This is a genomic window from Mycobacterium sp. E1386 (genome assembly GCF_001672745.1).
Taxonomy (GTDB): domain Bacteria; phylum Actinomycetota; class Actinomycetes; order Mycobacteriales; family Mycobacteriaceae; genus Mycobacterium.
The window spans coordinates 1-41846 of record NZ_LZKH01000154.1 but is presented as its reverse complement, the minus strand read 5'-3'; the positions used below and the strand labels follow the sequence as shown (position 1 = coordinate 41846).

Genomic DNA, 41846 nt, shown 5'->3' with positions numbered 1-41846 from the left:
ATGTCCACCACGCCCTTCATCAGCACCGCGAACACCGCCAGCAACGAACCGGCGACCGCGGCCAGCAACAGCGCGGCCACCGGACGGTCCGACCAGATCCGGGCGCCCAGCAACCCCAGGAGCAGCGGCGGACCCATCGCGATGGCGACGATCAGCCACACGTGCGGCGCCGCGCGTTGCTGGCCGCCGGTCGGATCGCCGACCGCGATCACGACCACCAAAGCCGCGGTCAGTAACACTGCCCACACCCACTCCGCGCGGGTGACGGGGTGGCGGCTCATCCGCGCGTAAATCGGCAGGGCGAACAGCAGCGCTGTCACCTGCAGCGACATCACCAACAGCACCGAGCCCTTGTCCAGGGCCGCAGCCAGCAAGATGTAGCTGGCGATGTCGCCGAGACCGCCCATCCACCACCGCGTGTCGCGCAACAACATGCCGAAGAGCGCCAGGTGGCCAACGGGTTTGTCGGTGACCTCCTGGGCGGATCGCTGACGGACCACGTTGCCGATCGCGGACGCCAGCGCGGCGCACAGGGCGAGAATCGCCGCCAAATCAGCCCTCGACATGCCACTAATCTAGTCGGGCCCCGGCAAACCGCCCGCCGAGCGCGGTTCAGAGCGGGAACGCGGTACCGGTGAGCTCTTCGGACAGGTCCCACAGCGCCAGCGCGGTGCCGGCCCGTTTGGCCGGCCAGTTACGCCAAGTCGGCTGGGTGCGGCCGTACAGACCGAAACGCGGGCCGACGAAGGTGTCGCCCGGCAGGTCCTGCGACACCGCGTACAGCGTCTGGCGGGCGCCGAAGTCGGCGTCGGTGGACACAATCCGGTCGACGGCCAACACCGCCGCGTCGCCCAGCTTTCGGCCGGAGTTGCCTTGCAGGTTCGTGTGCGACCAGCCGGGGTGGGCGGCCAGCGCGCGCAGCGAAGAACCGGCGGTGTCCAGACGCCGCTGCAGTTCGCTGGTGAACAGCAGATTGGCGAGCTTGGACTGGCTGTACGCCAGCCACGCCGAATACGGGCGGGACTTCCAGTTCAGGTCTTTGAGGCTGATGTAACCGAAGTGGTGCATCAGCGAGGACACCGTCACCACCCGGTCGGTCAGCTTGGGCAGCAGCAGGTTGGTCAACGCGAAGTGGCCGAGGTGGTTGGTGCCGATCTGGCCTTCGAAACCGTCGGCGGTCACCGCATAGTTGGTGGCCATGATGCCGGCGTTGTTGACCAGCACGTCCAGCGTGGCCATTTCGTCTGCGAAGCGCCGCACCGAGCCCAGGTCCTGCAGGTCGAGCTGGCGCACCTCGACGTCGCCGGCCATCCGCTCGGCGGCGGACTTGCCCTTCTCCGTGTTGCGCACGGCCAGGACGACGCGGGCCCCGGCGCGCGCCAATTCGCGCGCCGTTACCTCGCCCAGGCCGGCGTTGGCCCCCGTGATCACGACGGTGCGTCCGGCGAACGAAGGCAGGTCTGCTGCGGTCCAACCAGGCATGCAGCCCACCCTAACTACGTGATCTCGATCGCCGTCCGGCCGCAGGTATCGTGCGTGGGATGGCCAGCGGAACCTCACCTGGACGTTACGGATGTATCTAGGGGTCATCGTCAATCCGCTCGCGCGCAGGAATCGTCGCGGGCGGGGTGACCGCGTCGCCGAGTTACGCCGCATCGTCGGCCCGTGGGGCGAGGTGCACGAAACCGCCTCGATCGAGGACCTCGGCAAGACCCTGGACCGGCTGCATCCCCGGGCGACTCACCTCGTCGGCGACGGCGGCGACGGCGCGCTGCACTGGTTGATCAACGAGATCGAGCGTTGCGAGAGTGACCCCGAGCGCTGGCCGACCTTCGTCCCCACCAACGGCGGCAGTGTCAACGCCGTCGCCCGCAAGGCGCGCGTCCGCGGCCGGCCCGATGCCATCATCCGATCGCTGGCGGCCGCCGCCGAGGCGGATCGGCCCCCGCCCGAGATGCGCCTTGACACCCTGCGGCTCGACGGTGAGACCGCCGACGGCGCCGCGTTCCATCGTCTGTGCTTCGGGCTGGCCGCCGGGGGCGTCGGGAACCGGTTCTACGACATGTATTACGGCAAGCCCGACCATGGTCGCGGGGAAGTCGTCCGGGTGATCGGTCGCTCGTTCCGCGACTACCTCGGTACCAAAGTCGGCCGTTCACAGAACTCCAATTACGCGTCCGTGCTGTTCGCCCCGACGCGCGCCCGGGTCGTCATCGACGGCGTGGAGGTTCCGACGCGAATGCACCGCGTGCTGCACGCCGGCGCCATCGACCTGCGCATCGGCGGGCCGTTCCGGCTCTTCCCGAAGGCCGAGAAGCCCGGCGCGTTGCACTTTCAGGCCGGCGAGGTGCGGCCCTCGCGAATCGTTGTGCAGCTACCCGCTGCGCTTACCAACGGCACGCTCAGGGGTCGCGGGGTGCGCGACGTCAATGGCCGCGAAATGGTCATCGAGGCCGACGGCGAGCCGCTCTCCCCGATCATCGACGGCGAACGGTTCGTCGGTATCACTCGGCTGGTGGCCCGCGCCGGGCCGCTCATCCGCGTCGCCCAGACCGGCTGACTCCGCATCTCAGTAGATCCGCACCGCTGACCCCGGACCGTGGCGGAAATCACTTGCCTGCGCCATCCGGAAGCCGAGGATTTCAAATCCTTTGGGTGCGGATGTCCCCTTTGCGATGGCGATACTAAATGTCGGCGGAATTGCGCACACATTCGAAGGCGAGAATTCAGGACTAACGCAAATCCGTATCTCAGTATTCGCGCGCATGCTGAGCGCTGGAGTAACCAAACCCACTGGTTAGACTGGCAACTGACATACTGAAGTCCGTAGTTGCGGACCTGGCTTCCGCGCAATACGCGATCCGAGATAAGCCTTTCCTGTGAAAGTAATGTGCAGCGCTGGAAAAGCCTCCGCCCGCTTTGCCTGGCATCCATTAGCGGCGCTACATTGGGCTTTATCGATTGATCCCAAAGTTCTTATCGCCCATAGTGACCCGGAAGGGGGTGGCTCCTGCGATGGAGACGCTCATTGATCACCTGCACATGCGGGAAGCGCTGACTCCGGACAAGACCCTCTTCCGGTTCGTCGACGACGAAGGTCGCGAGCAGGAGCACTACACCTACCAGAGTTTCGCCGAGCGGACGCGTGAGTTGGCCGCGTACCTGTCGGCGGAGGCCGGGCTGCGCCCCGGAGATCGCGCGCTGTTGGTCTACCCGCCGGGTCTGGAGATGGTCGCGGCGTTCTATGCGTGCGCCCGCCTTGGGGTGGTCGCCGTGCCGGTCAGCCCCCCGCTGCCGATGTCGTTCGAGTCGGGGCTGGCCAAACTGAGCTTCATCGCCCGCGACTGCCAGGCCAAGGCGGTGCTGTCGACCAAGCAGTTCGAGTACGACTACCGCCTGCTCCTCAACCACCTCGACGAGGGGTCACCCTGGCCGGACGCCCAGCGGCCCCCGGAACTGCCCTGGTACGGAACCGACGGCACGCAGGACTTCGGCGGCACGCCCGTGCCCGACACGCCTGGACCGGTGCTCTTCCTGCAGTACACGTCCGGCTCCACCAGCGACCCCAAGGGTGTGGTGGTCAGCCACGCCAACGTCATCGCCAACGCCTCGGCCTTTACGGGCGGCGAGGTGCTGGTCAGCTGGCTCCCGCAACACCACGACATGGGCCTGATCTCCGCGTACCTGTTCATCCTGCTGGTCGGCGGGACGACACACGCGATGTCCCCACTTGACTTCCTGAAGCGGCCGTCGGCCTGGCTGCGGCTCATCAGTGACGTGCGCGCCACCCACACGCCGGTGCCCAACTTCGCCCTCGAGTTGTGCCTGCGCGAGGACAAGCTGCCCACGTCTGAGCTCGCCGGGATCGACCTGAGCAGCCTGGAGAGCATCGTCGTCGGCGCGGAACCGCTGCGCGCCAGCACCTTTACCCGATTCCGGCAGCGTTTCGCCCCCTACGGCCTGGAGCCCAACGCGCTCACGGGTGCGTACGGCATGGCCGAGAACACCCTGATCGTCTCGCTTCGCGGGCGCCAGACGCTGGCGCTGAACAAGCGCGCGCTGGAGAACAACCTCGCGCGCGTCGAAAAGGCCCAGCCAGAGAACAGCAACCAGGCTCCGGTGGTGAGCTGCGGCAAGCCCATCGACGGCAACGTCGTCCGCATCGTCGATCCGGAATCCGGGCAGGCCCTCGGCGAGGGCCGGGTCGGCGAGGTCTGGCTGGACGGGCCGTCCAAAGGCGGCGGCTACTGGAACCGCCCGGAGCTGAGCGCGGAGGCCTTCGCGGCCCGCATCCCCGGCGACACCGAGCACACCTACCTGCGGACCGGCGATCTCGGCTTCCTCTACGAGGGCGAGCTGTTCGTCTGCGGCCGAAGCAAGGACCTGATCATCGTGCGCGGCGTCAACTGCTACCCCTCCGACATCGAGGGCATCGTGGAGCGGTCGGCCCCGGAGGTCCGCGGCGGCTGCGTCGCCGCCTTCTCGGTGGAGCACGACGAGCAGGAAGTGCTGACCGTGGTGGCCGAGGTCCGCGGAGAGCACGCGCTCCCCGACGGCAAGGCCCTGGCGCGGGCCGTCCGGCGGCACGGCCACATCGACCCGCACACCATTGCGTTCGTGCCGCCGCACAGCATCCCGAAGACCACGTCGGGCAAGATCAGGCGCTCGTCGACGCGCCAGCTCTGGCTGGACGGCAAGCTGCCCGTCCTGTCGACCTACACGCACCAGCCCCATGACCGGGCCGAGGTGAACCCCGGGCCGCTGGACCGGTTCCGCAACCTGATCGAGAGCTACGACCTGACCGGTGACGAGGACTGCTCCTTCGCGGACCTCGGCATCGACTCGCTGGCGCTCGCCGAACTGCGCGCCGACCTGCAGGCCCTGCTGGAAGAGCACGGCGCGGGGGAGCTGGCCGAGGAGGTCAACACGCGCCTGCTGCAGCGACTGACGGTGGCCGAGTTCTTCCGCCTCATGCGGCAGTTCGGTGAGGGATCCGGGCAGCCGCTGGACGCGCTGCGACAGGCACTGGAACAGATTTCGGCCGAGTACGAGGCCTACGAGATGTCGCGGATGCGTGCCGACGCACAGCTTCCGCTGCCGGCGCTGCCGACGCGGCGCTCGGGCGCGCCCAGCGACATCCTGCTGACGGGCGCGACCGGGTTCCTGGGGCCGTTCCTGGTCAGCAGCCTGCTCGGCCGGACGTCGTTCACCGTCCACGCGCTGGTTCGCGCGACCGACGAGGCACACGGCCTGGACCGGATCGTCGCGTCGCTGCGTAAGGCGCGGCTGTGGACGCCGGCCCTGGAGGTCGAGGTCCGCAAGCGGGTGCGCGTGGTCTGCGGTGACCTCGCCGCGCCGCAGCTGGGCATCGGTGAGCCTGGGTTCCAGAGGCTGGCCGAGAGCATCGACGCCATCGTCCACAACGGCGCCCTGGTCAACTACGTCAGGACCTACGACGCCCTGCGGCCCGCCAACGTGATCGGGACGCACGAGCTGTTGCGGCTGGCCATGACGGCGCACCGCAAAACCTTCCACCTGGTCTCCAGCACCTTCATCTACGGGTGGAGCGTCAAGCCGGTGGTCGGGGAGTCCGACGCGAACCTGGAGATGAACGCCCTGGACTTCGGCTACTCGCAGACCAAGTGGGTCGCCGAGCAGCTGGCCTTCGCCGCCCAGCGGCAGGGGCTCGACGTGCGCATCTTCCGGCCTTCGTTGATCTCACCGACCAGTGCGGGTTTCGGCAGCCAGGACGACATCCTGGTGCGCACCATGGCGTTCATGATCGAGCACGGCGTCGCCGCCAACGCGCTCAACCAGCTCAGCCTGCTGCCGGCGGACCTGATCGCCGACCACATCGTCGCGCTCATGGAGCTTCCGGCCGAGGCCGGCTCGGTGTGCGGCAACGTTTTTAATATGACCGCGGACGATTACTACAACATGACCGACATCACCCGGGTCCTTACCGAGCGCTACGGCTACCGCTTCGACTACCACGACATCCCGTCGTTCGTCGCCGAGATGAATCGGCGCTGCACGCCGCGGGATCCCATCTACCCGCTGGTCGATTTCCTCACCCGCTCGGCGGACAAGATCGCGGCGATGCGGGACAAGCGCTACGGCAACAGCCAATACCAGAGTGCGCGCGCGCTGGCCGCGGTCCGCCTCCGTGAGCCGGCGCTGGCGGACACGGTCGAGAATCTCGTCCGGTTCTTGCGCAGTGAGCGCCTGATCACCGAGGCTGAGGCCGAGGCGCAACGCAGCGCTTAGCCGTAAGGGGGTCTTCTATGTTCACCGTCGACGATCAGGCGACGGGTCCGCATGACGCGTCGCTCGACCATGAGCGGATCGTCCTGCAGGCGCGCGACGTCGACTTCGACTGGGCGAAGCTGCCGTTCTACTACGTGCCCAACGAGCCCTTCACCACGCACTTCTGCAACGTGCTGCACCTGCTGCTGCCCGCGGGCGAGGAGTTCATCGTCGACGCGTTCAAGAACACGTTGCCGATGATCAAAGACGACCAGCTGCGGCTGGACGTGCAGGGTTTCATCAGCCAGGAGGCCATGCATTCCCAGGCGCATTCGGGGGTGCTGGACCATTTCGCGGCCAACGGCGTCGACGTCACGCCGTTCACCGACCAGATGCGCTGGCTGTTCTCCCAACTCATCGGGGACCGGCCCGGATGGGGCCGGCGGCGGCGCCAGAGCTGGCTGCTCGAGCGGGTGTCGATGGTGGCGGCCCTCGAGCACTACACCGCCATCCTGGGCGAATGGATCCTCGACACCCCGCAACACGACGCCCTCGGCACCGACCCGGTGATGCTGGACCTGCTGCGCTGGCACGGAGCGGAGGAGGTCGAGCACAAGGCGGTGGCGTTCGACACGATGAAGCACCTGCGCGCCGGCTACTGGCGGCAGGTGCGCACCCAGCTACTGGTGACACCCGCGCTGCTGTGGTTGTTCATTCGCGGCGTGCGGTTCATGTACTCGGTCGACCCGTACCTGCCGCCGGGCACCAAACCGCGCTGGCGCGACTACTTCAGCGCGGCACGGCGTGGCCTGGTGCCCGGCCCCTTCCAGTTCCTGCGGGTCATCGGCGCCTATTACACGCCGAGTTTCCACCCCTCCAAACTCGGCGGAGTCGGGCGCGCGGTGGACTACCTGGCCCGGTCACCAGCCGCCCGCGCGGCCCACTGAGCTCCGGGGTTAGCGCGAATGACCCAGTGCAGCAACGTAATCGCCTCCGACGGCGTGTCCCTTGCGGTCCACGCCCACTCGGAGATCGACCGCGGGCGCCCGACCATCCTGGCGATTCACGGCTACCCGGATAACCACCACGTGTGGGACGGAGTCGCTGAACAGCTCGGCGGGCGCTACAACTTCGTGGCCTTCGACGTGCGCGGCGTCGGTGCATCGTCCAGGCCGGCCAGGCGCTCGGGATACCGCCTGCCCCAACTGGTTTCCGATATCGGCGCGGTGATCGACAGCCTCGGCGTCGAGCGGGTGCACCTGGTGGCCCACGACTGGGGTTCCATCCAGGCGTGGTCGGCGGTCACCGATGATGCGGTGATGCGCAAAGTCGCCTCATTCACGTCGATTTCCGGCCCGCACCTGAACTACGCGGGCAAGTTCCTGCGGTCCGCGCGCACCCCCCGCGGCGTCTTCGATGTGCTCAAGCAGGCGCTGGCGTCGACGTACATCTGGTTTTTTCTGTGTCCGGGGGTGCCCGAGCTGGCGATCTGGTCCCGGGCGACCGTGGCGGTCTTCGCGGCGGTCGAACTGATCGGCCGTCCACGCGGCACCGGCCGGCAGCGCGCTGCGCCCACCCGGTCCATCCGCGACTACGTCAACGGGCTCAACCTGTACCGCGCCAACATGCCTGGGCCGTTCCTGGCGCCGGGAAAGCAGCTGCCACAGACCAAGGTCCCCGTGCAGGTGCTGGTGGCGCGCAGGGATTACTTCGTCTCGCCGCCCCTGCAGCGGTTCACCGGCTCGATACCGCCCCTCGGCAGGGTCGTCGAGATCGCGGGCGGGCACTGGGTGGTGTCCTCCCACCCCGAGGTCATCGCGCGGCTCACGAGCGAGTGGGTCGATCAGAACGCCATTGGGCAGACCTAGGATAACCGCTGTGGCACAGACTATTTGGCGTAGCAGACCGGCCGACCTGTACGGTCGCCGCAAGCGCGATCGGCTCTACACGGCGTTGTGGGGAGTCGGCACCCTCTTCGGCGGGTTGGCATCCGCGTCGCGGTGGGACCCGTCGCGGGTGATACCGGTGCCGCGTACCAACACCGCGGTGGTCACCAAGCGCGAAGTTCTCACGCCCGACGTGGTTGCGTTGACGCTCGCCGACGCGCAAGGCGGACTGCTGCCGTCCTGGACTCCCGGCGCGCACATCGATGTCCGGCTGGCTTCGGGCCGCCGCCGCCAGTACTCACTGTGCGGTCCGCCCGGTCGGCGCACCGACTACCGCATCGCGGTGCGCCGGATCGCCGACGGCGGCGGCGGCTCGATCGAGATGCACGACGCATTCGACGTGGGCGACACGCTCGAGTTCGAGGGCCCCCGCAACGCGTTCTATCTCGTCACCGATGAGCGCGAGGCGTTGTTCGTGATCGGCGGCATCGGCGTGACACCCATCCTCCCCATGATCCGGCTCGCCCAACAGCGCGGAATCGACTGGCGCGCGGTGTATGCCGGGCGCAGCCGTGCGTACATGCCGCTGCTCGACGAGCTCGTGGCGATCGCGCCCGACCGGGTCACCGTGTGGGCCGACGACGAGCGCGGCCGCATCCCGACCGCCGGGGATTTACTCGCCGGCACCGGGCCGACGACGGCCGTGTACGTGTGCGGCCCGACCGCCATGCTCGAAGCGGTGCGCACGGAGCGCGACCAGCACGCGAACGCGCCCCTGCACTACGAACGTTTCGGCCCGCCGCCCGTCGTCGACGGTGTCCCGTTCGAGCTGGAACTCGCCCGCTCGCGGCGCGTGCTCGCGGTCCCCGCAAACCGGTCGGCGCTCGACGTCATGCTCGACGACGACCCGAGCACCGCCTACTCGTGCCAGCAAGGCTTCTGCGGCACCTGCAAGGTGAAGGTGCTCGCGGGGCAGGTCGATCGCCGCGGCCGCACCGTGGAGGGCGACGGGGACATGCTGGTCTGCGTCTCCCGGGCCAAGGGCGATCGCCTCGTGATCGACGCCTGATCCCCCGCAGTCGGAGAGGGCAAATCTCAAATCTGAATGGCTCTCTGCAGCAAAACTGCAGCGGTTAGGTGAGCCTTAGTTATCATCGGCAGTCGGGCCGCGTCAACGCAGTGAAGGAATGGGGCAAGGGTGACCGATACCACCACACCAGTGGCGGAAGAATTCGACGGTCAGCCGTCGGTGTCGCTACGAGCCCGCGGCCGATGGCTGCGGTGGGGTCTGCTTGCGGTCTGGGGCCCCGGCCTGGTGGTGATGTTGGCGGACACCGATGCGGGGTCGTTGATCACCGCGTCGCAGTCCGGCGCCCAGTGGGGCTACCGGATGGTGCTGCCGCAGCTGATATTGATGCCGATCCTCTACTGCGTCCAGGAGATGACGGTGCGGCTCGGCATCGTCACCAAGCGCGGGCATGGTGCGCTGATCCGGGAGCGATTCGGCCGCGGCTGGGCGTGGCTGTCGGCCTTCACGCTGTTCGCCTCGGCGATCGGGGCGTTGCTCACGGAGTTCGCCGGCGTCGCCGGGGTGGGGGAACTATTCGGCATCTCGCGGTCGGTCAGCATCCCGGTCGCGACGGCCGCGCTGCTGGCGTTGGCGTTCACCGGCAGCTACCGGCGCGTCGAACGCATCGGCCTGATCGTCGGCGCGGCCGAGCTGGCGTTCCTGGTCGCCATGGTGCTGGCGCGGCCGCGGCTCGATGCGCTGCTGGACGGCATGTCCTCGATGCCCCTGGGCAACTCGTCGTATCTGCTGCTGGTCGCGGCCAACGTCGGCGCGGTCATCATGCCGTGGATGGTCTTCTACCAGCAGGGCGCGGTGGTGGATAAGCATCTGTCGGAGAACACGATTCGGCAGGCCCGCTACGACACGGCCACCGGCGCGGTGCTCACCCAGCTGATCATGATCGCGGTGGTCGTCACCATGGCCTCGACCGTAGGGGCGCACGACGGCGGGGGGTCGCTGAACACCGTCGGCGAGGTCGCCAATTCGCTCACCCCGTACCTGGGCCGCACCGGCGGGACGGTCCTCTTCGGGCTGGGCATGCTCGGCGCGGCGCTGGTTGCCGCGATCGTCGCCTCACTCGCCGGGGCGTGGGGGCTTGCGGAGGTGTTCGGGTGGCGGCACACGCTCAACGAGCGGCCCAACCGCGAGACGGCCAAGTTCTACATCACCTACGCGCTCGCCCACATCGTCGGCGCGGTGCTCGTCCTGGCCAGCGTCGACTTGGTCAACCTGGCGGTCGACGTCGAAGTGATGAACGCCCTGCTGCTACCGATCGTGCTGGGATTGCTGCTGGCACTGGAGGCCAAGGCGCTGCCCGAGCAGTGGCGCATGCGCGGGCCGCACAAATACATCACCTGGTTTCTGTGCCTCGTTGTCATGGGCTTCGGGCTGTACATGGTTCCGCAGGCGCTGGGCTTGATCTGAGCCGTCTACTCGTCGCGGTGCGCCGGGTAGGCGTGCACGAGCGCGCTGTTGAGCTTCGGCACCGCGTGAGTCAGTTCGTGTTCGGCGTCATGAGCGATGCGGTGGGCGTCCTCGAGGCTGGTGTTGGGATCGATGTCGAGTTCCGCGTCGGCGTGCAGCTGGTGACCGATCCAGCGCATCCGGATACTGCGCACGCTGCGGACACCCGGTCGGGCGACCAGGCACGCCTCGGCGGTGTCGACGAGCCTGGGGTCCACCGCATCCATGAGCCGGCGGAAGATGTCGCGCACGGCGCGGTACAGCACCGCCGCGATCGCCACCGTGATGATCATGCCGACGACCGGGTCGGCAACCGGGTAGCCCAGAGCGACACCGATCGCTCCGAAAAGCACTGCCAGCGAGGTGAATCCGTCGGTTCGCGCGTGTAGGCCGTCGGCGACCAGGGCGGCCGAGCCGATCCGGCGGCCGACCCGGATCCGGTAGCTCGCGACGCCCTCGTTACCGAGGAAGCCCACGACGCCGGCCGCCGCGACCCAGCCCACGTGCTCGACGGCGACGGGGTGGATGAGCCGCAGGACGGCCTCGTAGCCGGCGATCATCGCCGACAGGGCGATCATGCCGATGACGAACAGGCCCGCGATGTCCTCGGCGCGCCCGTAGCCGTAGGTATATCGGCGGGTTGCCGCCCGACGGCCCAGCGAAAATGCGATCCAGAGCGGGATCGCGGTCAGCGCGTCCGAGAAATTGTGAATGGTGTCGGCGGCCAGTGCGATCGACCCCGACACGACGGCGATGACCACCTGCATCGCGGCGGTCGCGGCCAGGCCGATGAGGCCGATCTTGACCGCCCGGATGCCGACGGCACTGGATTCCAGGGCGGTGTCGACGCTGTCGGCGGCGTCGTGGCTATGCGGGACGAAAAACTTGGCCACGACGCCGCGGAGTCCATGGGCATGTTCATGCCCATGCCCATGGTGGTGGTGGTGGCCGCTCTCCGCAGTCATCGCCACGCTGCCCGCTTACCTGCATGCATACGCAGATAATAGGGCATTCAACCGCTGACGCGCGAGCGCTGGCCCGTGGCGGCGGGAAACCTCACGGTGATTTCGGCACCCCCGCCGGCGAGATTCTCGGCGGTGACCGTGCCGTGATTGCGCCGCGTGAGGGTGTCGACTATGGCTAACCCGAGGCCGCTGCCACCTGTGGTCCGCGCGGTGTCCGCGCGGCTGAAGCGGCGAAACGCGTGTGGGAGAAAGCCGGGTGGGAATCCGGCACCGTGATCGCCGACGCGGATCTCGACGCCGTCCGCGGCGGACCCGACTCGGATGGTGACAGGAGGGGCGCCGTGCTGGACGGCGTTGTCGATGAGGTTGCTGACGATCCGTTCCAGGTCGTCAGGCTCGACGCAGAGGTATTGCTTTGCGGGGCAGTCAATCTCGAGCTGACCGTCGAGGCTGTGCCGATAGCGCTCGCCGATACTCGCGAGGCTGGTGCTCAGGTCGATCGTGGGGGGTTCGCCCCGCGAGCCGGCATCCGCGACCGTGAGCAGATCGCGCGCCAAGCGGGACAGCCGGGTGGTTTCTTGCAGGGCGGAGCGCAAGGCGGCGACAAGTTCGGGGTTGCTTCGCGGGCGCCGAACGGCGAGTTCGAGTTCCGTCGTCAGCAGACTCAGCGGAGTGCGCAGCTCGTGGCCCGCGTCGATCACAAACTGTCGTTCTCGCTCCAGCGCGTCTTGTAGCCGCCGCAGCAGCTCATTGAAAGTGATTCCCAGATCTTGGATTTCATCGCGGGCCAGTGGGACGGGCAGCCGGGCCTCCGAGTCGGTGGCGCCGATCCCGGCGGCGCGGATACGCATTCGTTCGACCGGTCGAAGGGCGGCGGCCGCCAGGAGGTAGGCGCCGATTGCGGTGGCGAGCAAGACGAGCGGGAAGGTGACGGCCAGCTCGTCGCGCAGATCCGCGACGGCGGAGTCCCGGTCGGCAAGGCTCTGCGCCGCCACGACGACGCGTCCGCCGGGCGCCGGGCCGGCCGCCAGCCGCACCGGTCCCTGCAGACTGCCGAGCTGCGACTGGTCGGTGACCAGGTTCCCTCGTCGGGCGTTGTTCAGCTGCGAGGGTGACAGTGCGGGCCGCCCGGCCAGATTGGAGGTCGCCGCCAGTACTTGACCACCCGGGGCGACGATCTGCTGGGCCGTGTCGGGATCACCTCCCGCGAGCAAGGGATCGTCGTCGGCTGCCATCGGGCGGAGGTTGGCCAGCTGGGTGGACAGAGACTCGGTGATCGCCGCATCGAGCGATTCCTTGGTGTGGGCGACGGTGAGAGTCGCCACGGTGAACAGCACCAGCCCCGTGACTGCGGTGAAAGCGGCGGTGAGCCTGAGCCGGATCGGCCAGCGACGGATCATCGGCCCGTTTTGTCGGGCACACCGCCATCGGCGCGCATTCGGTAGCCGATTCCGCGGACCGTTTCGATGGAGTGCAGGCCGAACGGCCGGTCAATCTTGTCGCGTAGCGCGCGGATGTGGACGTCGATGACGTTGGAACGTGATTCGTAGGCGAAATCCCAGCAATGTTCGGTCAGCAGCCCTCGGGTAAGCACCGTGCCGGGCCTGCGCATCAGCAGTTCGAGCAGGCCGAATTCCTTGGTGGTCAAGTCGATTTCAACCTCGCCGCGCCAGCATCTGCGGCTGGCGGGGTCGGCGCGCAGTTCTCCCGCGGTCAGCACCGTGGGCCGCGGTGTCGGCCCGCGGCGGATCAGCGATCGCAGTCGGGCGAAGAGCTCGTCCAGGTGAAAAGGCTTGGTGAGGTAGTCATCGGCGCCTCCGTCGAGCCCCGCCACTCGGTCCGCGACGGCGCCCCGCGCGGTGAGCATCAACACCGGCACCCAATTCTGCCGGCTACGCCATTTCTGGCAGACGTCGAAGCCGGACAGACCCGGCAGCATGACGTCGAGGACAACCGCGTCGTAATCGCAGACCGTCGCGGCGTGGTAGCCACTGGCGCCGTCGGCGGCGATGTCGACGGCATAGCCGTCTTCGACCAGACCGCGGCGGAGCAGGTCGGCCATCTTGGGCTCGTCTTCGACCACCAGCACTCGCACCGTTGCCACTACCCTCTCTGCCCCCGGTGGTGCCACCAGGACTACACCAATCATCCGCCCTTGGGCGGAGGTAAGGCAGGTGTAGTCGGTATTGATGAAGCTGCGATGAGGACATGCCGACGCGCCGGGTCTGCTTCATCGTGGCTTCATGAACAAGCGGTAGACCCACCGCCATGTCCGGTGTCAAGCGTGCCGTTGTGGGAATCGCGATCGCAGCCACGGTGGCGGTGGTATTGGCGGCCTGTAGTTCGGGCTCCAAGGGCGGCACCGGCCAACCGGCCAATCCCCGTTTGCCGGTGGCCACTGGCGATGCCGATTGGAAATCGGTCGCCGACGTGCTCGGCCGTAGCGGTAAACTCGGCGACAACGACACCGCGTATCGGATCAACTTGCCGCGCAACGACCTTCACATCACCTCCTACGGTGTTGACATCAGACCGGGGTTGTCGTTAGGCGGGTATGTGGCATTCGCCCGATACGACAACAACGAGACGCTGATGATGGGCGACCTCGTGGTCACCGAGGACGAGCTGCCCAAGGTCACCGACGCGCTGCAGGCACACGGCATCGCCCAGACCGGGCTGCACAAGCATCTCTTGCAACAGAATCCGCCGGTCTGGTGGACCCATGTCCATGCGATGGGTGACGCCGTGCAGCTTGCTCAGGGGATCAAAGCGGCGCTGGACGCGACGTCGATTAGCCCGGCCATCCCGCCACCGGCGCAGCAGCCGCCGGTCGACATCGACGTGGCCGGAGTCCAACAAGCATTGGGCCGCAAGGGAACTTCCGACGGCGGGCTGTTCAAGTACAGCATTACGCGCAAGGACACCATCGTGCAGGACGGGCACATTCTGCCGGCGGCATCGCTGAACCTCACGACCGTCGTCAACTTCCAACCCGTCGGCGGCGGTCGCGCAGCGATCAACGGAGACTTCATTCTGATCGCCCCCGAAGTGCAGAAGGTCATCCAGGCCCTGCGCGCCGGCAACATTCAGATTGTCGAGGTGCACAACCACGGACTCACCGAGGAGCCTCGGCTGTTTTATATGCATTACTGGGCCATCGATGACGCAGTTACCCTGGCCAAGGCGTTACGCCCGGCGCTCGACGCCACCAACCTGCGGTCGGGATAGCCGTCAGTCGTTATCCGGGGCTTCGGTGCCCAGGAAGTGGTAGCCCTGGTCCAGATGTACTTCCACCTCAGTGCCGTCGGGTTTGGTGACGAGCACCCCGTAATAGGCAGCGCCCTCGTTGGTTTCCCTTTCAACTTTCCCTGCTTTGCCCGGTATCGCCTGTACCGCCGCAGCGCGGGCCTGATCGGCGGCCGGGCCGGTGATCTCCTGGTCGTCGGCGGTGGCCACCCCGATGCCGATGGCCGCCAGAACTGCCGCGCTGGCCGCACCGATGCCGACCTTCGTTCTGATCCTCATGGATCCATCCCCTTCCCGTCCATGATCTGGTTGTGGAAGCGAAGGTAGCGGCGGCACATGAAGGCAGAATGAAAGTGTCCAACTCGTGCGTGCAGGTGATTTGCTTGCTGTCGGTAGGCAGGCTTTGAACTAATCGATGGTGGACGTTGGGCGGTAATCGCGAGAAGCGTCGTGCACCGGACGAAAAAAGTACATCTCTGAGACTCGGCACTTCCGCGAGGCTGTTGGTTGGCGGGGCAACCCCGATTGAGGCGCACCTCGAAAGGGTCTTACCTGCATATGGGACCTTGCCGGAAAGTCACGACGAGGACGATGATCGTGATTGACGGCTAAGGAGGCTCAATCATGATGCTCAATAGATTCGCCGCCTGGACCGGGCTGATGTCCGCACTGCTCGCATTCGCTGCCCTGCCGATGGCCCTCTTCGCGGCCGGCTCCGGCCATCCGGGCTGGGCGATGGTGGCGGCCGCCGCGTTGCTGTCCTGCGTAGGTCTCGGGGCCGGCGTGGTCGCGGCGGTCGTGCACTACGACCACCGGCATCACCGAAGCACCCCGCACCTCTTCTAACGGCCCGGCGCGTCATCGCCCGAACGGGTTCGGGCGCAACTCATCTCTGTCCGAATTCGCGGGTCCTAAAGAGGCCGTCGTGGAGTCCCCGGGCAATCTGAGCGGACACGTCGGAACTGGTTCCCGCTGGCGGCTGGCAACGACAGCTCAGGCTACCGAACACATTCGGGTCGGTGCTGGCGGGTGGAGCTAGCCAAACACCGGCGCCGAGGGCGATTGCAATACTGCCGAGGAGTCTCGTAATCACCTGGGAATAGGTCACTTACGGCCTGTCGCCAGGTATGCAACTAGCGCCGCGACCGCGGGTGGACTCAGTCGGTTCGCAGCAGCAAGGCGGCGCCGCGTTCATGCCGCAACCATACCCCCGTAGGGTAATCGCGTCAACGCGAACGTCCGTGCCTCGTCGTTGCAGGTGCACAACTCTCAGATCGAAAGCAGGTCAGTGGCTTGCGATGTCGCTCTCGTTCCCCAGGGTCCGCACCGCGCCCACGGCGAGCGGTGCCTGCCGCGAACCGCGAAGCTCCGCCGCGAGGTCGTATTCGAACGCCGGAACTCTTAACCCCCGACGGCGCAACTGTCGATCCAGCGCGGCGACGAACAAGCCCTTGCCCTTGCGGCGGCACCCGAGAACGGCCCGCTCGTTCATCACATCGCGGGTCAAGGCGGCGGCCGGGCAGGCCGCCACCACCTCCAGCGAGGCGCGCATGTCCAGGGTCGTGGTCACCCCGCACGACGGAGACGCGCCGATCCCGACGATCCCGGCCACCGTGATCCCGGAACCCTGGTAGTCGGCAACGTCGCGGGCGACCTGCCGCGCCAAGCGGCGATAGACGAGGCGGGTCCACAGCACGAATACGCGCAGCAATGGGCCGCGCAGCGGATACAGCCATCCGCCCTTGGAGTGGTACAGGTGCAGGCTGTGGGGCTTCAATACCCCGCCCCAGGCCAGCCGCTCCGGGCACGGCAGTTGATGAATCCCGTAACCCGCCTTCATCAGCTCCTCGACCACCTCCGACACGGCACCGGGCCGGGTGGCGCCGCCGGCGTAACGCGTGTTCTCGTTCAGCAGGCAGTGCGAGACCAGCACAACCCGCCGGCCGCGTTCGTCGTGCAGTCGGTCGAGCAACAGCTGCGGTTGCCTGCCACGCATACCGAGAGCATCGACATCCGCTTGACCGTTCAGTAGGGGCCAAGGTCACCGAAGGGTGGTCCTCTTGGTTCTGGTGGGGCGGCGCGCCGCGGGGCAGATTGGGACCAGGTTGTACCGATGCAGAGTGGAACCAGTGTGCCGATGCTCCAGGAAGTGCTCTTCGAGTCCGGTGGGGTGCGCTGCGCGGCCGATCTCTACCGGCCCGCGAAGGCGGCCGGCAGGCTCGCATGTGTGGTGATGGGACACGGCGGCAGCGCCACCAAGCGACTGGGTCTGCCCGCGTACGCGGAGAAGTTCACCGCGGCGGGCCTGGCGGTGCTGGCGTTCGACTATCGGCATTTCGGAGCCAGCGGCGGCGAGCCCCGGCAAGTCATCAACGTCGCCGAACAACAGGACGACTACCGGGCGGCGGTGCGGTACGCACGCGGCCGTGACGACATCGATCCGCGTCGAATTGCCTTGTGGGGAACGTCGCTCAGCGGTGGCCATGTCCTGGCGGTCGCCGCCACCGATCCCGACATCGCCGCCGTGGTGACGCAGGTTCCGCTGATCGACGGCTGGCACCGCGGCCGCGGGCTGCGCGAGCGTCTCAGTTGGGACGTCACGTGGCGGACGCTGCAATTCACCGTCGCAGCGGTGCGCGATGTGGTTGGCGCGAAGTGGGGCCGGGGACCGTATCTGGTTCCGGTGGTCGCCGATCCCGGCCAGACCGCGGTGTTCCCCGAACCCGAGGCGAAGGCAGCGTTCGAGGCGCTCGGCGGCGAAGCCGTGGGCTGGCGCAATGCGCTGGCGCCCCGCATGTTGTTCGCGTTGCCGCGTTACCGAAAAGGGACCGCGGAGAAGCTGCGCATGCCCGTCCTGATGTGCGTGGGTGACCACGACCTGCAAGCGTCACCCAGGTTCGCGGTGCGCATCGCGTCGCGAATGAATAACGTTGAACTGCACCGCTATCCGGTGGGTCACTTCGACGTCTACACGGGCGCGCTCTTCGAGGCGATCAGCTCGGTGCAGACGGAGTTTCTGCGCCGCCACTTGGGTCCCTGACGAGTTCAGGACCAGGGGCCCGGGAAGTGGCCGTCCTGGTCTTGCACCATCACGATGTCTTTGCAGTCCCCGTTGAGGGCCGCGGCATTCTCACCGCGGCATACCAGCGTCCAGCCCGATATTCGCGTGAAGGGCCGAACGGACCACGTGGTCGCAATCGGATCGGTGGCGGGCAGGGCGAGAACGGCGAACGTGTTGCCGGTGTTGGTGATGTAGAGGTGGTCTTCGAAGAACGCCACCTTGGCAATCGACATCTTCTTCGCGTCGTCCCGCGTCTTCAGGTAATCCCACTGCTGGCCGCGTAGGTTCCACACCCCGAAGCCGAATGCGGAACTGTCCGAATCATGGCCGTCGACAAACAATTTCCCGTCGGACAGCGTCGCGGACAGTCCGCCACCGGGAATGCGGTCGGAGTCGCCGACCTTGATGACGGCCTTGGCGTTCAGGTCATAGAACATCGTCGACAGCGCCGGGGGATTGTAGGAGTCCCAATGCGTGATCTGCACCAGTTTGTCTGGGCCATCCGTCAATTCGGCGTCCACACTGCGGATGTCGTTGTCCTGATAGATCGCCTCTCCGCTGGGCCGGCGCAGCTCGGCGCCCGACGTCTTGGCCGGGTCGGTATTGCGTTGAAAGGCGAGGACGTCCTGCCACGCACGCCCGGATTGTGGGTCGCTCCACGGCGTCGACAGGTCGGCGCCCGAGAGCAGCACGGTGCGGGGCGGTGACGTGGCGCCATGCCCGTCGGTGAAGGCGTTGGTCCACGCCACTCCCGTCGCCGTCGAGGCGAGCCCCCAGTCCTTCGCCGCGGTGAACTTGAGATCCGGGGTGGGCGGCTGCAGCTCTTTTGTCGCCAACGGTTGACCCGCCTTGAAGTCGTAGGCGTACGCGGTCGCCTTGCTGACCGCGGGTTGTTGCGCCTGGGCGGGTTTGGCGGTCGTGACGATGTAGACGACCCTCATGTCGTCCGCCGTGCCCGTCAGCGCGCAGATGGCGCCGGTGAGGTTCTCGCCCGCGGCGACCGCCGGAACGGCCGGCGCGATGTATTGACCGGTTTTCGGATCGAAGATTTTCGGGCGGATGTCCTCGAGCGCGGTTTTGCCCGTCGAAAGTTTGTCCGGGCAACCGAAGTACGCCGTACCGCCGTAGCTCTTCCAATCCTTCTCCAGCGGACCGGTTATCGCGGCCGGCGAGGGGGCGGCGCTGGTGGCGGTTTTCGAAGAAGAAGTCGAGGTGGTCGGGGTCGCCGCGGGCGGGGACGCGGTCTCCGAACAGGACGCGACGGCCAAACAGGTGACCGCCGCGACGAGGGCAAGCCCAACTTTGGGCACAGTTTGCCCAGTGAACGCCCGCATCGGAAAACCCCCGTTAAGTTCGTGTAACCAACGAGCGTAAGGCGGGCCGGGACTCACCGCGACTTATGTCAGAACGTCTTCGTCACACCAGGCGAGGGACCGGCTACCGGTCGAACTCGATGGGCAGGCTTTTCGGCCCGCTGAGGCTCACCATCGGTTTCCATGGCACCGGCCCCGCGGTGCGGGGGTTGAGCAGGCGGCCCGCGATGACGTTGAGCGCCTCGGCGATCTCCCGGCGGGCCAGATTGGCCCCCAGGCAGTAGTGCACGCCGCCGCCGAAGGTCAGGATGGGCGGCGCCCCCTCGCGCGCGATGTCGACCCGGTCGGGCTCGTCGTACACCGCCGGGTCGCGGTTGGCCGCGGCGGTGTTCACCAGGACCATCGTGCCGGCTGGAAAGAGGTAGCCGTCCAGATCGGCGTCCTCGACCACCAGGCGAAGGGTCCCGCACGCGATCGGCGAGTGGCGCATGGTCTCCTCGACCGCGCGCATCGCCAGTTCGGGGTGATCCTTGAGCAGGCCCCATTGCTCCGGGTGCTCGCAGAGGACGTGCACCGAGGCGGCCACCTGGTTGCGGGTGGTGTCGGTCCCCGCCAGCAGGAGACCGCCCGCGAGCATCCGCAGTTCGGCCGTGTTCAGCCGGTCGCCCGAATAAGTCGGGTCCTCGGCGCGAATCAGGTCGGAGAGCAGGTCATCGGTCAGGCTGTGCCGTCGCCGCGCGACCATGTCGTCGACGTAGGCGTCCAGCTGGTGCCACGCGCTCATGACGACGGGCTCGACGGCTCGCAGGTCGACGCTGAAGCTGAAGGCCTTGAAGACGTCGTCCGCCCACGCCGAGAACTGCTGCCAGTCCTCGCGCGGAGCGCCGAGCAATGCGCAGATGATCGGCACGGGGTAGGGGCGCGCGAGGTCGGTGACGACGTCGCAGCGGCCCGCGTCGATGACCGCATCCACCAGCTCGTTCATCACCGCGACCATGGTGTCGTGCAGCCGCAGGGTCGCGCGGGGAGTGAACGCCTTGGACGTCAGGCTGCGCAGCCGGTGGTGCGCGTCGCCTTCCAGGCACAGCAGACTGTTGACCACCTTGTCCCACAAGGGTCCCGACGTGACGCCCTGGGCGAGCAGGTTGATCCCCGGCGGGATGTGGAATCGGGCGTCGCGAAGAACGGAGCGAACGAGGTGGTAGGAGAGAACTTCGGGTCCGTGCGGCCCCATGGCGACGGGAGCCTGCCGTTGCGCCGCCTGCAGGCGGGGATAGACGTCGGCGGGGGTTTCTTCGGAGTCGTAGGCCAGCGTCGGCAGATCGGCATCGAAAACGCTTGTGGGAGCGGTACCGACGGTCATGACGGTCTCCTCGAGGTCGCGCGAGCGATCAGTTCGCGACAACTTTCACACAATGTATGGCCGCGCTGGTTGAGTGTCAACGATATTGCCGCTTCTCGGCCCAGCGGGCCATACAAGTTGGAGGGCGTGTGTGGCCGTGCGGTTCGGGACCTAACCGGGTCTCATCCCGCGGACCAGTTGGCCGCCAATCAGCACGACCGCGAACACCCCCCCGATGACTCCCGAAATAAGCAGCGGCAGTTGACCGTTCGCGCCCCACAGGAGGCCGGCCCATAGCCCCGCCGCCAGGACGGCCAGTCCGATCAGGCCCTGGAACACGCCCTGCGCGCTGGCCTGGTGCCCCGGGTCGACGAGCCCCGAAATCCAGGCCTTGCCCACGCCGTCGGTGCACCCCGTGAACAGTCCGTAGGCGCCGAGCAGCAACCACGCCGTCACAATGTCGGTGGTCAGCCCCAGCCCGATGTAGCCGACCGCGAAGAACGCCAGACCCAGGCCGAACAACGCCGGCCTGCCGATGCGGTCGGCGAGCGCTCCGGCGGGATAACTGGCCAGGGCGTACACCGCGTTGTAGCCGACGTATGCCAGGATCACCCCGACCACCGAGAAGCCAATCTCGTTGAGCCGCAACAACAGCAGGGCGTCGGGAAAATTCGCCACGCTGAACAACACGAGCAGTGCGGTCACCCGCCAATACGGCCGCGGCAATGAGCGCACGCCGGCCCACATCGATTGCCGCTCCGTTCGCGGGGCGCGACGCCCGCGCTCGCGTACACCGAAGACGAGCACCACGGACAGGACGGCGGGCACGATGGCGACATACAGCAACGGTGCGATTCGGTGGTCGAGCAGCTCGTAACCCACCAGCCCGAGCAGCGGACCGAAGACGGCACCGAAGGTGTCCATTGCGCGGTGGAAGCCGAAGACCCGGCCGCGCAGGGCGTCGTCGACATCGTCGACCAGTAGCGCGTCCCGCGGCGCGCCGCGCACACCCTTACCGAGCCGGTCGACAACGCGGCCCGCGAGCACGCCCGGCCACGCCGCGGCGATGGCGATGATCACCTTGCCCAGCGCCGCCATCCCGTACCCGGTGGCGATCAACGGGCGCCGCGCGAACCGGTCGCCGAGCGGGCCCGACGCGAGTTTTGTCAGCGAGGCGGCGCCCTCGGCCGCGCCCTCGACGGCCCCCACCACCGACGGCGGCGCACCCAGTACCGCCGTCAGGTAGATCGGCAACAGCGGATACAACAGCTCACTGGCGGTGTCCTGCAGGAACGAGACCCCGGAGAGCACCCGCACGTTGCGGGTGAGCCAGCGTGGCCTCGAGTCGGTTTCACTCTGGGGCACGAAGCCGCACCATCCGTGTCGTCGATGTCTCGTCCAACTCGACGACGTCCGACCGAGAACGCAGGAAATCGCTGAAAGACCGGAATCCCAGGGATCTTTCGCTGAACGACGGGTCCATCCGCTTCATCTGTGCCTTCACCGCCGAGTTGTGCAGCCAGTCGACGTCGTCCTTTTCCAGGCCGATCTGCAGCGCGCGCGTCAGCAGCGCGGTGGCGGCGGCCTGCGGATCGGGTGGCTCCGGCTCGTCGGCCTGCGGCGGCTTCGCGCGCCCGGCCCGTTGCTTGGACGGCTTCGCCTCGGACTCGGCGCCCGCGGGCTGCGGTTCGAGCGCCGGCACCCCCGGCAGCGAGTCGTAGATGACGAACTCGTCGCAGGCCGCCGCCAGCGCCCGGCTCGAGGCGCCGGCGACCCCGATGCCCACCACGTAGCGGCCGAGCCTCTTGCAGCGCTGGGCCAACGGGATGTAGTCGGAGTCGCCGGCCACGACCACCACGTGGGTGAGGTCGGGCAGGCGGAACATGTCCTCGACGGCGTCCACGGCCAGCCGGATATCGGCGCCGTTCTTGCCGTAGGCCGCGGCGGGGAACAACTGGACCAGGTCGACCGCGCGGGCCACCAGCTGCCCGCGGTACCCGGCGTTGATATCCGCCGACCAGTCCGCGTAGGCGCGGGTGAGCACCAGCGTCCCGAACGACGACGCGAAGTCGAGGATCGCGCCGACATCGACGGTGGCCCGGTCCAGCCGCTCGGAATACTGCTCGAGCCCCTTGGCTTTGTCACGCTGGAACGAGTTCCGGCCGTGGACCTGGTCGTATCGGGAGATCACGATGTTGTCGAAGTCGAGGTAGACGGCCACGCGGGCCGCAACCGGTTCGGTCATGGACTAAATCATCGCTGAGGCCTCCGGCACTGTGGGGCCCGGAAGCGTTTTCCGTCACGATTCGTCCGATCGGGGCCCTAATCGGGCCGAGAGCGGGTATCCCCGGGCAATGAACGAGTTGAAGTATTTGGAGCTGCACGGCGATCGCGTCGCTTACCGCGACGAGGGCGACGGTGAGGTGCTCCTGCTCATCCACGGCATGGCCGGCAGCTCGGAGACCTGGCGGGCGGTGATCCCGCCGTTGTCGAAGAAGTTCCGGGTCATCGCCCCCGACCTGCTCGGCCACGGGGAGTCGGCGAAGCCCCGCACGGACTATTCGCTGGGCGCCTTCGCGGTCTGGCTCCGTGACCTGCTCGACGAGCTCGGCGTCAGCCAAGCCACCCTGGTCGGTCAGTCGCTCGGCGGCGGGGTCGCGATGCAGTTCGTCTATCAGCACCCCGACTACGCCAAGCGGTTGATCCTGATCAGCAGCGGCGGTCTGGGCCCCGACGTCGGGTGGGTGCTGCGGCTGCTCTCGGCGCCCGGCGCGGAGCTGGTGTTGCCGGTCATTGCGCCGAAGCCCGTCCTGACCGTGGGCAACAAGCTCAGGTCGTGGTTGAGAAGCGCCGGCATCCACTCACCCCGTGGGGCAGAGATGTGGAGCGCCTACTCGTCGCTGTCCGATGGTGAGACGCGGCAGTCCTTCCTGCGGACGCTGCGATCGGTGGTCGACTACCGGGGCCAGGCGGTCAGCGCCCTGAGCAGGCTGCGGCTGCGCGAGGACTTGCCGGTCATGGCGATCTGGGGGGAGCGGGACGCCATCATTCCCGTCGATCACGCGTACGCCGCGCACGAGGCCCGCACCGACGCCAGGCTCGAAATCCTGCCCGACGTCGGCCACTTCGCGCAGGTCGAGGCGCCGACCCAGGTGGTGGAGCTGATCGAGGACTTCATCGCGACCGGCGATCGCCAGCAAGCGGAGAGCACACAGCCGCGCTTGTGATCTAAGTCGCTTCGCCGCGCAGTCCGGTCGTAAAATTGCGGTGATGCGCACCGGCCCGCGTACCGCGCTTCCGCCGGGGCCCAGGCTGCCCCGGGCGGTGCAGGCTGCGTTGATGCTGCACCGCGGTTCGCACTTCGTCGCCGCCTGCCGCCGTCGTTACGGGAGCGTGTTCACGCTGCGCGTCGCCGGCATGGGCACGCTGGTGTATCTGGCCGACCCGGCAGACATCAAGACGGTGTTCGCCGGTGACCCGCACGTCTTCCACGCCGGCGAAGCGAATTCGATTCTGAGCGGGTTGCTCGGCGATACCTCCCTCCTTGTCATTGACGAGGACGTCCACCGGGATCGCCGCCGTCTGATGCTGCCGCCGTTCCATCGCGACGCCGTCGCACGCCAAGCAGGGCTGATGGCCGAGATCGCCGCGGCGAACATTGCGGCGTGGCCGGTGGGGGAGAGCTTCCCGGTCTCGCCCAAGATGTCGGAGATCACCCTTGAAGTGATCCTGCGGACGGTCATCGGCGCAACGGACCCGGCTCGACTCACCGCGCTGCGCGAAATCATGCCGCAGCTGCTCACCGTGGGTCCGTGGGCGACGCTGGCATTGGCGAAGCCGGAGCTCCAGCGCTACCTCCCATGGCGGGGACTGCGCCGGCGCATGGCCGAAGCCGACTGCCTGCTCTACGCGGAGATCGCCGAGCGCCGCGCCGACCCCGACCTGGCCGGGCGCACCGACGTGCTCGCCATGCTGGTCCGCGCCGACGACGGCGGGCGCACGATGTCCGACCGCGAGCTGCGGGACCAGCTGATGACGTTGCTGGTGGCCGGGCACGACACCACCGCAAACGGGTTGTCCTGGGCGCTCGAGCGGTTGACCCGCCACCCGGCCGTATTGGCCAAGGCAGTGAGAGCTGCCGAGGCCGGCGCCGCGGGCGATCCGGCCGGCGACGAGTATCTCGACGCGCTGGTGAAGGAGACGTTGCGGATCCGTCCGGTGGTGTTCGACGTGGGGCGGGTGCTCACCCGACCGGCCGAAGTCGCCGGCTACCGGCTGCCGCCCGGGGTCATGGTGGCGCCGGGAATCGGGCTGGTGCATACCAGCGCCACGGTGTACCCCGACCCGGACCGATTCGATCCGGATCGCATGCTGGGCGCCACCCTGACACCGACGACGTGGTTCCCCTTCGGTGGCGGCAACCGCCGCTGTCTGGGCGCCGGCTTCGCCATGGTCGAGATGCGCGTGGTGTTGCGCGAGATTCTGCGCCGGGCCGAGTTGCGCACCACCACCGCGGCCGGCGAACGGCAGAAGCTGAAATTCGTTGTCCTGGTACCGCATCGCGGCGCGCGTATTCGATTGCGGGCGCTCAGGGACGTCCCGGTTGCAGCGTCCGCAACCACGCAGACGCCGGCCTAGTGGGAGGTTGGGGTAGGGGCGCCCCGGTAATCGACCTGCCAGTGCTTGATGCCGTTGATGAACGACGACCGCAGCCGCTCGGGATCCGCCAGCGGAGTCAGGCCGGGCAGGTGATCGGCGAGCGCGTTGAACATCAGGTCGATCGTCATGCGGGCCAGGTTGGCGCCGATGCAGTAGTGAGCTCCGGTGCCGCCGAATCCGACGTGCGGGTTTGGGCTGCGCAAGACGTTGAAGGCGTAGGGGTTATCGAAGACCTCTTCGTCGAAGTTGGCCGAGCGGTAAAACAGCACCACGCGCTGGCCCTTGCCGACCCGGACGCCGCCGAGCTCGGTGTCCTGGCGCGCGGTGCGCTGGAAGGCCGTGATCGGTGTGGCCCATCGGATTATCTCGTCGGCGGCGGTCTTGGGCCGCTGCGCCTTGAACAACTCCCACTGGTCCGGGTGGTCGGCGAAGGCCATCATTCCCTGCGTGATGGAGTTGCGGGTGGTCTCGTTTCCGGCGACGGCAAGGGTGACCACGAACATGCCGAATTCCGCCTCGGACAGGTGCTGGCCCTCGGCATCGGCCCGTATCAGCGTGGTGACAATGTCGTCCCCGGGATTTTCGCGCTTGCGTGCGGCCAATTGCATTGCATACCACATCAATTCGCCCGCAGAGGTCAGCGCGTCGTTACCGGCGAACTCCGGGTCGTCGCTGCCGATCATGTTGTTGGTCCAGTCGAACAGCTTGTCGTAGTCCTCCTGCGGGACCCCGAGAAGCCCGGCAATGGCCTGCAGCGGCAACTCGCAGGCAACCTGACGGACGAAGTCGCCCGAGCCGGCCGCCGCGGCCTCGGTCACGATGCGCCGCGCCCGCTCCGATAGTCCGGCGCGCAGCCGCTCGACCGCGCGGGGCGTGAAGGCCCGCGAGACGATCTTGCGCAACCGGCTGTGCTCGGGGTCGTCCATCATGATCATCGACGCCCGGCCCGCCTCAATCTGTCCGGCCGCCAAGTCGCCCCGGTAACGCGGGACGATCGACTTGGTCGCGGACGAGAAGACGTCGCTGCGCAGCGAGACATCGCGGATGTCGCGGTGCTTGGTCACCACCCAGTAGCCCCCGTCGCCGAAGCCGCCGGCGTCGGGCGACTGCGCGTTCCACCAGATCGGTTCCGTCGCGCGCAGTTCGGCGAACTCCCGCACCGGCAGCCGGTGGGCATAGATATCGGGATCGGTGAAATCGAAGCCCGGCGGGAGGTTCGGTGCGGCCATCGCATTTCTCCTGGAGACGATGCGCTATTGGGATCGGTAGCAAACCGGACGTGTCTTACTGCCAGCACCATAAAGCCGAGCCCTGAAGAAGAGAAGCCTTCATGAAAATCATCGCGATCGTCGCGGCCGGCCTCGCCGCAGGGGCGGTGGCGGCCGCCGGGTGCGCGCAGGCCGAGATTCCCGCGGCGCCCGTCCCGAGCCACTTCTACGCGTTGGCACCGGGCGTGCAGTCCGATCCCGAAGCCGATGTCGAAGAGTTGCAGCGGCAGGTGAACGACCTGCACGACAACTGGGACAACCTCACCCCGCCGCAACGACAGCAGCGGCTGACGCAGCTGCAGCAGCAGTCCACGACGGTGTCCAACGAGGTGCAAAACCTCCCCCCGGCGCAGCGGCCCGGGGTGGAACTACGGCTGCTGCAAACCACGTTTGCCTTGTTCGACCTCGTGCGAAAGGCCCAGGGGCCCAACCAGCCCTGCTATTTCCCCGCCTGCCTGCCCGGCCTCTGAGCGGCCGTCAGCCCCGAATTGGGCTGGGCGCCTTCACGGTTTCGCGCCCGCCGAGGTTGGTGGCCGCGGTCACGATGGCCCGCTCGATCTGACGGAGCGCGTGCACCGCGGTGAGGAAGCGCCGGGTATCGGGCCCCGGTTGGCCCGGCGATCCCGCGCCGCCGTCGTGCTGCCGCACCAAAGATTCGGCGGCGTCGAGGTCGTCGGCGGCCGAGACGATGGTCGGCGCGCTGCCACTGCCGATCGCGGCGGCCAGCGCGTCGATGTTGCGCCGGGTCTGCGTCGCGGCCGCCGAGAACGTGTCGGCAAGCGGCTGCGAACCCACCGGGTCCTGGTACTGCTCGCTGCTGCGCGCCAGGCTGCGGCCGTACCGGTCGCAGGCCGCGAAGATGCGCAGCGCCCGGCGAATGCTGCGCCGGCCCGCGAGGCCGGCGACCCCCGCCAGCAGCGGCTTGGCGGTGACCCGGAACTGCTGCAGGTCGCGGTCCAGCTGGCGGGCCTGCTCGGACGGGCTGACGCTCTCGTCCTCGCCGAACATCGTCGCGGTCGAGACCTCGATCAGAGCCGCCAGGCTGGCCAGAAACGTCCGCGCTTCGTCGCGGATCGCGCCTCTGGTGTGCGTCGGCAACACCACGATGGCCACCGCGACTCCGATGAGAGCGCCGAGCGCGGTCTCTTCGATCCGCAACATCAGTACGCCGAAAGAGAATTGGCCGAGCAAGCCGTACAGCAACGCCAGCATCGTGGTGATCCAGAAGGTCATCAAGCTGTAGGTGACCGTCATGAAATAGAAGGCGCAGAACAGGCACACGAAGATGCCGACCAGCGCGGCCGTCCTGTCGCCGGCGAGCAGCGTGGCTACCAACACGCCGCAGGGCACGCCGAGCAGGGTGCCGAGCAGGCGTTGCCAGCCTTTGGTCAACGTTTCGCCCCACGAGTTGGTGCCGGCGAAGATGACGAACGCGGCGATCACCGCCCAATACCACCGCGCCGGCGACACCAGTTCGCCGGCGACGATCGCCAGCGACGCGGCGACGGCGACCTGGATGGCCTGCCGGGTGGTCGGCCGTAGGCCCGTGGTGTGTTCCTCTTCGCCCGCCTCGGTGGGAGCGTCCGGGGGCGCGCCGTCGGACGCCGGCGGCCGCTCGCTGTCCCCGGTTTCCACGGCGCCGCCACCCCCGGTGGCGGCGCGGTCGACGATGGCCCGGACGTCGGAAGTCGCTGTCGCGGCGTTGATAACCGCCAGGGCGAGGCGGCGCACGGCGGCGCTGCCCTCATCATCGTCCGCGGGAGCGCAGTGCTCGTCGAGCAGGCGTTGCGCTCGGGCGGCGGCTTGCCGAAGGCCGTTGGGCTCGGGTAGGCGGATGGCCCGCGCCAGCAGCGAGAGCGTGTCGACGAGCGCGGCCCGAGTCTGGACGGGGATGGCGTCCGGGTTCTCCGCGGCCAGCGCCGCGGCACCGCGCCCGGCCGTGGCCACCCATTCGATGGCCAGCTCGGCGTCCAGTAGCCACGGGGCCAGCTGTTCGGCGGTGACACCCGGCCACAGCGCGGCGGGGTCGGCCTTGTCCTCGATCTGGCTCTGCACCAGCAGGGCGGTCTCGTTGAGCCGTAGGGTGCGCGCCCGCATGCGACGCCGGCGGCGTTCGTCGAGGCGGCCGGTACGCACCGCTTCGGCCGTGGTGTCGACGACGATCGCCATCCGGGCGCGCAGCGCCCGGACGGTCGCCCGCAGCACGCGCTCCGGCCGATCGGGCATGACGTAAGTGGTCATCACGAACGTGCAGACCGTGCCCACGGCGACCGCCCCGATCATCCACGGCAGCTCGGAGATACGCGCTCGCAGATACAACGTGAAGAAATACGACATGAACGCGACCATGCCCAGCGCCCGGCCCCGCGCCCCGAAGCGGCGAATGTACGCGGCGGTGAACACGACGATCACGAACACCGCATCGCTGACCACCGGGTGGGACGCGAGCACCGCGGCGGCCGTGATGGAGGCCGCGGCCGGCAGGGGCAGCAGCGCCATGGTGATCCGCTGCTGGTGCGGATCCGGCTCGTTGACGGACCGCGACGCGACCATCGTGATGACAACGCCCAGCAATGCGACGGTCAGCGGCTGTCCCGTCGCCCGGGTCAGGACGTATAGGGCCAGCAGCGAACAGCCGAGCGCGGCCGTCGTCCGCGTCGCCATCCGCAGCCGAAGCAAACCGGGATCGGAGCCGATCACCCAGTTGCCGGCTTGTTCGTAGAGAACGGTGATCGCCGCGCCCCCTTCTCTTCTGTTGAACGCATCATGGTTACCCGAACTTCGGCACAAGCTAGTCTTCGACATCGTGACAGCGCCGACGCGGGCGAAGCTGGCCGACGGCCGTGACCTGCTGTTCTTCGCGCTGCCCGGGCACCGCCCGGCGCCGGTCGAAGACCGTAGGCCGCTGCCGGCGCGCGACGGGCAGCACACCGAGCTGCGGTTCGACCAGACGACGGGGCAATGGGTGATCGTCGCGGCGCTGCGCCAAGACCGCACCTACAAGCCGCCCCCCGACCAGTGCCCGCTGTGCCCCGGTCCGACCGGGCTGACCAGCGAGGTGCCCGCCCCGGACTACGACGTCGTCGTCTTCGAAAACCGGTTCCCGAGCCTATCCGGCACCGGACCGGCGCTCGCGCCCGCCGGTGACGGCTTCGTGTCCGCCCCGGGGCATGGCCGCTGCGAGGTGATCTGCTTTTCCAGCAACCACACCGGCTCCTTCGCCGGGCTCGAACCCGCGCACGCCCGGCTGGTCATCGACGCGTGGCGACAACGCACCGGCGACCTGATGGCCACCCCCGGCATCGAGCAGGTGTTCTGCTTCGAGAACCGCGGCGAGGAGATCGGGGTGACGTTGACGCACCCGCACGGTCAGATCTACGGCTATCCCTATCTGACGCCGCGAACCGCCGCCATGCTGGATCGGGCCGGCCGGCACCGAATGCGCCACGGCACCAATCTCTTCGCCGACCTACTGGCCGGAGAGGTCGCGGACGGCAGCCGAATCGTCGCGCGCGACGACCTGTTTACCGCGTTCGTGCCGTTCGCCGCGCGCTGGCCGGTCGAGGTGCACATCTACCCGAACAGGTTCGTGCGCAACATCATCGAGCTCGACGAGGACGAACTGGACGGGTTCGCCCGGGTCTACCTCGATGTGCTGCGGCGATTCGACCGGATGTATTCCTCGCCGCTGCCCTACATTTCGGCGTTGCACCAGTACGCCGATACCGACGCCCAGGCCGACGGCTACTTCCACGTCGAGTTGATGTCGGTGCGGCGCGGCGCCAACAAGCTCAAGTACCTCGCGGGCTCCGAGTCGGCGATGGAGGCGTTCATCAGCGATGTGACGCCCGAGAGCGTGGCTCAGCGCCTGCGGGAGCTCGCGTGACCGTGCGGTACTCCGCGCCCGGGCGGATCAACCTGATCGGGGAGCACACCGACTACAACCTGGGGTTCGCGCTGCCGATCGCGTTGCCGCAACGCACGGTGGTGACGTTCGCGCCCGACGGGGGCGATGCGATCACGGTGGCCAGCGACCGCGCGGACGGACCGGTGCGCATCCCGCTGGACACCGCTCCCGGCGGCGTGACCGGCTGGGCCGCCTACGTGGCCGGCGTGGTGTGGGCGCTGCGCCAGGCCGGCCACCCGGTGCCCGGCGGCGCGATGCGGATCACCAGCGACGTCGCGATCGGGTCCGGGCTGTCGTCGTCGGCGGCGCTGGAGTGCGCGGCGCTGGGCGCCATCGCGACGGCCGCCGGGGCGGGCATCGAACCGAAAGAGCGGGCGCGGCTCGCCCAGCGCGCCGAGAACGACTACGTCGGCGCCCCAACGGGTTTGCTCGACCAGCTGGCCTCACTGTTCGGCCGGCCGGCGACCGCGCTGCTGATCGATTTCCGCGATCTCACGGTCACGCCGGTGGCCTTCGACCCGGACACCGCCGGTGTCACGCTGCTGGTGATCGACTCCCGCGCCCCCCACAGTCACGCCGACGGCGACTATGCCGCGCGCCGCGCGTCGTGCGAACGTGCGGCCGCGGTCCTGGATTTCGCGCAGCGACGACACCCCGAGATCCGCGGCCCGACGCTCGCCGCCGCGGTGCGCGATCCGGTCGACGCCCGCCGCGCCCGCCACGTGCTGAGCGAAAATCAACGGGTGCTCGATTGTGTTGCGGCACTTAACAGTTCGGACTTCGCCCAGGCGGGACGAATCTTCAGCGCCTCCCACGCGTCCATGCGCGACGATTTCGAGATCACCACCGAACACATCGATCTGATCGCGGACACCGCGGTGCGCGCGGGCGCGCTCGGCGCCCGGATGACCGGCGGAGGGTTCGGTGGCTGCGTGATCGCGCTGGTGCCCACCGACCGCGCCGGCGCGGTCGGTGAGGCGGTACGACGCGCGGTGTGCGACGCCGGTTTCCGGCCACCGGTCATCGCCCGAACCCATGCCGCCGCCGGCGCGGGACCGGATGGGTGAACGAGCCGACCGGCGATGTGGAAGTACGGGCATACGCCGAGCTCAACGATTTCCTGCCGGCCGAGTCGCGCGGCCTGGCGGTGCGCCGCCCCTTCCGGCCGCACCAGACCGTGAAGGACGTGCTGGAGGCGATGGGCATCCCGCACACCGAGGTCGACCTCATCCTGGTGAACGGGTGCCCGCGGGACTTCACCTACCGCCCGAGTTTCGGCGACCGCATCGCCGCGCACCCCGGGCCGCGGCGGGTGGACGATCCGCGGTTCGTCGTCGACGTCAACCTCGGTCGGCTGGCCTGGCTGCTGCGCCTGCTCGGGTTGGACGTGTGGTGGACGAACGACGCCGACGACAAGACGCTGGCCGACATCAGCGGCGAGCAGCGCCGGATCCTGCTGACCCGCGACCGTGGCCTATTGAAGCGCCGCGCCATCACGCACGGCCTGTTCGTCCGCTCCCACGATCCCGAGGAGCAAGCGCTCGACGTGCTGCGACGGCTGGACCTGGGGCACCGGCTGGCGCCGCTCACCCGCTGCGTGCGGTGCAACGGCACGTTGAGCCGGGTCAGCAAGGACGAGGTGATCGACCAGTTGGAGCCGCTGACGCGCCAGCACTACCAGGAATTCAGCCGCTGCGCTGAATGCGGGCGGATCTACTGGCCCGGTTCGCACTACGCGAAACTGGTCCGGCTCGTCGAAAGCCTGCGCGACCGGCTGGGGTGACCGTCCGGGCGCCGCTATATTCCTTGGCCATAGCCGTAACGCACGCGCCGATAGCTGTAACGTAACGGATATGCCGAAGATGGCGTGCGCGGAGTGCGGGGCGGGCTTCTCGGCACGCTCCGACGCGTTGTACTGCTCGCCGGCCTGCCGGCAGAAGGCTTACCGTGCGCGGTCGACGCGCCGGATGGCCGTTTTGCGGGAGACCCTGCGGCGAAGCGTGGGCAGGGGTGCGCACCCCGAGGCCGTCAGGTCGCTGCACCGTTCCGTCGCCAGTTCCATGGAACGCGCCCGCGAACAGCTTGCCCGATCGCGCGAACTATGCCGCGTGTCCGAGCTTCGGCTGCGGGAAAGCGACGTCATCTGTCGAGAGTCGCTCAGGAAGCGGGCGGCGCGGGCGGCGTCGACGTCAGACACGGAGCGTGCGTGGTGGCTTGGGAGTTAAACGGCCAGACGCCGGCGGTGGAGCAGGCCCTCGCCGGCGGTACGCCGCAGCGGGCCGGTTGGTTTCGCTTCTACTTCGAGGACCAGCGCTGGGAGTGGTCGGAGCAAGTGCACCGGATGCACGGCTACGAACCCGGAACGGTGACCCCGACCACCGAGCTGGTGATCGCCCACAAGCATCCCGATGACCGCAACGATGTGGCCGCAACCATCAACGACATGATTGAGAGCCGGCGGCCGTTCAGCACCAGGCACCGCATCGTTGACACCCGGGGCAACACCCACGACATGGTCGTGGTGGGCGATCAGTTCTGCGACAGCAACGGCGATGTCATCGGCACCCACGGCTTCTATGTCGACGTCACATCGACATCGAACCGCGAACGCGAGGAGAACATCAGCGCGGAGGTCGCCGAGATCGCCGAGCGCCGCGGCGCCATCGACCGGACCAAGGGAATGTTGATGTTGGTCTACGGCGTCGACGAGGCGGGGGCTTTCAATCTGCTCAAATCCTTGTCACAGGTGCACAACATGAAGCTTGGCGTGCTTGCCGACCAAATCGCGAAAGACTTCTCCGAATTGGGCAAGGAGCAGATCGCGTCGCGCTCACGGTTCGACCAACGCCTGCTCACCGCGCATCTGCGGGCGGCCGGCTCCGACGATTAGCGGCTATTCAGCCGGGGTCAGGCGCACCGCTCCCAGGTGCATGCGGTCGACCGCCTCGGCGAACTCCTCGCGTGTCGGTATGCGTTGATCGCGGAACTTCAGTCCGATCATCCGCTGGGCGCGCCGAACGCCGTAGGACTCGGCGCAGCGCAGGAAGAGGTCGGAGACGACGGCGCGGTCGCGGATGAGTTCCCCGCGCATCGCGGTCCGCTTGCCGTCGTAGATCACCTGCGCGGGCGCGCCGTCGCGGAAGTTCTGCTTCCAGGGGGCGCCGGTCAGCGCGTAGAGCTGATTGTCAATCACGTGGGCGCTCACCGGAAGTGAGAACGGCCGGCCCGTTTTCCGCCCGGTGAAGTTGAGCACCATGAGTTGCTTGCGGGCGGCGCCGGCGAGCGGGGTGCGCAGCAGGAAGCCCAGCATCGGGTTGACGATGCGCAGGAGCGCCGACGGTGGATGCCCGGCGTCTATCGCATGGGACTGCTCTGGCATGCGCTTACCGTAAGGCCAATCGGTTCCGCGGCCTAGCGATGGCGTGGTGGCGTTCGCGGGACCCTCCCGCGAACGCCACCACGTTCCTCGGTCAGGGGGTGATGGTGGTCTGGTCGTCGATGACGTTGGCCGCGTCCATCAACGGGCCCTCATCGGCCTGCGGGCCCTCGGCGTTGAGCTGGAGCACGTAGACCGCGCCCTGGCTGGGGATCACCACCGTCTTCTGGGCGATGACGCGGGCGCTGCCGTCCTTCTGATAGGTGCCTTTGAGCTGCCACGCCTGGAAACCACCGAGCGTGGACGCGGTCCCGTCGCCGCTGCCCTGGTAACCGGGCAGGTTCTGCACCTCGCCCGGGGCGTACTGAATGAGCTTTGCCGGGTCGACGTCCCCGGAAAGCCTGGAGTACAGCGCCGAAATCGTGGGCGGATCGGCCGGGTTGGTGGGCTGGGTCAAGACGATGCCGCCGTAGGACGTGCCTGCGTTCTGGTTGAGCTGCCAGCCGGCGGGCACCGGCAGGTCGACGTTCGGGCCGGGATCGCCGTGATGAACGGGCGTTTCGGTGATGCGGTTGTCCTTGACGTAGTCGGCGATGGTGTATTTGGCCTTCGCGGCCGGGGCCGAGCTGGTTGCCGACGAGGTCGTGGACGTAGAGGTGGATGTGGACGTCGATGTCGACGATTGACTGCCGGATTTGTGGTCGTTGCCGCACCCGACGAGCGCCAAACTCAGCGCTACGGAAATGGTTGCTAGCGTCAAATGTTTCATGAATCCAATCTCCCGAAAATTGGGGCCGGTACCAGCGCCGGCCACGCCGAAATGACAGTAGCCGAAATGGCGCGCAACTTTGCCGGTATCTTTTTGAACTTTCTGGCGGTACCGTGACCGGCCCACAAATCGTTATCCAATTCGTCTGGAAAACACTCACCCGAAACAACGTTGTCCAGTAAGAGACAGGTATGCGGTCACGAAGGGCCCTCGTCGCGCTTCTGGCGGCGTCGGTCGTCTTCATGGCGTTCATCGCCGCGGCGCCGCCGCCCATTGCCTACGACGGTGAGCCCGCATTCGTGGCCAACCCGGCCGACCACGTCGCCACGTTGATCGGCACCGGGACGGGCGGGCAGACGGTGGGGGAGATCAACAACTTCCCCGGCGCCGCCGTGCCGTTCGGGATGGTGCAGTACTCGCCGGACACGGTCGGCAACTACGCCGGCTACAACTACGACAACCCGCGCGCAAGCGGGTTCAGCATGACTCACGCCTCGGTGGGTTGCGCCGCGTTCGGTGACATCTCGATGTTGCCGACCACCAACGCAATTGGCTCGCAACCATGGAAAGCCTGGGAGCGAATCGCCCACGACGACACCGAACTCGGCGTGCCGGGCTACTACACGGTGCGGTTTCCGGGCACCGGGGTGAAGGCGGAACTCACCGCCACCACGCGCACGGGTGTCGGCCGATTCAGCTACCCGCGCAACGGCCGCCCCGCCCTCCTGCACGTGCGCTCCGGGGCGTCCCTGGCCGGCAACTCCCGCGCCACCATCCAGATCGGCGAGGACAACACCACGATCACCGGCTGGGCCACCAGCGGCGGATTCTGCGGCAAGAACAACACGTACACCGTCTATTTCGCGATGAAGTTCAGCCAGCCATTCATTTCGTACGGAGCGTGGGACGGCAATGCTGTGTATCCCGGTGCCCGCAGCGCGAATTCGCCATACAGCGGCGGCTACGTCGAATTCCCGGCGGGAGCCGCGCTCGAGGTGCGGACCGCGATCTCCTACGTCGGCATCGACGGAGCGCGGGCCAACCTGGCCGCGGAGGGCGCCGGGAGCTTCGACGACGTCCGCGGCGCCGCGTCGAGAATGTGGAACGCCTCGCTGTCGCGCATCGGGGTCGCCGGCCGCAATGCCGACGATCTCGAGACGTTCTACACCGCGCTCTACCGATCGCTGTTGCATCCCAACACCTTCAACGACGCGGACGGACGCTACATCGGATTCGACGGCGCCGTGCACAGCGTGGCCGCGGGCCACACGCAGTACGCCAACTTCTCCGACTGGGACACCTACCGATGTCTGGCGGCTTTGCAGGCGCTCCTCTTTCCGGACCGAGCCAGCGATATGGCCCAATCGCTGGTGAACGACGCTGAACAGAGCGGAGCGCTGCCACGGTGGGCGGTGGCCAACGCCGCGACCGCGGAGATGAGCGGGGACAACGTGGTGCCGCTCATCGCGAACTTTCACGCCTTCGGCGCCGAGGACTTCGACACGAGGGCTGCGCTGCGCTACATGGTGAACGCGGCGACGAAAGGCGGTGTGGGGCTGGGCGGTTACGTGGAACGACCGGGGATCGACACGTATCAGCAATTCGGGTACGCGCCGTTCTCCTTCGAGTTCCGCACCGATGGCTGGATCGCCGCCGCATCGATCACGCTCGAGTGGTCGGTCGACGACTTCACCATTTCGCGGTTCGCCGATGCGCTCGGAGACACGGCAACCGCCGCCGAATTCCAGCGCCGGTCCCAGTACTGGCAGAACCTGTTCAACCCGACCACCCGGTACATCTCGCCCCGAAACTGGACCACCTTCTTCCGCGCCGGCCCGGCGTTTGTGGTGTCCCCGAAAGACTTCGGCCAGGTCGGGTTCGACGAGGGCAACGCCGCGCAGTACGTCTGGTGGGTGCCGCACAACGTGGCCGGCCTGGTGACCGCGCTCGGCGGGCGCCAGGCGGTGGCCGGGCGGCTCGACGGCTTCACCAAGAAGCTCAACGTCGGCCCCAACGAGCCCTACCTGTGGGCCGGTAACGAACCCGGCTTCGGGGTGCCGTGGCTGTACAACTACATCGGTCAGCCGTGGAAGGCGCAGCGCACCGTCGACCGGGTGCGCGGGCTGTTCGGGCCGACGGCCGACGGGGAGCCGGGCAACGACGATCTGGGCGCGATGGCCAGCTGGTACGTCTGGGCGGCCCTGGGCCTCTACCCGAGCACGCCGGGAACGTCGATCCTCACCGTGGCCGCACCGCTCTTCGACCGTGCCGTGATCGCGCTCCCGGGCGGCAAAGCCATCCGCATCTCCGCGCCGGGCGCGTCCGGACCGCGCCACCTCAAATACATCAGCGGCCTGCGTGTCGACGGCCGGGCCACCGATCACACGTGGTTGCCCGAGTCATTCGTCCGCACCGGCGGGGACCTGAACTTCTCGCTCGTCGCGTATCCCGACAGGACTTGGGGCACAAGCGAATCGTCCGCGCCGCCGTCCTTCGGCGCGGGCAGTTCGGCGGTAACCGTCAACATCCCCAACCCCATCGTCACGATCGCGCCGGGCACGACGGGCACGGTGAGAATCGACGCTCAACGAATGATTGATGATGCCGGCGGCTACACCGTCACCGGCACCGCCTCGGACGCCGGGATCACCGTGACACCCACGACGGGACAGTTCTCCTCCGACGGGTCGGCGAGCATCGATGTACCCATCAAGGTCGACCGGTCGGTGACCCCGGAGTATTACCTGGTGTACTTGACCTCTACGGTCGGCCAAACCGCGCGCACGTCAACCATTCTCGTGGTCGTGCAGCAGGGAAGCGAGTGATCCGGCGGCGAAGCGTTAGACCATCTCGTTCTTGGTCAACCACCGCATCACCGGCCACCCGGCGAACACGGGGAGCCAGCAGGTGAGCACCCGATACAACAGAACGGACGGCACGCCGATGGCCGCCGGCACCCCGAAGGCGGCCAGGCCACCGATCAGCGCCGCCTCGACGGCCCCGACCCCGCCTGGCGTCGGCGCGGCCGACGCCAGCGTTCCGCCGACCATGGTGACCACGGTGCAGGTGACGAACGAAGCGCCGCCGCCGAATGCTTCGACGCTGGTCCACAGGGCCAGCGCCGCACCCAGAGTCGTTCCCGCGCAACCGACTACGATCAGCCCCAGTCGTTTCGGCTCCCGCGCGACCTCCACGAGGTCGGTTGTCACCTCCTTGAGTTTCGGGCGCACGTCCGTGGCCAGCCAGCGTCGCAGCGTGGGCACGAACAGAAAGGTGCCGACGATCCCCAGCGCCAGGCCCGCGATCAGGTAGAGGACCGTGGCGGTGGGGACGAAGTGCGACAGGTTCATCGACGCGCCCGCGACGGTGCTGAACAGGATCAGCAACACGAGGTGCATGATCACCTGCACGGATTGCTGCAGGGCCACCGCGGTGGTGGCCCGCATGGCGGACAGCCCGCCGCCCTTTTGCAGGTACCGTGTGCTCAGCGCGAGGCCCCCCACTCCGGCCGGGGTGGTGGTCGCCGCAAAGGTGTTGGCCACCTGCGCGATTGACAGCCTCCAGAAGTTGACCGTCTCATCGGCGGACGCCCACAGTGCGGCGGCCGCCCCGACGTAGGTGAGCGCCGAGACCGCCAGGCCCAGCAGCGCCCACCACCAGTTCGCGGTCCTCAGTTGGAAGAAGAAGGTGGGCGCGGTGCTGATGAAGGGGTACGCGACATAGACCAGCGCCCCGAAGAGGACCAGCTGGATGATCTGGCTGCGGGTGAATCGGGTGATGGTCTCGGGTTTGATCTGGTCGGCCCCGGTCTGCCGCTTCACCTCCGCACGGGCGGCCGATATGACGGCGCCCGCATCCGAAATTGATCTGCGAATGGGCCGGGGCACAGCGACTTTCGTCAATCGACGCGACGCGCTCAGGATGGTGTCCCGATCGAACGCCTCGATCGCGGCGGCCACCGCCGATTTGGGCTCATACAGCGCCGACGTCGTCACCAGCAGCTGGGCGATGTCGGATTGGAGTTGGGCTTCGGTGGCGCCGTATTCGGCGCTGTGGAAGCCGCCGAAGAGCACGGTGCCGCCGTCGACGGTGATTTCGTTGCCCCGCAGGTCGCCGTGCGCGATCTGCTGGTCGTTGAGGATTCGCAGCGCTTGCCACACCTTCTCCACCGGCGTGGACCGCGCGCATCGGCCGAGCGGCAGGCCATCGGGTGGCTTGTGCGAGTACAGGATCCAGCCCCGGTCGAGGGTGGCGACGGCGATCGTCGCGGTGTTGGCAAGGTTCACCTGTCCGATGGCGATCGTCATCAGGGCGCGATGCTCGACGGCGCGGCGCATGGAGGTCAGCAGGGGCGCGGTCTCGGTGTCGCGCAGTCGCAGCTTGATCCACAGTTGGCGCAGCGTGCCGCCGCTGCGCTGATGCGGACCGTACAGCTCGACGACCGCTTCGCTGTCGGGCTCGTCGCATCCGGCCGAAAGGACGAGCGGGCCGCGACCGGCGGGCCGGACCACGCTCAGCCGCGAGACGACGAAACCGCGCCTGGCCATCGCGCGCACGGCCGCCTCCAGCGGCACCTCGAGCGCGGGGGTGCCGACCACGAGGACCACCAGCGAGCCGACCAGCCAGCCGACGGCCAGGCCCAGCAGGGCGCGGGCCGGCACGATGGCGCTGACGACGAGGTGGATCGGCACGAAGGCCAGCAGCAGCGCCCACCACCAATGCCGCCAGCGCGCGGGCAGCCACGGCCCCGAGACGGTCAGCACCGCCGCCAGCATCCCGATCCAGCGCGGGTCGTCGAGGAACTGCCCCAAGACGGTTTGCAGGCGTTCGGAGAGGTCGAAGTGCCAGCGGGGCGCCGAAAACCCGTTGCCGCCCACCGACAGCGGAAGCGCGGCGAGCAGCGCGGCGGCCGCATACGCGCCGAGCAGTTTCCATTGCCGGCCGACGATGAGACCGATCAAGATCATGAAGGGCAGGGCCAGGATCGCCACGCCGTACGCGAGGTACACCAGATCGGACTGCCGGGGGGAGAGCACCCCGACGATCTGCGAGATGGACTTCTCCAGCGCATCCCACTGCGGCCGGGTGATCAGCGAGCTGGTGATCACCACGGCGAGGAAGGTCACGCTCGCGGCCAGCCGCAGGATGTCGTTGGTGCGCCGGGTCAACGGCTGCAGCAAGCTGCCGGAAACGCTGATCTCGCGCCCGTCGACTCGCATCTGGTAACGATCCTTCGGATCCGTTCGGCGCCGCTGATCGATCCCGCTCGCCGGCTCGCCGACAACTTAACGCCGATACCCGCTTGCGCGACAGCTGCCACCCACCTGGCGCGCGTAGGGTCGTGTACGTAGGTGAGCTAGCGAATCGGAGGGCGTGAACGTGGCCAGAACGGACAACGACACCTGGGAGATCACCGAGAGCGTGGGGGCGACGGCGCTGGGGGTGGCGTCCGCCCGCGCGGCCGAGACGCGCAGCGAGAATCCCTTGATCCGGGATCCCTTCGCGCAGATCTTCCTCGACGCCGCCGGCGACGGGGTGTGGAACTGGCACTCGGCGCCGCAGCTGCCGGACGAACTCGTCGAGGCCGAACCGGAATTGCCGCTGCAGATGCAGGCGATGGTCGGCTACATGGCGTCGCGTACCGCGTTTTTCGACGAGTTCTTCCTCGCCGCGACGCGCGCCGGCATCCGGCAGGCGGTGATCCTGGCGGCGGGCCTGGACGCGCGGGCGTGGCGGCTGCAGTGGCCGGACGGAACCACCGTCTACGAGTTGGACCAGCCCCGGGTGCTGGACTTCAAATCGTCGACGCTGACCGAACACGGGGCGCAGCCCGCGTGCCACCGCATCGCCGTCCCGGTCGACCTGCGCCACGATTGGCCGGCGGCGTTGCGGCAGGCCGGGTTTGACCCCTCGGCGCCCAGCGTGTGGTCGGCCGAGGGGCTGATGCCGTACTTGCCGGCCGCCGCCCAGGAGTTGCTGTTCGACCGCGTGCACGGGCTGACCGCCCCGGGCAGCCGCGTTGCCGTCGAGGCGCTGGGCCCCAAGTTCCTCGACCCGGAGTTCCGCGCGAAGCGCCGCGCGCGGATGGACCGGGTGCGCGCCTTGATGGCGCGGGTGGACCCGGACCGGGAGGTGCCGAGGACCGACGAGCTGTGGTACTTCGAGGAGCGCGAGGACGTCGGTGACTGGTTCCGCCGCCACGGCTGGAGCGTGACGGTCACCCCGTCCGACAAGCTGATGGCCGGCTACGACCGCGCGGCGCCCAAGGAGGTCGAGGATGCCGTGCCCGGAAACCTGTTTGTGTCCGCGGAACGGCCGCAGGGCTAGCGGAGGTCGCGCGAGCGACTCGAGGAGCGCCCCGATGCGGGTATATCGATTCGACAACTCACGTGGACTCGACGGTCTCGAGATGAGTGACGAGCCCATGCCCGCCCCGCAACGCGGTGAACTGTTGCTCAAAATCCGGGCGGTGTCACTGAACTATCGCGACATCGCGATCCCGCTGGGGCGCTACGTGCGCGAGAGTAAGTCTGGTCTCGTGCCGTGCAGCGACGCTGCCGCCGAAGTGGCCGAGACCGGTGAAGGCGTTGACGACTACCGCCCGGGCGACCGCGTGGTAAGCGTATTCCACCCCAGGTGGTTCGGCGGCCCGCTACCGGCGACGGCGAACTCCGACAGCTACGGCAGCGGGCAAGATGGCTGGCTCACCGAATACAAAGTGGTATCGCGGGAATCGGTGGTAGCCACGCCGAACGCCTTGACCGATGAACAGGCAGCGACACTGCCCTGCGCGGCTGTCACCGCCTGGAATGCGTTGGGCGGCCCCACGCCGATCCGCGCCGGCCAGACTGTGTTGACCCTCGGCTCGGGCGGTGTTTCCGTCTTTGCCCTTCAACTGGCCAAACTGCTGGGTGCTCGGGTCATCGCGACGACGTCGAGCCTCGAGAAAGCACAGGCCCTGACCAAGTTGCGGGCCGACGATGTCATCAACTACCGCGACTACCCGCAGTGGAGTGAGCGGGTTCGCGCCCTGACCGACGGCCGAGGCGTCGATCGCGTCGTCGAAGTCGGCGGCCCCGCCACCATCGACCAGTCTTTACGGGCGGTCGCGATTGGCGGAGAGGTGACGCTGATCGGCTTCCTCAGTGAAGCCGACCCCGGCATCGATTACTTCCTCCTCAAGGGTGCCGGCGCGACAACCCGGTCGATCACCGGCTGCATTCCCGTGGCACCGACTGCGCGCACCAGCTCCTGTGTATCGCTGCGGTCCCCGAC

Annotated in this window: 35 protein-coding genes; 19 read left to right on the top strand and 16 right to left on the bottom strand. The window is 67.9% G+C overall.

The window, feature by feature from the left end; translation table 11 throughout:
• Positions 1 to 566: DMT family transporter (locus A5709_RS16035; protein WP_197520166.1), on the bottom strand; the 566-nt coding region annotated here is incomplete at its 3' end.
• Positions 567 to 612: 46 nt separating this feature from the next.
• On the bottom strand, positions 613 to 1482 hold the full coding sequence (locus A5709_RS16030; RefSeq protein WP_068120750.1) for an oxidoreductase: 870 nt from the start codon (positions 1480 to 1482) through the stop codon (positions 613 to 615).
• 91 nt (positions 1483 to 1573) lie between these two features.
• Here A5709_RS16030 and A5709_RS16025 point away from each other — a divergent pair, with 91 nt between their 5' ends.
• The 6 genes from A5709_RS16025 to A5709_RS16000 all read left to right on the top strand — a co-directional run bounded on the left by A5709_RS16025 (position 1574) and on the right by A5709_RS16000 (position 10626).
• Positions 1574 to 2560, top strand: a complete 987-nt coding sequence (locus A5709_RS16025) for a diacylglycerol kinase family protein (RefSeq protein WP_068120748.1) — start codon at positions 1574 to 1576, stop codon at positions 2558 to 2560.
• 455 nt (positions 2561 to 3015) lie between these two features.
• Positions 3016 to 6267 carry a thioester reductase domain-containing protein gene (locus A5709_RS16020; protein ID WP_068120747.1) on the top strand — a complete coding sequence of 1084 codons (3252 nt, stop codon included), beginning with the start codon at positions 3016 to 3018 and terminating at the stop codon, positions 6265 to 6267.
• Positions 6268 to 6284: 17 nt separating this feature from the next.
• Positions 6285 to 7193, top strand: a complete 909-nt coding sequence (locus A5709_RS16015; protein WP_067946644.1) for a metal-dependent hydrolase — start codon at positions 6285 to 6287, stop codon at positions 7191 to 7193.
• Between the two features lie 18 nt (positions 7194 to 7211).
• Positions 7212 to 8114, top strand: coding sequence for an alpha/beta fold hydrolase (locus tag A5709_RS16010; RefSeq protein WP_068012056.1), 903 nt, complete (start codon positions 7212 to 7214; stop codon positions 8112 to 8114).
• 10 nt (positions 8115 to 8124) lie between these two features.
• Positions 8125 to 9201 (top strand): PDR/VanB family oxidoreductase, encoded by a 1077-nt coding sequence (locus A5709_RS16005; RefSeq protein WP_068012057.1) that lies wholly within the window; start codon positions 8125 to 8127, stop codon positions 9199 to 9201.
• A 129-nt stretch (positions 9202 to 9330) separates the two neighbouring features.
• Positions 9331 to 10626, top strand: a complete 1296-nt coding sequence (locus tag A5709_RS16000) for an NRAMP family divalent metal transporter (RefSeq protein ID WP_068012058.1) — start codon at positions 9331 to 9333, stop codon at positions 10624 to 10626.
• A gap of 5 nt (positions 10627 to 10631) precedes the next feature.
• Here A5709_RS16000 and A5709_RS15995 read toward each other — a convergent pair whose 3' ends face one another.
• From A5709_RS15995 to A5709_RS15985, 3 genes are read right to left on the bottom strand one after another with little or no spacing between them, the layout of a single operon-like run.
• Positions 10632 to 11630 (bottom strand): cation diffusion facilitator family transporter, encoded by a 999-nt coding sequence (locus tag A5709_RS15995; RefSeq protein WP_068120745.1) that lies wholly within the window; start codon positions 11628 to 11630, stop codon positions 10632 to 10634.
• A gap of 47 nt (positions 11631 to 11677) precedes the next feature.
• On the bottom strand, positions 11678 to 13030 hold the full coding sequence (locus tag A5709_RS15990) for an ATP-binding protein (protein WP_068120743.1): 1353 nt from the start codon (positions 13028 to 13030) through the stop codon (positions 11678 to 11680).
• Positions 13027 to 13734 (bottom strand): response regulator transcription factor, encoded by a 708-nt coding sequence (locus A5709_RS15985; RefSeq protein ID WP_369827344.1) that lies wholly within the window; start codon positions 13732 to 13734, stop codon positions 13027 to 13029. The genes A5709_RS15990 and A5709_RS15985 overlap by 4 nt, the downstream gene beginning before the upstream one ends.
• A 164-nt stretch (positions 13735 to 13898) precedes the next feature.
• Here A5709_RS15985 and A5709_RS15980 point away from each other — a divergent pair, with 164 nt between their 5' ends.
• Entirely contained in the window at positions 13899 to 14858 is a 960-nt protein-coding gene (locus A5709_RS15980) for a DUF1259 domain-containing protein (RefSeq protein ID WP_068120739.1), read from the top strand.
• A 3-nt stretch (positions 14859 to 14861) separates the two neighbouring features.
• Here A5709_RS15980 and A5709_RS15975 read toward each other — a convergent pair whose 3' ends face one another.
• The gene (locus A5709_RS15975; protein ID WP_068120736.1) at positions 14862 to 15155 is read right to left on the bottom strand and encodes a PepSY domain-containing protein; all 294 of its coding nucleotides are present in this window, start codon (positions 15153 to 15155) and stop codon (positions 14862 to 14864) included.
• 345 nt (positions 15156 to 15500) lie between these two features.
• On the opposite strand from A5709_RS15975, the gene A5709_RS15970 reads away from it, so the two are divergent.
• The gene (locus A5709_RS15970) at positions 15501 to 15722 is read left to right on the top strand and encodes a hypothetical protein (protein ID WP_067946652.1); all 222 of its coding nucleotides are present in this window, start codon (positions 15501 to 15503) and stop codon (positions 15720 to 15722) included.
• A 439-nt stretch (positions 15723 to 16161) separates the two neighbouring features.
• Here A5709_RS15970 and A5709_RS15965 read toward each other — a convergent pair whose 3' ends face one another.
• The gene (locus A5709_RS15965; protein WP_068012059.1) at positions 16162 to 16872 is read right to left on the bottom strand and encodes a 2-thiouracil desulfurase family protein; all 711 of its coding nucleotides are present in this window, start codon (positions 16870 to 16872) and stop codon (positions 16162 to 16164) included.
• 117 nt (positions 16873 to 16989) lie between these two features.
• On the opposite strand from A5709_RS15965, the gene A5709_RS15960 reads away from it, so the two are divergent.
• Positions 16990 to 17916: an alpha/beta hydrolase gene (locus tag A5709_RS15960; protein WP_068120734.1), complete on the top strand. Its 927-nt coding sequence runs from the start codon at positions 16990 to 16992 to the stop codon at positions 17914 to 17916.
• 5 nt (positions 17917 to 17921) lie between these two features.
• Here A5709_RS15960 and A5709_RS15955 read toward each other — a convergent pair whose 3' ends face one another.
• The 4 genes from A5709_RS15955 to A5709_RS15940 all read right to left on the bottom strand — a co-directional run bounded on the left by A5709_RS15955 (position 17922) and on the right by A5709_RS15940 (position 22837).
• Complete coding sequence (locus A5709_RS15955; protein WP_068120732.1) at positions 17922 to 19271, bottom strand: hypothetical protein; 1350 nt, start codon at positions 19269 to 19271, stop codon at positions 17922 to 17924.
• 103 nt (positions 19272 to 19374) lie between these two features.
• Positions 19375 to 20613 (bottom strand): cytochrome P450, encoded by a 1239-nt coding sequence (locus tag A5709_RS15950; protein ID WP_068120730.1) that lies wholly within the window; start codon positions 20611 to 20613, stop codon positions 19375 to 19377.
• Between the two features lie 150 nt (positions 20614 to 20763).
• Positions 20764 to 21957 carry an MFS transporter gene (locus A5709_RS15945; RefSeq protein ID WP_068120728.1) on the bottom strand — a complete coding sequence of 398 codons (1194 nt, stop codon included), beginning with the start codon at positions 21955 to 21957 and terminating at the stop codon, positions 20764 to 20766.
• Positions 21944 to 22837, bottom strand: a complete 894-nt coding sequence (locus A5709_RS15940) for an NYN domain-containing protein (RefSeq protein ID WP_067943922.1) — start codon at positions 22835 to 22837, stop codon at positions 21944 to 21946. The genes A5709_RS15945 and A5709_RS15940 overlap by 14 nt, the downstream gene beginning before the upstream one ends.
• A gap of 109 nt (positions 22838 to 22946) precedes the next feature.
• Here A5709_RS15940 and A5709_RS15935 point away from each other — a divergent pair, with 109 nt between their 5' ends.
• Positions 22947 to 23819 carry an alpha/beta fold hydrolase gene (locus A5709_RS15935; protein WP_068012064.1) on the top strand — a complete coding sequence of 291 codons (873 nt, stop codon included), beginning with the start codon at positions 22947 to 22949 and terminating at the stop codon, positions 23817 to 23819.
• A 43-nt stretch (positions 23820 to 23862) separates the two neighbouring features.
• Positions 23863 to 25230: a cytochrome P450 gene (locus tag A5709_RS15930; protein WP_156673409.1), complete on the top strand. Its 1368-nt coding sequence runs from the start codon at positions 23863 to 23865 to the stop codon at positions 25228 to 25230.
• On the opposite strand, the gene A5709_RS15925 is transcribed toward A5709_RS15930, so the two are convergent.
• A complete protein-coding gene (locus tag A5709_RS15925) occupies positions 25227 to 26480 on the bottom strand; it encodes a cytochrome P450 (RefSeq protein WP_068120725.1) in 1254 nt (417 codons plus the stop codon). The genes A5709_RS15930 and A5709_RS15925 overlap by 4 nt on opposite strands.
• A 101-nt stretch (positions 26481 to 26581) precedes the next feature.
• Between A5709_RS15925 and A5709_RS15920 the strand changes: the two genes are divergently transcribed.
• A complete protein-coding gene (locus A5709_RS15920; protein WP_068120724.1) occupies positions 26582 to 26989 on the top strand; it encodes a hypothetical protein in 408 nt (135 codons plus the stop codon).
• A 7-nt stretch (positions 26990 to 26996) separates the two neighbouring features.
• Here the strand turns inward: A5709_RS15920 and A5709_RS15915 are convergent, their stop codons facing one another.
• Complete coding sequence (locus A5709_RS15915) at positions 26997 to 29219, bottom strand: FUSC family protein (protein WP_068012067.1); 2223 nt, start codon at positions 29217 to 29219, stop codon at positions 26997 to 26999.
• A 106-nt stretch (positions 29220 to 29325) separates the two neighbouring features.
• Here A5709_RS15915 and galT point away from each other — a divergent pair, with 106 nt between their 5' ends.
• From galT to A5709_RS15890, 4 genes are all read left to right on the top strand, one after another.
• Entirely contained in the window at positions 29326 to 30405 is a 1080-nt protein-coding gene (galT, locus tag A5709_RS15910; protein WP_197520165.1) for a galactose-1-phosphate uridylyltransferase, read from the top strand.
• A complete protein-coding gene (locus A5709_RS15905) occupies positions 30402 to 31493 on the top strand; it encodes a galactokinase (RefSeq protein ID WP_068120720.1) in 1092 nt (363 codons plus the stop codon). Before galT ends, A5709_RS15905 begins: the two co-directional genes overlap by 4 nt.
• On the top strand, positions 31490 to 32209 hold the full coding sequence (locus A5709_RS15900) for a Mut7-C RNAse domain-containing protein (protein WP_068120713.1): 720 nt from the start codon (positions 31490 to 31492) through the stop codon (positions 32207 to 32209). Before A5709_RS15905 ends, A5709_RS15900 begins: the two co-directional genes overlap by 4 nt.
• 426 nt (positions 32210 to 32635) lie before the next feature.
• The gene (locus A5709_RS15890) at positions 32636 to 33316 is read left to right on the top strand and encodes a PAS and ANTAR domain-containing protein (protein WP_067948458.1); all 681 of its coding nucleotides are present in this window, start codon (positions 32636 to 32638) and stop codon (positions 33314 to 33316) included.
• Positions 33317 to 33319: 3 nt separating this feature from the next.
• Here the strand turns inward: A5709_RS15890 and A5709_RS15885 are convergent, their stop codons facing one another.
• A complete protein-coding gene (locus A5709_RS15885; RefSeq protein WP_067948448.1) occupies positions 33320 to 33805 on the bottom strand; it encodes a hypothetical protein in 486 nt (161 codons plus the stop codon).
• A gap of 91 nt (positions 33806 to 33896) precedes the next feature.
• Positions 33897 to 34571, bottom strand: coding sequence for an LpqN/LpqT family lipoprotein (locus A5709_RS15880; protein ID WP_067948450.1), 675 nt, complete (start codon positions 34569 to 34571; stop codon positions 33897 to 33899).
• Between the two features lie 191 nt (positions 34572 to 34762).
• On the opposite strand from A5709_RS15880, the gene A5709_RS15875 reads away from it, so the two are divergent.
• On the top strand, positions 34763 to 37396 hold the full coding sequence (locus A5709_RS15875) for a GH92 family glycosyl hydrolase (protein ID WP_067948452.1): 2634 nt from the start codon (positions 34763 to 34765) through the stop codon (positions 37394 to 37396).
• Between the two features lie 15 nt (positions 37397 to 37411).
• Here A5709_RS15875 and A5709_RS15870 read toward each other — a convergent pair whose 3' ends face one another.
• On the bottom strand, positions 37412 to 39790 hold the full coding sequence (locus A5709_RS15870) for a lysylphosphatidylglycerol synthase transmembrane domain-containing protein (RefSeq protein ID WP_067948454.1): 2379 nt from the start codon (positions 39788 to 39790) through the stop codon (positions 37412 to 37414).
• A gap of 160 nt (positions 39791 to 39950) precedes the next feature.
• On the opposite strand from A5709_RS15870, the gene A5709_RS15865 reads away from it, so the two are divergent.
• Both A5709_RS15865 and A5709_RS15860 read left to right on the top strand, forming a co-directional pair.
• Complete coding sequence (locus A5709_RS15865) at positions 39951 to 40898, top strand: class I SAM-dependent methyltransferase (protein WP_067948462.1); 948 nt, start codon at positions 39951 to 39953, stop codon at positions 40896 to 40898.
• Positions 40899 to 40980: 82 nt separating this feature from the next.
• A partial coding sequence (locus tag A5709_RS15860; RefSeq protein ID WP_231986984.1) for an NAD(P)-dependent alcohol dehydrogenase occupies positions 40981 to 41846 on the top strand: 866 nt, incomplete at its 3' end.

Coding starts and splice junctions, on each gene's coding strand:
- A5709_RS16030 (WP_068120750.1), bottom strand. CDS start 1,482: ATGCCTGGTTGGACCGCAGCAGACCTGCCTTCGTTCGCCGGACGCACC.
- A5709_RS16025 (WP_068120748.1), top strand. CDS start 1,574: ATGTATCTAGGGGTCATCGTCAATCCGCTCGCGCGCAGGAATCGTCGC.
- A5709_RS16020 (WP_068120747.1), top strand. CDS start 3,016: ATGGAGACGCTCATTGATCACCTGCACATGCGGGAAGCGCTGACTCCG.
- A5709_RS16015 (WP_067946644.1), top strand. CDS start 6,285: ATGTTCACCGTCGACGATCAGGCGACGGGTCCGCATGACGCGTCGCTC.
- A5709_RS16010 (WP_068012056.1), top strand. CDS start 7,212: ATGACCCAGTGCAGCAACGTAATCGCCTCCGACGGCGTGTCCCTTGCG.
- A5709_RS15995 (WP_068120745.1), bottom strand. CDS start 11,630: ATGACTGCGGAGAGCGGCCACCACCACCACCATGGGCATGGGCATGAA.
- A5709_RS15990 (WP_068120743.1), bottom strand. CDS start 13,030: ATGATCCGTCGCTGGCCGATCCGGCTCAGGCTCACCGCCGCTTTCACC.
- A5709_RS15980 (WP_068120739.1), top strand. CDS start 13,899: ATGTCCGGTGTCAAGCGTGCCGTTGTGGGAATCGCGATCGCAGCCACG.
- A5709_RS15975 (WP_068120736.1), bottom strand. CDS start 15,155: ATGAGGATCAGAACGAAGGTCGGCATCGGTGCGGCCAGCGCGGCAGTT.
- A5709_RS15970 (WP_067946652.1), top strand. CDS start 15,501: ATGATGCTCAATAGATTCGCCGCCTGGACCGGGCTGATGTCCGCACTG.
- A5709_RS15965 (WP_068012059.1), bottom strand. CDS start 16,872: ATGCGTGGCAGGCAACCGCAGCTGTTGCTCGACCGACTGCACGACGAA.
- A5709_RS15960 (WP_068120734.1), top strand. CDS start 16,990: ATGCAGAGTGGAACCAGTGTGCCGATGCTCCAGGAAGTGCTCTTCGAG.
- A5709_RS15955 (WP_068120732.1), bottom strand. CDS start 19,271: ATGCGGGCGTTCACTGGGCAAACTGTGCCCAAAGTTGGGCTTGCCCTC.
- A5709_RS15950 (WP_068120730.1), bottom strand. CDS start 20,613: ATGACCGTCGGTACCGCTCCCACAAGCGTTTTCGATGCCGATCTGCCG.
- A5709_RS15940 (WP_067943922.1), bottom strand. CDS start 22,837: ATGACCGAACCGGTTGCGGCCCGCGTGGCCGTCTACCTCGACTTCGAC.
- A5709_RS15935 (WP_068012064.1), top strand. CDS start 22,947: ATGAACGAGTTGAAGTATTTGGAGCTGCACGGCGATCGCGTCGCTTAC.
- A5709_RS15930 (WP_156673409.1), top strand. CDS start 23,863: ATGCGCACCGGCCCGCGTACCGCGCTTCCGCCGGGGCCCAGGCTGCCC.
- A5709_RS15925 (WP_068120725.1), bottom strand. CDS start 26,480: ATGGCCGCACCGAACCTCCCGCCGGGCTTCGATTTCACCGATCCCGAT.
- A5709_RS15920 (WP_068120724.1), top strand. CDS start 26,582: ATGAAAATCATCGCGATCGTCGCGGCCGGCCTCGCCGCAGGGGCGGTG.
- A5709_RS15885 (WP_067948448.1), bottom strand. CDS start 33,805: ATGCCAGAGCAGTCCCATGCGATAGACGCCGGGCATCCACCGTCGGCG.
- A5709_RS15880 (WP_067948450.1), bottom strand. CDS start 34,571: ATGAAACATTTGACGCTAGCAACCATTTCCGTAGCGCTGAGTTTGGCG.
- A5709_RS15875 (WP_067948452.1), top strand. CDS start 34,763: ATGCGGTCACGAAGGGCCCTCGTCGCGCTTCTGGCGGCGTCGGTCGTC.
- A5709_RS15870 (WP_067948454.1), bottom strand. CDS start 39,790: ATGCGAGTCGACGGGCGCGAGATCAGCGTTTCCGGCAGCTTGCTGCAG.